Raw genomic sequence first — 45,806 nt, 5'->3', positions numbered from 1 at the left:
TACGTATCAAGTGTTTTATTATTTCACTTGTCTACCTAGAAGGGAGCATATCAGTATATTCATTTTAACTCAAAACAGTCTTCTTATTTTTTTATATTTAAGTCTATAATTTGTTTATTATCCATACGTGAATTGCGGTTCAAAAGATGAAAGACAGCGAGGAAAATACCACTTATACATAAGAAAAGATAGAAACTAATCCCCCTGCTAAGCAACATCGCCGAATTTATAACCTGTGCAGGGAACAAAGTGCGGAAAATAAATATAAATCCACTCTCGCTGGCCCCTACAGAACCTGGAAGAGGTATTGCAGATACTGTAATGTATAAAACCGCCTGCATGGCTATTACTGTGGTTAAAGAGTATTCATCGTAACCAAATGCTTTATAAATCCAAAATGGTATACTATGAAATGCCATAATCTGTAGAGTCGTTGTAATAAAAATTTTGATAATAACTACTTTATTTGCCTTTATGTCAGTGGCACCTTTTTGATACAATTCAAGCTGATTCATAGCTCTTTGTCTTAGTTGACCAATCCTTTTAAAGTGTAATTTACTCAGTATATACAAAACTGCTTTTAAACACTTTTCCAATATTCCTTTTGAGAAAAAAGCCATTATAATTAATCCTAAAATAAAAGTGTTTAAAAATACTCCTACCATAAGAATATACTTAATCTGATAGCCTATTGAATCAAAGAAATCATATTTCAATATAAAGGCCAGAACTGCAGTTGTTACTGTAACAAACTGAAAGCTTGCAAGTTCCATCATTAAAACAAGTGCAGAATGCGAAATTTGAATATCATCCTTATACATATAATAAATCTGCATCGGTTGACCTCCCGATGACATGGGTGTTATGGCACTGAAAAAGAAGCCCGTTAAAGCATATCTAATACATTTATAAAATGGAGTGTCATAGTTATATATTTTAAGAGCACGCCTAATATTTATCGCCTCACAGCAAACAAACAGACACATACACCCTATTGCAATAATAATATAAGTAGGGCTTACCTTAGTAGCTGTATGGAGAATTTCTGCTATATTCCTATTTTTGAACATTAAATAAAACGTTATTATAATTATTAAAACGAATAATCCGCCATTTTTAAATATATTCTTCAAACAATTTTTTTTATACATACATCATCCATTCTGGCAAACTTATATCCCAGGGAAATCCAAATAGGCAGCACTTCCTCTAAAGCAGCAATCGTTCTGCCAGGTGCGTCATTCTTTCCTCTTCCGTCATGAAGGCATATAATATCTCCTTGCTTGGTTCTACGCATTAGTTTCCGGGCTATCTCCTGCCAGGTAGTGTTTTCTCTCCAGTCTTCAGCCATAACATCCCATAGTATAGTTTTAAACCTATAATTTTTTACACAATTTAAGGTTTCTATGTTTAAGTGACCCCAAGGCGGTCTAAAAAACTTAATTTTAACTCCTAATTTTTTGAATATTTCCTGACTTTGCTTAAAATCATCCCTTGTGTACTTGGGAGTCTGACATAATGCATTTCTATGCTCTAAAGAGTGAAACCCTATTAAATGTCCTTCTTGCTTCATCCTCTCTATGATATCAGAATTATTTTCAGCAAACTTTGCTACTACAAAAAAAGTGGCCTTTATGTTGTACTTATTTAATAAGTCCAAAAGTTTTCCTGTAAACCTTTTATCCGGACCATCATCAAAAGTCAGATATAATTTTTTCTCCTCAGTGTTTGATATGCACAGCCTTTGTTTGGCCTTGTAACAACAAGTAGGTATGATACTATATCCTATAGCAGCACAAATACCTATTCGATACAGACTTTTTAAAAGCATAGTTCTTCCCCCCTATTGCCACAAAACAACAAAGGTACTACTGGATATAAATGAGATTTTATTTTTCTCATATTTTCCTGCATTTCATTTAAAAGATTTTTATTTTCAATTAATGATAATATATCCTCTGCTACATCTGTATTTTCTGACCACAAAACTCTTCCTATGTTCAAATTTTCAATATACTCAGCATTTCCCCATTCTTGTGACAGAAAAGGCCTTATTATATATAACGGAGTTTCGCAGTTTATTGCTTCAAATGTTGTAATGCCCCCAGATTTAGTTATAACTATATCCGCTTTTTTCATATACTCATCAACCTTGCTGGTATATCCCATAACCTCCATCTCAGGAAATTCCTTTTTTATTTTTAAAAACAGTTTTTTATTTTTTCCTGTAATAATTGTAATATGCAGCGATTTATTTTTACTTAGCCTCTTCAAAAGCATTTCTGAAGAAGGAATTAAACCAAGACCTCCACCTATTATTAAAACCTCTTTAGTCCCACCTAGGTTTTTACATATGTTCTTTTCTCTAAAGACAGGTTTTACGGGAATACCTGAAATTACGATTTTTTCACCTGGAATACCCTTTGAAATAAGAGTATTTTTTGTACTTCTACTTCCAACAAAATACATATCCGTGTTTTTCGCTATCCACTCTTCATGAGCTTTTATGTCCGTGATATACGTATGAAGAGGTATACTACAAAATTTCATACTTTTGTATGCTGAAATATACTGAGAACAAATAGGTAGTGTTGAAATAATAAGTTTCGGTTCAAATGTATTTAATAAGCTGTCTACTTTTTTTATAAAAGTTCTTTTAAAAGGAGCTCTACAATATTTTGCAGATTGCTCATAAAGAAAGTTGTATATTTTTGAGCATTTGCTCACCATAAAGTTAAATGTCCCATATAAGAGATTACTAAAACTTGGTAACATATAATCTATAATATCAACTACATCAACCTTAGCTTCAGGATCTTTTAAAAGGATTTCCTGCCTTAATGCTTCCGCCGCTGAACAATGCCCCATACCAAATCGTCCTGTTAAAATTAAAATGTTCATAAATAATCCTCCAATTGCCCTATTATCTTAATCATACCCCTGCATTATTAACTTATTCTTTAATAATTCTTAAGATTTATTAAGATTTAGGTATAACTGGAGGTTTTTATAGCTTTCACATGATTACCACCAATACGTATGTTCTAAAGGCCCTGAACCTTTTCCTAAATCTAATCCCGCCTTTAGTGCTCCTGTTAAATATTCTTTGGCCCTTTCTATACTTTCATAAAGACTTTTTCCTTCTGCTAAATTGCAGGCAATTGCAGAAGACAGCGTACATCCCGTGCCATGAGTATTTGTAGTAATTACCCGTTCAGACTTAAACCAATATGGTGAATTATTTTCATATAATAAGTCTACTGCATCATGAACCAAGTGCCCGCCCTTTACCAAAACAGCACCATGAATATTTTTTGAAATGCTTACCGCTGCTCTTACCATATCCTCTTCATTTTCTATTTTAAATCCACAAAGGACTTGAGCCTCTGGAATGTTAGGCGTTATTACTGTTCCTAATGGCAATAACTTATATATTAAAGTCTCTCTGGCTTCATAAGATAATAACTCACTTCCACTTGTAGAAACCATAACTGGATCAATAACAATATTTTCTGCCTGGTATTGTATCAGCTTTTCAACTATAGTTTCAATAGTTCTGCTATTGGACACCATACCTATTTTTATGGCATCTGGTCTGATGTCTTGAAAAATGCAATCAATCTGATTTTCTATAAATTCAGGGGATGCATCAAATATACCATAAACCCCCGTTGTATTTTGTGCAGTTAATGCTGTAATGGCACTCATAGCGTACATCTTATGTGCCGTAATCGTTTTAATATCGGCCTGAATACCTGCACCTCCACTACAATCAGAGCCTGCAATTGTTAAAACCTTCTTAATCAAAATACTCCCCCATTTCTAAAAATGAATTTATATAAACATCAGCAATTCTTTTAATTTCTGCTTGGTCATTTGCTGCGCTTTGATCAAACACTCCAACAACCGGAAAACCTGCACCCTTGGCTGTTTTTATTGCATAAAGCGCATCTTCAAATATAAAGGTTCGTTCTTTTTCTGTATCTAGTGATTTTACAGCCTTATTAAAACTTTCCGCACTGTCTTTTCCAACACCCATTTCGCTGCATGTAAATATATGTTCAAAGTACTCAAGCATCTGATTATTTTTAAGAGACTTTTTCGCAAGTATTTTATCTGTAGCCGTAACAATACACATTTTAATATTTTTCTTTTTTAAGAGCTCCAAAAACTCCTTTGCGCCTTTTTTTACAAATGCTCTTTTAAAGTAAAAATCCGATAATATTTCATTAAAATCACCCATTATCTCTTGCATATTTCCAGACACACCATATTCTGAGATAAAGTACTCTGCTGCTTGATTAAGACTCATAACGGAAATTTTTTCTTTTAAATCTGCCTTTGGTTCCTTTCCTATGGCTCTTAAATAATCTTCCCCCAAAGTGTCCCACACTGCCATAGAATCCAGCAATGTCCCATCCAGATCAAATATGGCACCTTCCATACTTTTTATTTTCATTTTTTTACCACTCTTTCAGACAACCTCAGTAATTCTTTTGACTGCAATTCAATATTATGACTAGCAAATATAGCAGACACTAACGCCACCCCATCAATACCTGTTCCTTGTAAGTCTAACACGTTATCTATGCCAATACCTCCGATTGCAACTACAGGGATTGAAACCGTCTCACAAATTGCTTTCAGCGTATCATAGCTTACAAAATCAGCATCAGGCTTTGTGGAGGTCGTAAAAACTGTTCCTACACCAAGGTAATCCGCTCCATCTTTCTCTGCTTTGACTGCCTGTTCTACAGTTTGAACAGATACCCCTAAAATCATATCTTCTCCAATTAATTTTCGTACATCCGATGCCTCCATATCACTCTGTCCAACATGTATACCATCAGCACCACATTTTATGCCAATCTCCACATTATCATTAATAATAAATGGTACATTATAATTTAAACACAACTCTTTAATTTTGTATGCTTCCTGCAAAAACTGCTCTTTTGTACACTCTTTTTCTCTAAGCTGAATACAGGTAGCCCCTCCTCTTAAAGTTTCTTCTACCTGCATGTCCAGTGTTTTGTCACCAAGCCAGCTTCTATCTGTCACTGCATATAAAAGCATATGTTTTTTATCGCACTTCATATTTTGCGCCTCTTTCCAATTTATCTCCATCCAGATTAAATATTTCATCAATTATATAATTTCTATAAGTTGAATTGCCATCATAACAGTTTAATCTGTCATAGGCTAATTCTCCACATAGTCCCATGGCACAGACAGCCGCTGCTGCTGCTTCCAGCTCACGATCTGGATTTGCCACAATGTAAGCGGTTGTCATAGCAGTCAGCATGCAGCCTGTTCCTGTTATTTTACTCATCATTGGATTACCATTACGAATTATGTACGCTTTATTGGAATCTGCTACTATATCAATTGCTCCAGTTATAGCAATGACTGCTTCCATTTTCTTTGCAAATTCTTTTGCAAATTTAACTGCCTCATCTAGGTTTTCTTCCGTTATACAGTCCGCTACATTGGCATCAACACCTTTCGTACTTCCTTCTCCTATGGCAATTGTCTTAATTTCAGAAATGTTCCCACGAATTACTGTAAACTTTACCTGTTTAAGAAGTTGGTGTGAAGTTTCTGTTCTTAGTTTGGAAGCTCCAGCACCAACAGGGTCAAGGACTACTGGATGCTTTAGTTGGTTTGCTTTCTTTCCAGCCAATAACATGGACTCAATCGTACGTTGATTTAAAGTACCTATGTTTATATTCAACCCACCACAAATACTAGTTATCTCTTCTACTTCTTCTGTATCATCCGACATAATCGGTGAAGCTCCACATGCCAGCAATATATTCGCACAGTCATTTACTGTAACATAATTTGTTATGTTATGAATAAGCGGGCTTTCCTGTCGGACATTTTCTAATTTTTCTTTAAGCATTTTGTTTTCCTCCTAAAACTTTATTTACAACAACACATAGCAGTGCTGTTATCACCATAACAGGTAATGTATTCCCTACTACTGTATCAATCTGCATAAATATTCGATATATGATAAATCCAATCATCCATACTATTAAATTCAGATAACTGCAGTTTTTCTTTGAATAATCTTTTTTTAAAATAAAGAAGGTAACGATCAGTACAGAAATCATTGGTGCAAATACAGAACCTATTAAATACAAAAAATCTTCGTATTCAGTAATTGGCGTAAATATAGCAAGTATAGTCCCTATTATGCAAATCACCACTGCACTGGACTTTTCCTTAAATCTACTAGAGATACTTTCAGCACTTACTCCCGCAGAATAAGCATCTAAGAAAGTAGTAGTCACCGTAGAAAATACAACAATAATGAGCCCTGCTGCTCCAAGTCCTGCATTCATCATAATCTTTGCAATGTCGCACTCTCCAGTAAGGATTGAAGCACCCATTCCAATGATATACATCCAGCAGCTAACTATAAAATATACAGTTGTGCTCACTAAAGTGGCTGTTTTAGGTTTTTTTGCAGTTCTAGTATAATCAGATATAAGCGGCAGCCATGAAAGAGGCATTGCTGCCGACAACTCTACAGCACCTCCAAAACTAATTGTGCCCTGAATTTCCGACATAGCATTTCCTTTAAAAATAATACTGCTCAGTACGATTGAAAGTATAAATAATGCACTCATGGCAATCAAATTCACTCTGTTTAAATTCTTAATTCCTATAACTACCCATAGAATAATTAACCCTCCAATTATAATATTCCAAACCCATTCTTCTCCTAATTGAATAATAGAATTTGCTGCTGCAGCGCCACTTACAATCATAACTGCGGTCCAGCCCACAAGTTGTAAAACATTTAGAGATGAAAAGATCAATGAGCCCTTTCCACCAAATGAGATTTTTACTGTTTCCATAGCACTTCTGCCTGTTTGTGCCCCTATTAATCCTGCAAAATAAAGCAGTACACAGCCTATTGCATGTCCTAGAATTATGGCTAAAGTACCCTTTTGAAAACCAAGCGGTGCTATTAATGTGCCTGTTAGAATCTCAGCAATAGACATACCTGCTCCAAACCAAATCAGGCCATTTGAAAATGTTGTTGTCTTAGTTTCATTCATAAAATCTTTCCTTCCTTTCTTGTATAATAGAAAATATCGATAGATTTTTTTATTATACAAAAAAACGGGATACACCTATGGTATATCCCGTAAAACTTCAAAAAAGTTATCGCTTCCTACGTTGGCATTATCCAAATCAGGTGTAAGGGTCGAAGTTAATTACTTCCTCTCAGCCTGCATACAAGCTCCCCTGTTCATATTTTAAATATTATTATATTTTAATTATACTCCGGCTCGACTAAATCAGCAAGGAGTAATTTAACACAGTTGCAATTATGTCATGTTAACTTGACATATATTTTCAAATATCTTATACTGTATGTAATGTTTACATTACACATCAATTTTAATTATATGTACAGTAAAATTAAAAAAGGAATTTTAATATGAAAAATAAAATTAAAGAATTACGGGAAAAAACAGGGTTAACCCAAGAACAGTTAGGTGAACTTGTTGGTACTTCAAGACAGGCGATTAACGCTATAGAAACTGAAAAATTTGAGCCATCCATATGGCTTGCTTACGATATTTCACAAGTATTCGGCTGTACAATTGAAGAAGTTTTTATGTTTGAAGAAAGTACAAAAAAATCAAGAGCAGAAAGGAGTAGGAGGGATAATAATGGCAACACGTCAACTTCGCTATAATGACGATAGTATTTTAAGAACAAAGTGTAAGACGATTACAGTCGTGGATGATAAAATACGTCAGATCTTAGATGATATGATGGATACTTTACATGAAACTGAAAATGGAGCTGCCTTAGCTGCCAATCAGGTTGGACTTTTAAAACGCCTTGTGGTGATTGATTATGAGTCCTACTATTTGAAGTTAGTAAACCCACAAATAATAGGCCAAAGTGGTGTTCAGGAGTGTATAGAAGGCTGTTTAAGCTTTCCTGATATATTTGGGAAAACAATCCGTCCTCAGAAAGTAACCATTCAGTCTCTAGATGAAAACGGTAAAGAAATAATATTAACAGTAGAAGATGAAATGGCTAAATGCATTTGTCATGAAATTGAACATTTAGACGGTGAAGTTTTCATTGATAAAGTAACTGAATTTGTAGATAATACTATTGCATATTGAAGAAAAATGTGCTACGCTAAATTAAATAATAAGAAACAGAGGTGAAAAGATGATTAAATTTTCTTGCTAATAAAATGAAGCATACTGAATCAACGCAAACGTTAAAACTAACGTTGATATTGTTATGCAAAAGCAAGAAAGTTAAAATTTTCACTCAATTATATATTTCGTATTTTTTCCATGTCATACTATATAACTATGTCTAGGATTGATTGTAATTATTGAGCCGTAAGAATTAATTTTCTTGCGGCCTTTATTTTTTTGACTATTTACTAAGGAGGAAATTATGTCTTTAATAAATGTTACGAATCTAACCTTTGCATATGATGGCAGTTATGATAATGTATTTGAAAATGTCAGTTTCCAAATAGATACTGATTGAAAGCTTGGCTTTACAGGAAGAAATGGCAGAGGAAAAACTACTTTTTTAAATCTTTTGTGTGGGAAATATGAATACAGTGGTACGATCTCCACCAGTATGAAATTTGAATATTTCCCATATGAAGTTAAGGATAAACAAATGGATACTATGGAGGTCATTAAAGGCATTTGCCCTGATTGCATGGAGTGGGAAATTTTCAGAGAACTCTCAATGCTAGATGTCTCAGCAGATGCATTGTATCGTCCCTTTTCTACTCTGTCTAACGGAGAGCAGACAAAAACTCTCCTTGCAGCCTTGTTTCTTACTTCCAACAGTTTTCTGCTTATTGACGAACCAACCAATCATCTAGACCAAGCAGCACGTAGGTCAGTTGGAGATTACTTAAAAAGAAAGCACGGATTTATTCTTGTGTCTCATGATCGAACATTCCTTGATCATTGTGTTGATCATATTCTCTCCATTAATAAAGCGAATATTGAGATTCAAAAAGGTAATTTCTCTTCATGGTGGGAAAATAAGCAATTACAAGATAATTTTGAGTTGGCTGAAAATGAGAAGTTGAAGAAAGATATCTCCCGTTTATCTGCAGCTGCAAAACGTAATGCCAATTGGTCTGATCAAGTTGAAAGCACAAAAAATGGCACAACCAATTCTGGTTCGAAGTTGGATAAAGGTTATGTGGGACACAAAGCAGCAAAAATGATGAAACGCTCTAAAGTCATTGAAGCAAGGCAGCAGGAAGCTATTACAAAAAAATCAAAATTGCTTAAAAATCTTGAAGAAAATAATAGTTTGCAGATTTCACCTCTGCCCTATCATTCAAACCTCCTGCTTGAACTTACTGGAGTGTCATTGTCTTATGGCGAAAAGCTGGTCTGCCAAAATATCTGTTTTTCCATAAACCAAGGTGACAGAATTGCACTTTGTGGGAAAAACGGATGTGGAAAGTCAAGTATATTAAAATTGATTTGTGGCGAGAACATTGACCATAGCGGAAATATCTACTTGGGAAGTGGATTAAAAATCTCTTATGTTCCTCAGGATACCTCCCATTTATATGGTAACTTATCCACCTATGCAGCAGAACATAATATAGATGAAAGCCTTTTTAAAGCAATACTGCGTAAATTGGATTTTCAACGGGTACAGTTTGAAAAGGATATTTCGGACTTTAGTGGAGGGCAAAAGAAAAAAGTATTAATCGCAAAAAGTCTTTGCGAAAAAGCAAATCTATATGTATGGGATGAACCCCTTAACTTTGTTGATGTGTTGTCTAGAATACAGATAGAAGATTTAATACTCCAATATAATCCAACCCTAATATTCGTAGAACATGATGATGCTTTTTGTGAGAATATTGCCACAAAACAGGTGAATCTGTAAAGAAAAATAGAAATAACAGGAAAACAAAAAGATAGAGATCAATCTCTATCTTTTTGTATATGGCGGAGAGTCAGGATTCGAACCATGGGTCAAACAGGATTCTTGTATTTTTTTGTAAATCTTAGTGGTATTTATAAATATATTAACAAAATTCCACGAATTTTGTCGTATAATTTCCTATATTTACCAATAACTGAAGTTGACTTTAATATGACCAGGTGTTAGCATCAAAACTGAGGTGATAAATAACTCATAAAAAATTCATATGAAAGGTTAGGTGTTTTATTAAAATGACTAAACAAACAAAACCTACTTATGAAAAAGCAGATGTTTTTAAATTTATTATTCCATCTGCTTTAGGTATCATTTTATTTATGATTCCGCTTAAGTTTGAAGGTAATTTTACTATCCCTATAGCTGTTATTGCAAAGTTAATGTCCCGTGCAATAGGTCCTGTTTTACCAAGTCTATGTACAGCAATTATATGTGTTTCTGCAATTGGCAGTTTACTTGCTTTATTTATAAAGCCAAAATTTATTTTAGAGAACAAAATTCTTAACGGCTTTTTCAATGTTCAGCCAATCTGGATGGTAGCCAGAACATTAGGTATGATTTTTATTCTTATGGTCGTTACAGGAGCTGGTCCTGAATATGTTATTTCTGGAGATACAGGTGGATTTATCTTGGATCTACTAACTACACTTGTTCTGATATTTGTTTTTGCCGGTCTATTACTTCCTTTATTACTTGATTTTGGTTTATTAGAATATGTAGGTACATTGTTAGTAAAATTTATGAGACCAATATTTACACTTCCAGGTCGTTCAGCAGTTGACTGTATGACTTCTTGGTTGGGTGATGGTACTCTTGGCGTTATGCTAACAGCACGTCAATATGAAGAAGGCTTTTACTCAGCACGTGAAGCTTCGGTTATTTCTACAACTTTCTCAGCAGTTTCAATTACTTTCTGCTTAGTTGTTATTGAAGAAGTTCGTATGGCTCACCTCTTTGTTCCTTATTACCTAAGCATCTGTGCTATAGGCGTTATTATTGCCCTTATTGTTCCTCGTATTCCCCCTCTTTCTTTAAAAAAGGATACATATTTAGGTGAAGCAGGTGTGCCTGATGAAACTATTCCTGAAGGTTATACATCATTTAGTTGGGCTTTTCACAAAGCTATGGAAAGATCTCATACAAGTAGTGGATGGGGGCAATTCTTGAAAAATGGTTCAAAAAATGCTATAGATATGTGGTTTGGCGTTATGCCTGTAGTTATGGCTTTTGGTACTATAGTATTAATGGTAAGTACTTATACTCCTATATTTACAATACTTGGAAAACCATTTGTTCCTATCTTAAATCTTCTTCAATTACCTGAAGCTGAAGTTGCATCCACATCTCTTCTAGTAGGATTTGGAGACATGTTTGTACCTGCAATTATCGCAGGTGCTCAAATAACTAGTGAATTAACCCGTTTTGTTATTGCTGTAATTTCAGTTACACAGCTTATTTATATGTCTGAAGTAGGTGCTGTAATTCTTGGTTCAAGAATTCCTGTTAAACTTTGGGAATTATTTGTATTATTCCTAGAAAGAACAATAGTAAGTCTCATAGTTGCAACTATAATTGGACGTTTCATTCTTCATTTAGTATAAACAAATATATAGGTCAAGCATAGACCTTAAATATAAGTATTAAAATAGCAAGCGCCGCTATCATTCAAATAGTTCTGCTTGCTATTTATTTTTAGCAAAGCAACAAATCTTACAGGCTTAAATAATATAAAAGTAGCATACGGGAAAACAAAAAGATAGAGATTACAATCTCTATCTTTTTTTATATGGCGGAGAGTCAGGGATTCGAACCCTGGGTCCGGTTAAGGACACGGCATTTCGAGTGCCGCACATTCGACCACTCTGACAACTCTCCACAATCTTGATGGTTAAAAAAATAGTTAATTTTTTGGAACAACCACTTGCTTATTATACCTATTTAATTTCAATTGGTCAAGGATTCTTTAGCAATAAAATAGGACATAGACATACTAGCTAATTGCCTAACCTTCTTATGTGTTACAATATCTAATATACAAATGGTACCTTAATAATTATCCTTCATATAATATAATTAGGGGTGAGTCTAGTGCCTTATAAATATAAGAAATGCAACAAAGAAAATATAATCAGCCAATTCGTAAAAGTTCAAGCGCAGGTTACGGTTACACCACTGGTAGCATACGGAAAACCCAAAGTTTGCTGTATTAATTCCAGCATTACACCAAATCCTTGTGAGTGTTGCGATTATAATTCCTATGAAAATGATTGTAACTGTAATTCCATGGATTGTAATTTTTATGATTGGAATACTAATTATGATGAAACTTGTGAATCAGGAAAATCAGAAACTAAATGTAATTTTACCCTGACGCAAGTAATTTGTATTGAAATTCCTATATCTATAGATGCAGATGTTAATGTTAAAGAAGGAATCGCATGCTGTGGCAAACATGATGTCAAACCTATAGATAACATAAATAAAAAGAAACCTTTTTCTTACATGCCAATGATATAAAGAAACATAAGCATGTGTACTATCAATAAATAACTGAAAGGTGTGAAATAGTATGTCAGTTTGTACTGATTGTAATAAAAATGAATTGGAAGCGGTTACACTTCAACCTAATCAGGAAGGCGAATGTCAAAGTATCGTGCATGAAACCGTATGTGTTCAAGGTACAGTAATAATTACGCCTAGCCTAGTTAGTGGAACCAGCACATCGTTTTGTGTAGGTAATCCAATAATTGGTAGCTGCCCTGGTGATTTGCAGCCCAGCTGTTCCTTTACAGTAAGCCAAAATATTTGCGTTCAAATACCATTAACTTTTTCTGCCACTGCATCTGCAGTGGAAAATGGGGTTGTGTGTGGTGTCCCTGATATAGGAGCATGCTTAGGAACAACAGTTTGTACCCATTCAATTGGGTTTTATGCAAGTAACCCGACCTTTACAAATCAATTAATAACCAATGCTGGTGGCTCAATCATCTTAGGTATTAATAATTTGGGACTTAGTTTTACAGTTACAACAGCCAATTCAAGCGCTGTACTAAATTTAAATACTCCATCACCTCCAGCACCGGCAAATCCTCCTTTTGCTAATCAATATCAAGCTCTTTATGCACAGCTATTAGCTGCTAATTTAAACGCCTTAAATATTCAGGCACATGGGGTTGATGTTTGTTCTTTTGCCCTTCTGGCAATTGAAGATGCAAATCAATTCCTTGCAGATTCTCCTATAGGAGGAACCTCTGGAGCTCCAGATTATCAAGAACCTCTGGAGCAGTTTAATACAGGTGGCGCCCCAGGATGTCCAGTGCATTGTACAGAATAAGATAATGTTGTAAAGTAATAATGAAGGGCAAAGGCTAAGTTGTTGTCTTTGCCCTTTACCAATATTCAATTCTTCTTTTAGCCGGATTATACATCACTTTTGTTGGCTATTTATTTTCTGCCTGAATAAGTTAAATAATTAAGTAAGCCCTTTGAATAATAGTTCCCAATTATAGAAGTAAGATTTAAAAGCCTGTCAAATGACTCTATGGCTATCGTATATTGTTTATTTATATATGCAGATAATTCTTCTATTATCATATCATTAAATCGATATAGTAAAGCCTGCCACTCATTTTCTATCCAGAATGGATTAATATTTGATAAGAAAATGGCAATCTGGTCTATATCATCATACAATTGTTTTGTGTATCCATTAACCGCATTTATGTCACTATTTATTTGTGAAGATACCAATAATTTAAATGTGTTGAGCCAATTGGTTATAAGATTAACATATTGCTCTCCGATTTCTCCTCCAAAAACTGTACTTAAAATATTCCCAAATTCTAAAGCAATCCCTTTTAATTTTACTTCTATTGAATCTTGATTACCAAAGCCAGCAAATACACTTACTAAATATGATTGAATCCAAGTGGCCAAATCTCTCCAGATAGTTCTTGATTCGAATACCAAATCCACTTGACTTGTTGGAATACTAGAAAAATCTAATTGCTTAATCGATATCATACTGAAACCTCCCTTTATTCTAATACAATATATTATTGCAATCTGATCCTTAATACTAAAAATTTCAAGATAAATTATGGCTATACTATGGAATTCAAGAGTTAGTCACATGCACCATTTGATTTTACCATAATTTTCTGATATATTTAGTTTATTATTATATTTAAGGAGGTTTGTCTTATGGAAAAACATGAGGTTTCTATCGTAATAGCTAATCCGTCTGGAAATATAACAATATTTGTATTAAACCTTATCCCTGAGTCCCAGTATGCCGATATAGCAAATAAACTTTTAAGTATAAGCCAGTTTAATGCAGAACAAATATGTTTCATAAAAGATATCAACTTTGGGAATGATATTCAGGGAACCATGTCCATGAGTGGACTGGAGTTCTGTGGCAATGCATCCAGAAGTTTTGCCCTTTTAATTGCAAAACGGCAAGGCCTTACAGGTGTAAATAAGATAAGCGTCTTAGTAAGTGGTGCACCTGAACCTCTTGACGTATTAGTAAATACCAACCTGAACCATGCTGAAGTTTCCATGCCCCACCCCATAAATATAGAAATACTTGACGGACAGGAAATTAGTTATCTAAATCAGGCTGTATTAGTAGAGTTTGATGGTATTACGCATATTATTTTAAATGACATCCCTGCCTGCAGAGAAACTTTTGATGAAATAAAAACAACTATTATGAACGCCCGAAATCCTGCTGCACTGGGAATCATGTTTTATAATACTAAAATCAAACATATGATTCCTGTTGTATATGTTCGGGATGTAGATACTACTTATTTTGAAGGCAGTTGTGCCTCTGGAACAACTGCTCTATGTATTTCACTTTCTCAAAAATATACGGATGGAATTTACCGTTACACAGTCTCCCAGCCTGCGGGTGAACTAATTGCATCCATTGAAAAAGATAACAATAAAATATCCAAAATAACTATTGATGGCAGCGTCTCTTTAAGTGAAGTTCAAACTATACTCGTATAATCAACTTCAACTTTTAATATTACATAAATTGGGTTATAATAGCTATTGGAAATAACCACCTCAAAAGAAAAGGAGATTAAATAAATGGACCATCGTATAAAAAAATTATCTAACGTATTGGTAGACTACTCATGTGACGTAAAACCAGGTGAAAAGGTCTTTATACATTACGAGGGAGAATGTACTAAACCTCTTGTAAAACAGCTTATTAAAGATATTTATGCCAAAGGAGGTCTTCCCTACTTCGAAATCAGAGATGCTGAAGTAAATAGAGAAATATTACTTGGCTGCAGCGAAGAGCAGATTAAGTTTATGGAAAAATACCAGATGAAACAGATGGAAGGAATGGATGCCTATATCTCTATTCGAGCTGGACTGAATACTTCTGAAATGTCAGATATACCTTCTGAAAAAATGAATATGTACAATAGGATTCTACATCCAGTATTAGAAGAAAGAGTGAACCATACTAAGTGGGTTGTTCTTCGTTATCCTAATCACAGTATGGCTCAATTAGCAACTACAAGTCTTGAAGCCTTTGAAGATTTCTACTTTGACGTTTGCACACTGGATTATAAGAAAATGGCTGATGCCATGACTCCTCTTGTAGAATTAATGAACAAGACAGATAAAGTCCACATTGTAGGTCCTGGAACTGACCTAACTTTCTCTATTAAGGGGATACCTGCAGTTAAATGCTCTGGAGAAAGAAACATTCCTGATGGAGAAGTTTATACCGCACCTGTAAAGGATTCCATGAACGGTATTATCTCTTACAATACTCCATCTGAAGAAATGGGATTCACCTATGAAAACATCGTGTTTGAAATAAAAGACGGAAAGATTATTAAAGCTACTTCGAACAGTGATAAAAAAATTAATGAAATTCTTGATACGGATAAAGGCGCAAGGTACTTCGGAGAATTTGCAATCGGCGTTAATCCTTATGTTCTTAATCCTATGAAGGATACTTTGTTTGATGAAAAGATTGCAGGCTCTTTCCACTTAACGCCAGGACAATCTTATGAAGATGCGCCTAATGGAAACGGGTCTGCTGTTCATTGGGATTTGGTAATGATTCAACGTCCAGAATACGGTGGCGGTGAAATCTATTTTGATGATGTTCTTGTAAGAAAAGATGGCCTATTTGTTCTTCCTGAACTTCAGTGCTTAAATCCAGATGCATTAAAATAATTTATAAAACTAAACATTCCTAAATAAATTTAAACTTAGCTATGGCCATTCAATGACTGTGGCTAAGTTTATTACAGATATCTATAGGAGGAAACCTTTTGAAACTATTAGTTGTTTGCCAATATTTTTATCCTGAGCAATTCCAAATAAATGATGTTTGTTTTAATTTGGCAGGGAAAGGTCATGAAGTGACGGTTTTAACCGGTCTTCCAAATTATCCTCAAGGGGAAATACATATTGGTTATAATTGGGAAGAATTAGAGAAAATTGAACAGTCCGGTATAAAACTTCGTTCTACAGGCCTTCATTATGACAGTAATTTAAATGCCTATGTAGAAAATATACATGGCGTTAAAGTTATACGGGTTAATTTACGCCCCAGATTAAAAGGGAAAAAAAATCTAGTTAAAAATTATCTAAGTTTTATTAATGAAGGTAATAATGTAGCCTCTGCTATGGCACAGATGTATAAAAATGACCTAGAAAAGGGTTGTGAAGACTCTAGTGAATATAACTTTGACAAAATCATAGTATTTCAATATTCCCCGGTTACCATGGCATTACCTGCTATAACTTTTAGAAATCAAATTGAAATAAATATACCGATTTACATATACTGTTTTGATTTGTGGCCAGCAAGTATTGTTTTATTTGGAGTTTCGAAATTTAGCCCTATATATTTAGGTATGAAGTTACTTAGTAAACATATTTATTCCCAAGCGGAAGAAATATGGATTAGTTCGCATAACTTTGAAAAGTATTTTACAGAGAAATTAAAAATAAGTAAAACCTTTCATTACCTTCCCATTTATGCTGAGCAGTTATTCTTAAGAAAAAAGAATAAAGAAAAAAATCTACAAGAGCCTAAAAGCGAAACGGAAACTGTTAGTGAAGTAGAATCCGTTGCTAACGTTGAAAATGAAGTTTCACAAAGTGTGATTCCAGAAAATCATAGGGAAACAAACTTTTTATTTGCTGGAAATGTAGAGGAAATACAAAGTGTAGAAACCATATTAAATGCCTGCAGTTTAGTATTGAAAAAAGGATATAACCCAGTATTTCATATAGTTGGTGATGGTTCTTCGTACAATAAAATAATAGATTTGGCTGCATCTTTAGAATTAACTAATAAAAACCTTATATTTTATGGTGCACACCAATTAAGAGAACTTCCTAGTTTTTATGATTTGACAGATGCTTTCCTTGTAACCTTAAAAAAGGATGAATTTACATCTTACACTCTGCATGAACAGGTGCAAAATTATTTGGCTTATGGGAAGCCAATTGTGGCGGCTATTGATGGGGAGACCTCCCGAGTAATAACTGAGGCACGTTGTGGATTTGTAGGTCCTTCTGAAAATTATGAAGCTTTGGCTCGAAATATTATACGATTTATAAACTTAAATCCAGCTGAGCGGGAAGAATATGCGGATGCCTCTCGTGAGTATTATGAGGAACATTTCTCACAAAAATCTTTCTTTGAGAATCTGGATCAATTAATTAACTCAAATTAATCATTATAAAAGAAAACGTACATAATTCAAATAAAACGAACCCCCTGATTAGCAATATTATACTTGCAAATTAGGGGGTTTTCATAACACTATACACTATTTACATCTGGAAAGCAGTTTTTCCCACTGCTTATCAACATACTGCTGTGCATCTTCAATCATCCATTCATTGTCTTTTGAGAACATATGTTTGAATCTGCCCTGTTTCTTTAGAAATTCTTCTACCGGCAGCTTTTTCTTTGGCTCATAAGTTAGCTTCCATATTCCCTCTTCAATTTCATACAAGGGCCATACGCAAGTATCCACTGCCAGTTGACAGATTTCAGCCATGTCTTCCATTTCGTATCTCCATCCCCTTGGACATGGTGATAATATATTTAAAAAACAAGGTCCTTCCGTATATATAGCCTTATGTGCCTTTTCATGAAGGTCCTTAAAATTTCCAATGAATGTAGTCTGCGCTGCGTAAGGTACATTGTGGGCAGCAATGATTTCAGTCAGGTTCTTTTTGTTTTGGATTTTTCCATAAGAACGGTTCCCTACTGGTGTTGTAGTAGCATCTGCGAATCTTGGCGTTGCAGATGAACGCTGAATGCCAGTATTCATATAGGCTTCATTATCATAACATACATAGACCATATCATGTCCACGCTCCATAGCCCCTGATAATGATTGAAGCCCTATATCATACGTACCACCATCCCCGCCAAAAGTTATAAACTTAAAGTTCTCATCTATCTTGCCTCTCTTTTTCAGTACACGATAAGCAGTTTCTACACCACCACATGTAGCTCCGGCATTTTCAAATGCACTATGTATATAACTATCCTCATAAGCTGTATATGGGTATAAGTACGTTGATACTTCAAGACAACTTGTAGCATTTGTTACAACAACTCTGTCTTCTGGTTCTAATGCTCTTAAAACCCCCCTGACAGCAATTGAGGCTCCGCACCCTGCACATAGTCTATGGCCTCCAGCAAGTCTCTCCTGCTTTTCCATTTCCTTTTTAAAATTATAAGACATTGCTCTGCCACCTCCAGTTGTTGTTCTCCAGCTGATACTTCTCATATATTATCTTCTTTTCAGTATCATCTGCTTCTCTTTGTCCTATATGTCTGTATACTTCTCCTGTTTTTCCAGAGTCCACTATCTTAAACAATTCATCATATATATGTTCAAAGTCCTCTACCGTGATATCTCTGCCCCCAAGTCCATATACATAGTTTATAGCTTTAGGTCTGTTTTCTAAGTCATACAGAGCTGAGCGGGTCTCCGCAAATAATGGGCCACCTGCTGTTGAAAAGCTTTCTGCTTTATCCATTACAGCTACCGCTCTAATATGTGCTAATGCTCTTGCTAATTCCTCCATAGGGAAAGGTCTGAATACACGAAGCTTTATAAGCCCTACCTTCTTTCCCTGCTGTCTTAGTATATCAACGGCTGCTTTACCGGTACCTGCACTTGAACCGATGATTACAATAGCTGCTTCTGCATCCTCCATCATGAACTCTTCAAAGAATCCATATTTCCTGCCTGTTAATTTTTCAAACTCTGCAGCTACTTCTAAAATAACATTTTTAGCATTCTTCATGGCTTCTGCCTGCTGTTTTTTAAATTCCATATAATAAGCGGATATTCCATAAGGGCCTACAGCCAATGGGTTCTCCTTTTTTAACAAATAATTTTCAGGTTCATATTCCCCCACAAAAGCTTTTACCTTTTCATCTTCAATCAGTTCCATATTTTCTACTGCATGGCTTGTTATGAAGCCATCCTGACAAACCATTACTGGAAGTCTTACTGATTTATTTTCACCTATGGGCATAGCTTGTATAAAGTTATCATAGGCCTCCTGATTGGTTTCTGAATAAATCTGAATCCAGCCTGCATCTCTTGCCCCCATAGAATCTGAATGATCATTATTAATATTTATAGGACCCGTTAATGCTCGGTTTACAAGTGCCATAGTCACAGGCAGCCTTGAAGAGGAAGCCACATATAAGAGTTCCCACATAAGTGCCATACCGCAAGAAGACGTTGCTGTAATAGCTCTGCCTCCTGCTGCTTCAGCCGCAATACAAGTCGACATTGCGCTATGTTCAGACTCTACTGCTACAAACTCCGTATCTACAAGACCATTTGCAACATAAGAAGAGAAATATTGAGGTATTTCTGTGGATGGTGTGATGGGAAAAGCGCCCATTACATCTGGATTAATTTGTCTCATAGCGATTGCTACTGCTTCATTGCCTGATAATCTATCTCTAATAGCCATTACTTCTCCTCCCTTACAAATTCAATGGCATCAAAAGGACATACTTTATAACATATACCACAACCTTTACAATGCATTAAATCAAATTCGCCTCTTTTGCCGTCCTTTACTGGGATTGAACTATCTGGGCAAAAGGGTACACAAAGCAAACAATGTTTGCACTTGTCATTTAAGAAAACAGGGACCATTGTTCTCCAGTCCCCTGTATTTACCAGCTTTGAAGTGGCTGGTTCATATATTTCAGCCCCAGGCGTTAGTTCCTGCCAGGGCGTATGTTCATTTATTTCTGCTGCCTTCTTCATTAACCTACCTTAACCTCCTCCATAGACATCCTAAGTGCCTCCATGTTGCCTGATACTACTTGAGGCTTTGTGGCAAATTTATGACGTAATGAATTTTCCATATCTATTATAAACTGCTCCTGCTCAACTACTTTGCTGACTTTCACTGCTGCTGCAAGCATTGGTGTATTTGGCATGTTTTTTCCAATTGTCTCCTCAGAGATTCTTCTTGCATCTATAGAACATACCTTTCCTTTAAAATCACCAAGCATGCTTCTCAGTTCCTGTGGATCCTTTTGGCTATTTACTATAATAGCTCCATCTTCCTTCAGTCCCTTTGTTACATCTACGCTTGCCAGTAATGTTTCATCTACTACAATCACATAATCTGGAGTATAAATATTCGAATGAACTGTACATCTTTTATCTGTTATGCGATTATATGCAGTAATTGGGGCCCCCATTCTTTCAGGACCATATTCAGGAAATCCCTGTACATGTTTACCTGAATTAAACGCCACATCTGCAAGCAATAAACAAGCTGTTTTTGCACCCTGGCCTCCACGACCATGCCAACGAATTTCTACAGTATTTTTTTCCATTCTTCTATACCTCCATAGATGTCTTAATCATTTCGTATGTTCTGGCTAAAATGTAAATAAAAAAGGCCTTTATCCTTGTAAAAGGACAAAAGCCTAAAGCATTTTGCTATACCACCTCATACAACATACTAACATACGCGTTCCCTGTAACGGGGGAAAACCGTCAAAACTTACTTATTTCAGTCTGCAACTCAGGAGTGATTTTCAGTCGTTCCTTTACTCGTATCAAGCTCTCACCAGCCTTGACTCGCTTCGACTTTCAATTGAACACTTACTCTCTCCGTCTTAGTCTTTCATTTTATTTAATTTATCACTTTATTGAGTATAGTAGAATTTTAGTATATATAAAGTACGTTGTCAAGATATTTTTATTATTTTTCACAAATTATTTTTAAATTATTTGTGTTTATTAACAATTATGTGGCTTAGAAAGCTTATTTAGAACTAAATAAAAATTCTAAATAAGCTTCATTCAATTTTTATAAATATTGTTTAGATTGATATTTTTCTATATTGAGTAGTCCCTAAAGAGTTATCTACAAGAAATACACCTTTGACGGTAAGTATTTCACCATCAAAAATACTTAACACTTTCTGTATATCATCCGTTTTTAAATATATGGCATATCCACAGGACGTAACAATCTCAGAAGGTGCCCTTTTTACTGTACATCTTACACCTAATTCTATTATTTTTTCCTGAGCATACTTTGCTTTATAAAATGATGAGAAAGTAAGCAAATACTCCTTTTTCATTTTGTGTGCCTCCCATCCTATGAGACTTATGGTATACTTATATAATATGCGAAGCACCTTCGTTCGGTTATCGAAAATATATTAAATGCAAAATCCCTTCAAGTACACCACCTGCAATAGCTCTTGATTTATCGGATACTGTATAGCAGTTTCCTTTTTCTGCTCTTGGGTCAACATCTCCGGCCTTCATGTTCTTATGCACCATTACACCATCTTGTAAAAGACCCCTTACCATACCGTCAATTTGAGCTACAATAGGTATTTCTCCTATATAACCAACAGTCTGGCCTGACTGAATACGATCACCTATCTTTACAGCACCTCTGAATTTGCCATCACATGCTGCCCGAATAATACGTTCTGTAGTAAAGCCGCCAATATTACCGGGAATACCTGTGTTTGGAGTCGCATGGCCTGTATAGATGCATCTTCCTAAATTGTGTCCACGCATTGACTCTATAACACAGTGACAGTCCTCTCCAGCAATAAATCCAGGCCCTATAGCAATTACAATCTCTGCATCATTTATTTTAGTAGCCACATTTTTCTTTGCGATAATTGCATCCACCACCACATCTGGTTTTAAGGCTTTCAAAAATAAACCGTCTTTATCCACTACAATAGGAATTTCTTTTCGTAAAAAAGCTTCTTCGACTTCCTCTATTGAACTACAATATACTCCTACTTTTCCTTCTACTTCTGCTTTTGCTTCATATATAGCAGGGGAAAATGCCACCGTTCTTCTAACTGTTGTAGGTACTTCCAAATCTGTCATTAAAACCTGAAATCCACTTTCGTAAAGCCTGCAGGCAATACCTGTAGCTAAATCTCCCGCTCCTCGTATATATATTTTTTTCATTGGTTAAGCCCTCTCATTTTCCTTATATGAAGTCATCAAACAGCCTTCTATTCCTTTTGATTCTAATATCATTCTAATTTTTTCAGAAGCCTGTTTATTTTTTTTATTGTCCACTTTATTTAAAATTACTTTAAAAGGTTTTTGTCCTACACCCTTTTTTAATCCTTTTTCACTTCCGATGATCTGCGCAACATCTTCCTCTGTAATAAAATGATCCTCGGTAACGATTTCTTTTGTTCCCTCATTCAGAAGCTTTACCGCCTCTTGTGGTCTGAAACATACTGTTTTTATTTTTTTGCCTATGCAGTCCATTCCAACAACACCTACAACCAAATCCACCCATTTAGGTATTACAGGTTCATTTTCTTTCGGTACTTTAATAGGCATTTTCTTTGCTCCATCTGCCTCAATTAACACATAATCAGCATAATTTACAAGTTGATTAAAAGTCTCGCTTTCTAAACAGGTTAATTTACTCTCTTCACAAGGTATTCCAGCCACGACCAATTTTCTTTCCTGTAATATTTTTTCAATGCCTGCCAAATCCGTAGCCACTTCCATATTCTTAGGTTGATAAATATGTGTAGTTGTCGTAATAATTACACGTTTCCCTTTACTAATCAACTGTTTAGCCAGATTATAAATCGTAGTAGTTTTTCCACCTGCACCTACAAAGGCTATGGATTTAAAATCTCCCTCTAATAAAGTCAACAACCTACACATCTTGATCCGTACACCTTTCAAGTAAATACACTTCATAAAAGCCTTCATATTCAATATGATTTTGTTTAAAGAAGTTCTCGATTTTTATCTTTTGAACAAAATCTGCCTTCCAAGCCAGACCACAACCTGCTGAAATCTGTCCAGGTACAGGTATTAATCGTTCTCCGATTCCGGCTTCTTGGCATTTTTTTTCACAAGCTACAGCCTGTTGTGTATCCGCGAATGTAATAATAAGTTTCAGTACTTTTTTTCGCATATTTAACCTCTTACTCCTAGGAATTTTCCGCAAGTTCTCTGACCGCATTTATAGCCGTATCTACTTCAGCAAATGTATTAAAATATCCAAAACTAAACCGAACCATACCCTGTCTTTCAGTACCAAAGAATTGGTGCATAAGTGGTGCACAATGAGCACCAGCTCTTGTAGCTATACCATATTCCTGAGCCAAGATATCTGCTGTCTCAGCAGAATCTATGTGACCTACATTTAAAGATACAATTGGTGATCTATCTTTAACTTCAAAATTCCCATATACCTTTACAGTCTTAAGGTTTCTTATTCCTTTATAAAACCTCCACATCAATTCCTGCTCTTTATCTGCTATTACCCTTATTCCTTTCGCTTCTATGAATTCCAAGGCTGCATACAATCCTGCTATGCCATGTCCATTTAAAGTTCCTGCTTCTAGTCTGGCAGGCATATTCGCTGGATGGTTCTTATCAAAAGATTGAATCCCGCTTCCCCCAACTAAAAGCGGCTCTATGTTAATACCTTTTCGAACAGCTAAAACACCTACACCCTGTGGCCCCATTAGACCCTTATGACCTGTGGTGCACAGAACATCAATCCCCATTTCTTCTGCATTTATATTTACACTACCTGCAGTCTGTGAAGCATCAACTATAAAAATCAGATTATGTTTTCTAGCAATTGCACCTATTGTGTTTATATCTATAATATTTCCTGTAACATTGGATGCATGAGTTACTATAATTGCCTTTGTATTGGACCTGATTAATTCTGGTATGGAATTATACTCTGGTATACCTTTCTCATCACATGGAATAAAAGAGACTTCCATTCCCTTACTTTCTAACAAGTAGAGAGGGCGAAGAACAGAATTATGCTCTAATATAGTGGTTATCACATGATCTTGCGGCTCTAAAATTCCTTGTAATGCTATATTTAAGCTCTCTGTAGAATTTGCAGTAAATACTATACCTGAAACATCTTCAAAGCAAAAAAAATCAGCCAGTTTTTCTCTGGCATTATAAATGTTTCTACTGCTTTCTAGGGAAATTTCATGTCCCCCTCTACCTGCATTTCCGGTAGATTGCATGGATTGTATAACTGCTTCTATGACACAATCAGGTTTTATATATGTAGTTGCTGCATTGTCAAAATATATCATGCTCCCATGCTCCTTATGCCCTACCTTTTATAAAAAAGTAATGTATTTTTCTTTTTTATCGAATACTTTGCCAATGATGCCTAATTTCACATCTGGCATTGCTTGGTGCAGATTTTTAATAATATCTTCACTATGCTCTTTTTCCACACTAACAAGCAAGCCTCCAGAAGTTTGAGGATCACAGACTAAATCCTTATACTCCTCTGAAATAAAACCAAATTCAACTTTGGAACTTACGAACTTATGATTTCTATAGGTTCCTTCAGGAACAAGTCCCATCCTGGCATAGTTTAAAGCTTCAAAAAAAACGGGGAGTCTTTTAGTATCTATTTCAAAACTGACTCCACTTGCAGAGGCCATTTCCAATGCATGTCCAGCAAGTCCAAACCCAGTCACATCCGTACATGAATGTATATTGAACTGGCCAAAAACTTCTTTTGCCTTTTTATTCAAAGCTGTCATGCTCATTATAGCCTCTTTTGATGCATCAAAAGAAGCCATTCCAGCCTTCACTGCTGTGTTTATCAGTCCACATCCAAGTGGTTTAGTTAATATTAATACGTCCCCTGGCTGTGCCCCATAATTTCGCAGTATCTTTTTAGGATTTACAATTCCTGTAACGCTTAACCCATATTTAGGTTCTTCATCATTAATGGAATGTCCTCCTGCAATAGAAGCCCCTGCCTCCCTTACTTTATCCGCACCACCTCTTAATATCTCCCCCAAGACTTCTTCACCTAAACAGCTTGGGTAAGCTACAATATTTAATGCGGTTATAGGATTTCCACCCATAGCGTAAATATCACTTAAAGCATTGGCTGCTGCAATTTGTCCGAAGATGTAAGGATCATCTACCATTGGTGGGAAAAAATCTAAGGTCTGTACTAAGGCAATTTCTTCCGAAATTTTATATACTGCCGCATCATCGGAGGTTTCAGTACCCACTATTAAATTTTCGTCTGCAATCTTTGGTAATTTATCTAATATTCTGGATAATACACCTGGCTCCAATTTGGCTGCACAACCCGCTGATTTTGAGAGCTGCGTAAGTTTTACGTTTTTTACAGATATATCTGGCTTCATATTTTTCCTTCTTTTTATGGTTTAATGATATTAATTGCCTGTGACATTTTTTCTGCTATTGTATACATATTTGTCACAGTTCCAACCGCAAGATTTTCTTCTATTTTGTAATGCTTCAAACATGTACCACAGGTTAAAATTTCCACACCGGATTTTTCGAGGTTTTTTAAATCTTCTAAGCAAGGGGAATTTTCTATTGCAAGCTTTGCCCCTCCATTATACATAATTACGGTGTTAGGTAAATTCTCAAGTTGTGTTAAAGCGTAGATAAATCCTTTTATTAAAATGACTCCCAGCTCAGAGTCTCCTTCGCCCATTTTATCAGATGCAAGTACAACAATATTCTGTAAAGTATTTCCGCATGTAATAAGACTTTCTTCTGTTTCACTTAACTCAGCATCTTGAGATACTCGTATATTAATACAGTATTCTTTTTCTTTTTCCTGATGGTATGCTGCTTCTAAATTTTTACTTCTGGCGAATTTCATTACATTTTTTACCGCAATGTCGTTATCAACATATATCTGAAGTACATCACAATTCTCCATGTTGTCTAATGCCTTCTTAGTCAGAACTACAGGTTGTGGGCAAGCCAGACCCATGGCATTTATTTGTTTTTTCATCATTCTTTATTCCTTATCTTTTTACTCTATTCAAGGACTTGAAAAGGATTCCTTGCAAAGTCTTGAAATGACATCTCCTGTACATAATTTACATCGCTGGTATTTTTGAAAAACCTACTATATCTGTTTTGTTCTTTTTGTATGGCCCCTACTATTTTATTGGGATAATAATTTATAACGGTGGCTTTAAACTTACTATTTCTGCCTCTGTTTAATTCAGCCCTTTTCAAAAGATATTTTATATGCATGTCCGCACTAGGCAGCGAATACCCAGAAAAAACGATATGCTCTGCTTCTCTAAGCAGCTTTTCTGCATTATTCCATATATTAGCTAGATATACATTACTCATATCTTTATAGTAAGTTGGCGGAACAATTATATATTGTGCATCTGCTGAACAATAGTCACACTTTACAGAACCTGGATTGTCTACTATGGACAATGTTCCTTTTTGTTCTATTTTAGCTTCTATATGCTTACAAACCGGACAATATTTCCAATTTAAGGATCCATGGATTTTTAAAAGCTTTACGCCATTTTTTATATTGTCTAAATCATCTAAATGATAGAATCCATAATCTACATCAAACTTACTGCCAAGCGCATTGTCTAAAATGATATCATAATTCGTAGAAATAAATGTAATATTACCTTTTGGTAGTTCGTCCTGTAAATTTTCAATTAGTTTCGTATGGCTTTCTCCTTGTATTCCATTTTTTGAAGCTTCAATTTTATATTGAATAGCCTGCGCCATTGAAAAAATCAGGGCTGTCCTATATTTATACAGATTTCCCAGCTCACTTCTATATTTTTCATTACGCTCAATAGCTAAATCTAAAATACCGAGTGCTTCTTCAAATGTAGGAAACACAGCATTTCTATAATCAAAGTTATCAGTAAAATCAAAGAAGTTTTTAAAGTAACGGTCAAGAAGTCCCTTTACTTTACTATGCTTTATGTCAAAGTTTTCATTTAACTTTTCACCTTCACATGCTTTAAAATATGATTTAAAAAGTTCTCTTTGTAATGGTGCACCGTCTGCCTTTGATGCCCCTGCACCCAAAAATATTACTGTTTTATCCATAACAGCTCTCCTTATTTTTGTTTTATCCTTTTTATACAATATATTATTATATTATACTACAATAAAATACTAGTTCCAAATTATATTCCTAAAGAAAATCAAAAGAAAAAGCATCTTTAATGATGCTTTTTAAATACTTTATTATCTTTATCCCTATTGGAAATAATATTCTTCTAACTGTTGACTACTATAGTCCCAAACCATGCTAGTCTATATCAAAAATCCACTTAACCCCTAATTTATCAAAAGTGGTTTTTTCTTCTGACAAATATCTGCTTGTTAACTTATTAAATCCACCATTTACTCGGTACGTCCCAATAAATTCATTTATCTGTGCAAGTAATTCCGTATTTCCTTTTTGCACTGCAACTCCCCATCGCTCCGCCTCCTGGCCTCCGATAGAAATGATGGTTGTCTTATCCGTATAATTGTGCCAGTCCTTATATATAGCCAGCTGATCACAAATAAAAGCATCTGCCTTTCCCTGTGTCACTTCCGAAACACATGCATTTTCGTCTGCAAGTGTTATAATTTCCGTATTGGTCAGATTTTTCTGTGCATAAATGTATCCGGCTGAATCAGCAGTGACAACAATCTTTTTACCTTCCTGATTCAAGCTTTCAGCAGAGGAAATACCAGAGTTCTTGTTCACTAAAACAGCTAACATAATGTCGGCATATGGTTCAGAAAAATCAACGTTCTGGCTTGCCTCATCTGTAATAGACATAGAGGATATAACCATATCCGCCTTCCCTTCCTGAAGGGAAGAAATTAGACCATCATAAGAAGTATTTTCAATTTTAACATCTCTTCCTATATATTCACCAAATGCCTTTGCGAAATCGACGCCAATTCCTGAAGGATTTTCCTTTTCATCTTTCATCTCAAACGGAGGTTTTGTCAAGTCCATAGCCACCACTAACGGTTTTGCTTTGGTTTTAACTTTCTCTTTATCAGCGTTATCACCACACCCTGCTAAGATAGTCATAGACAATAGAATTACAACCATAATACTAAAAAATCTTTTCATAATTCTGTCCTCCCTTTCAGTCATCCTCAATTTGTTAACATTGATTGTTCTTATTCTGTATAGTATATACCAAAACGGCCCTAAATACAACAATACTCAGGACCGTTTTAATCTATTATTCTTTATTTTCTTTTGAACCTGCATTTACATTTGAGGGTTCACCATCTTTTGAATTTTGTTTAGGGGCACCACCTTTTTGGCTTCCCATATCTTCAATTTTTATACCACTAGAATTGATTAGCTGAACCCCTTCTTTTTTCTGCCCATCCGTTGTAGCTGGGATATCTCCATCTAATTGTTTTCTAATACTTTCACTTCTAAGCTTACAGAATTCTTTTAACGTGCTGTATGCTTTATCAAATTCATCAACCGTATAAAAAGCAGTAGCATCTTTTTCTACATAAGGTCTAATCATTTCATATACTGAGTCGATTTTTTCTTCAAACTTTCCAGATTCAAAATAGTTTGTTATCAATTCATCAAAGTACTTATGATATAGCGCCTTATATTCCTCATTATTAATGATAGCACTCCATATAGGTCTATCCGCTTCTTTTGCTCCTGAAAGTGGTGTATCGATTGCGTAATTCACCATTGCCGTTGCATTATCTGTAGTTTGTTCATCATTATCTGCAGTCTGTTCTCCTGGTTTCTTCATACCACCATTTCCACCAAAAGCGCCAAAGGCTAAATTATAATCCCAAGGAATCATGGATAGTAATCCATTATTCTCATATAAATAGTAATTATGAAGCATATTTCCTGTGTAACTATCATAATTATCAACAAAATTGTGAGCTACAAAATATTTTATAACCGAATCAACATCCAGGCATTTGTCTAATTCTTCACCCGTGCTAAGCTGTTTTAAAGCGGATAAGACTCTTTGCATATCCTCTTTAGTCGCATCAGTTTCTGCATTATCAAATATGTCACTATAGCTTTCTAGTTCATCGTCAGTATATGCTAAACTTGCTCCATTACTTGACCCCCCAAAACCTTTGTTACCGTCATCTTTTCCTTCAGGTGGTGCCTGCATAGCAGAGCCAGTCGGCATTTCTCCTTGTGGCTTTTCTGGCCTTTCACCTATTGCTCCGCCTGAGATTCCCGGTGGCATTCCTTCTTTACCTTTTCCCATATTATTTAGTTGTTCGGTTTCAGGTTTATACAGTTCACCTTCACCTTCCCCATAGTTACGTGTAATAAAGGAATCACTAATATCCTCTACTGCAAGATATAGCCCCCACTCTTTTCCATTTATAGTAATATTTACAAAACTTGCCATTGGAGCTGCTGCACCAGCCTCCCGCATGATTTCATAGCTTAAGTAATCCTTCATATATGTAGCATCTGACATTAGATTGTTCAGATTTAGTTTATCTAAGCCATAATAGTTCTGACCCTCTATATACTTATCAAAGTTAATCTTAAAGCTATATCTGTCAGTAGAATTATCATTGGCAATCTGGCTTAAAGAAGTATTACCTTTCGTTGCAAATGAAACATCTGAATAAGTTTCTCCATCAATATCGACATCAACCTTGTACTTTGTTTTGTCCAATGGATTTTCTAATAGATCCTTCCAATCTTCATCTGATATTTTCACATTAATATTATGCACTGCCGAATCATCCATTAGTTTTCCCTCATACTCCATCTTTGTTGCCTTATCTTTTGCCGAAGTATGACTGCAGCCAGCTAAAGATGAAACAATAAGAGTAACCACCAAAACTAATATTATCGCTTTTTTCATAAAACATTCCTTTCCATTTAATGACCATATCCTAGTTTACGCTATTATCATATTCCCTGGATTTACTATAGCCCATAATCAAGGAAGTCTTATATCCGTTTTGTGAAAACTTGGTGAAGTTTAAACTATTACGGGTACTTGCTTTGAAATTCTTATACTATCTTCAGTAACTAAACATTCATAAGCCAAAACATTTACACCTTTTTCATGCACCCGTGTAAGCGTTTCCGCAAAAGCTTTGTGCATTTCTTCATTAGCCTTAAACACCTTAACATCAGACATTTGTATAACAAAAATTACATAAGCTTCAAACCCTTCTTCTATGCATTCTTCTAATTCCCGAAGGTGCTTAACCCCTCGCTCTGTTGGTGCATCAGGAAACATTACCACTCCATCTTCTTCTAGAGTAACACCTTTTACTTCAATATATATTTTACGTTTACCAACCTCTACATAAAAATCAAACCGTGAATTTTTATACTTGCTTTCAGGCTTTATCAGTGAAATGTTTTGAAACAGGCCGCCTTCCTGCAGCCATTCCTGTATTACTTTGTTAGTAACCTGGCTGTCCATATTTATAAGCTGTTCCTTCTTATATGCAGAAATTAAATCATACTTTGTTTTTCGTGTACTGCTGTCAAATTCCTGCACAAAAATCTTTGCACCTTCTATTAGAAATTCCCTGCATCTGCCCGTATTTTTCACATGACAAATTTCATGGTTCCCATCAATTTCAATATTAGCTATAAATCGATTTGGCCTGGAAATAAATTTAGCTGGTTTTATATTATTATAAATCATTTTCTATTTACCGTTTCTTTCGGAATAAATTGTTCGAAAATAAATGAATCAAAAAAATTCTTTATTTCCTCTAACTGCTCGTGACTCCTCACAGTCCACGCAAATAAGGGTGTATTTAGCAGCCACTTATTAATTTTTAGAGATAACATATTTTTATACTTTATATTAAATGCTATAAAGTCCGGCCTGGATATAAAATTAAGCAGAAAATGAGAAAGCATAAACTTATTTAAAAAATTCTGATCTACCTTTTCCTTAAAATAATTCGTAGAAAGCTGGCCTCGTAATACTTTTTTCCTATATCTTTTAAACCATTGCATTATAAATGGATTAAAAGATTCTACACAATACCTGCCGGAGTATCCATCAAGAATGTTGGCTATTATCCTGCAATTATTTTTAATATCGTCTGCTGTTTTTAATTCTACAATTAATGGCACCTTACCTTCTACTAAATTTAAAACATCCGTTAATTTAGGTATCCCTATATTTGAATTTAATAATTTTAATTTAGATATTTCATCATATGTAGTTTCAGATACTTTTTTATTTATACCACAAACTCGAATTAAATTATCATCATGAATTACTATTGCTACATTATCTTTTGTAAGTTGAACGTCTAACTCAATTCCATATCCATACAATATAGCTTTTTCAAAAGCAACTAAAGAATTTTCTGGAATACCATTATTGTTATCGTGCAGTCCCCTATGTGCATAAAAACAATTCAGATAATCTGAAATTTCCTTTCTTCTGTCCAAGCAAGGCATAACCAATAAAAGGTATATAATACTTAAAATTAAAAGTAAAAGAAAGATTCCCATACTCCCCTTATCCTTTCCATACTCACAAGAATTTACTAAATTATTTTCACATTTATATTATAAGTTAAATTTACTTAACTATAAACACATTTTCTAATGTGATTATGTCACAGAAAAAATATAAAGGTAATGTTATACTAAAAAAAAAACGGAGGCATATATATGTTTTTTAGAAAAGCACAAGAAGACATTTCATTAAAAACACTAATTGTAAATAAGAATCGATGTCCTCAAAATCACTCATGTCCATCTGTTAAAGTTTGTCCTGTAGATGCATTGTCTCAAAACGGATTTGAAGCTCCAAAAATAGATATAAACAAGTGTATTAAATGTGGGAAATGCGTCCGTTTCTGTCCAATGAAAGCACTTACATTTAAAGGGTAAACAAACAAAAGCAGCTGGAGACTCCAACTGCTTTATTATTATACTTTAAAGTAACTACAATTTTTTCTAATTATTCCACTACATTTTTTATCAATCTCTTGTATAGCTGCAATAGGCTTGCTTTTTTCGATGATTCTTCTGCCACAAGCGGATACCTTCCTATTTCCTTTTCATTCTGATAAACAACTATTTCTCCTACTTTCTCACCTTTTTTCACAGGAGCTTTCACTTTCTGATCCTGCTCTACTTGGAAAGTAACCGATTCTTTTTCACCTTTTTTCACTAAAATAGAAATATCCTCTCCTGCTACTGCATTTATAGCGTTTGGTTCTCCCTTTTCAATCTCAATTAATCCATGCGGCTCACCTTTCTCTGCCAGTTTAACTGTGTCATAAGTAGCAAAACCATAATCGAGAAGCTTTGCAGCTTCGGCAAAGCGGACCTTTGAGCTTGAGCACCCAAGTACTACTGCAATTAATGTCATGTCATCACGAGTTGCAGAGCCAGATAAACAATATCCCGCCTCTTGCGTAAATCCTGTTTTTATTCCATTTGCGCCAGTATATTGTTTTATCAATCTGTTAGTATTAGTCAGGCCAAACTCTGTCTGCTTCCCTGGCAGTCCTACCATCATGGTATCCTGCCATTTTGTAAACCAGTCATGGGTTTTTTTGTGTTTACTCAACTCACAGGACATTATGGCGATATCGTGCGCACTTGTATAATGATCTGCTACAGGAAGTCCATTTGTATTTACGAAATGAGTGTTTTCCATACCTAGTTCTTTTGCCCTTTTGTTCATGTTCTCAACAAAAATCTCAACACTTCCAGAAAGATATTCTGCCACTGAAACACATGCATCATTGGCAGATACCATGGAAATCCCCTTCATTAAATCTTCTAAAGGATGTTGCTCTCCTGGTTCCATGTACATCTGTGAGCCCCCCATAGAGGCTGCTCTTTCTGATATTGTTACCATATCAGTCAGCTTAACTTGCCCTCTATCAATTGCCTCCATGGCAAGCAGCATAGTCATAACCTTGGTTACCGAAGCAGGAGGCAGACGATCTGCACCATTTTGTGAAAAAAGAACAGTACCGCTATCTGCATCCATTAATACTGCTGCCTTTGCATCAACTACTAATCCAGAGTTGTTAATATCACCTGTTGCTTTAGTTTTTTTATCCACTTTTGACGCATTGTCTGAAGTGGCTTTACTTTTACTAACAACAGCACTACCACTGGTTACAATATTATCCACGGGCAGCATTTCAACACTTTTTCCTGTTGCCTTACTCATATCGCTAGGAATGATTGCACTGATTCCAATGGCTCCTCCACCAACAACAAGTAAGCCAACCATACATATTGACATAACCCTAATTATGGTAACTTTATGCATAGTCTTAGCTACTATTGCTCGTTTTTTCAATCTGTCAAACTTTTTCCCAGATCTTCTTTTATCATAATTTCTATTAAAAATATTCATAATTTCCCTCCCTGCCCTGCTCATGTGTTCAAGTCAGTTACACTATTATTATGATATTTTTAATTACTTATTATTATTCTTATATTCTCACTAAAATTGGATAAATTATATGAAATTACCGTTTTAGTGTCAAAACTTATTAATTTTATATTCTTTCAATCTCGAATACATTAATTACATCTGCATCTGGGCAGCAAAATTTACATTTGTTAGGATTTTCACCACCAGGTACACTTCCTCCATATCTCAGAATATCTATATACGGAAAAGCAGTATGTGCCATCATCGGACACATACTGCCTCTGTCTATATCAAAATCAAAAGTATCACCAATTTTATGGCCATAGTGACAAGGTCCGCTTCCTATTTTATCTACCATCTTTATTATAATCTTAGGTCTTTTCGCCATGCTTTACTCTCCTTGAATTTTAATATTTATTATATTATAGTATAGCAGACTAGAAGCGAATATACATCAATTAACTTTGTTCTATTTTTTCTTATGCAAAGTAGCCAGTTTATTCAATACTTCATTCTTACCAATTAGAATAAGAACATCATCTTCTTTTATGGCTTCCTCTGGATCAGGATTAATATTTAGATGATTCTTCGTTTTTATCCCGATTACATTAATTTTCAATCTTGCCCTCAAATTCAATTCATGGAAACTCTTGCCAACCCACTCAGATAAAGCTTCTAATTCCATCATGCTATAGTTAGCAGGCAATTCCACTGTATCAAACAGATTGTCCATAAGAAGACTATTGGCTATTCTGATTCCGGTTTCCTTCTCTGGGAATACAACCATATCTGCACCCACCTTCTTTAAGATACGTCCCTGTAAATCATTTTGTGCCTTGGCAAGAACATATGGCACTCCCATTTCTTTTACAAATATGGTAGCCATAACACTTGCTTCAAGATTTTCACCCATAGCTATAATTGCCGCATCAAAATTACTGATTCCCAAAGTCTTTAATACTTCTGTTTCTGTAGCATCTGCTTTTACCGCATAAGTTACCACATCTGCCATCTCATTGACAGTATTTTCATTTGCATCTATTACTAATACTTCACAACCATTTTCGGCTAATGTAGTCGCCACACTCTTTCCAAAACGACCCAGACCAAATACTACAAATTGTTTTATACTCATTTCTACCCCCTCCTGCCTTTATAGACAGCTTAAAATACACACAATTATCTATCCAATTAAAACCTGCTCTTCAGGAAGAATACAAATCTTTCCCTTATGCTTCTGTGGATTTAATACTAGCGCTAACGTGATGGGACCAATACGTCCTAAATACATAGTTATTATAATTATCATTTTGCCAATCAGAGATAAATTGGGTGTCATTCCTCGTGTAAGTCCTACTGTACCAATTGCCGATGTCGTTTCATATAGAACATCTAAAAAGTCTGCATTTTCAACAATGGATAAACCAAAGGTTGACATAAGTAGTACAAATAAACTAAAACATGAAACGGCCAACGCTTTTCTGCAATAAGCATAATTGATTTTTCTGTAAAATAATTCTGCATCTGGCTTTCCCTTGATAACTGCTAAAGTTGAAATCATCAAGGTTGCCATAGTAACGGTTTTTATACCGCCAGCTGTGCCTGATGGAGATCCACCTATAAACATCAGAAGAATACACAAAAAAGCAGATGAGTCTCGCAGTTCGTTCTGTGGAATAGTAAAAAATCCAGCTGTTCTTGTTGTTATGGATTGAAAAAATGAAGCCATGATTTTTTCCCATAATGGCATGTTCCCAATAGTATCATCATTCGAATATTCCAGACAAAAGATTAGTACTGCTCCACTTATAATTAAGCATATTGTAGTGACAATTGCAACCTTAGAATGCAATTCCAACTTTTTAAAAAATAATCTTGGCTTAAACCTTTCTTCTATCAATTTGTTAGTTACACGCAGGAGATCCCACCAAACTGGAAAACCGATACCTCCTACTACAATTAATACCATCGTAGTCAGATTTACAAGAGCACTTCCTGCATATGGTGCAAAACTATTCTGCCCAATTAAATCAATTCCTGCATTGCAAAATGCTGATATGGAATGAAATACTGATTTCCAAAGGCCCTGTAGAAATCCAAATTCTGGTATAAACTGAAATGCAAAACAAGCGGCCCCGATTCCTTCTATCAAGAAGGTCCCCTTTAATACTCGAATAGTAAGCCTTACAAGTCCACCCAAAGTATTCAGATTATACGCATCCTGAATTAAAATCCTCTCTGACAGCGTGATTTTCTTATGTAGAAGCAGCAGAATGGATGTCGTAACAGTTATGACGCCTAAACCACCAAACTGAATCAGGCATAAAATAACAAATTGTCCAAACAAACTCCAATGCTCAATGGTAGTTACAGTGGTAAGACCTGTTACGCAGATGGCACTCGTTGCCGTAAATAGTGCATCAATATATGCAGTTGTCTGCCCTTCCAGTGCTGAAATTGGCAATACCAACAAAAATGACCCTAACAAAATAGCTCCTAAGAAGCCATATGCTATTATTTGTATTGGTGTGAATAATTTTTCCATTTTATGCATCATAGTAATCTTTTATCTTCCTTTTTCTTTTTTAAACAAAAACATATGCTATTCAAGACATAGATGAAATCTTTCACCCCCTCTGAATAGCATGAATAATATTATATCCAAATTTAAAAATAATGCAACAAAAATTAGCATAATAGTTTTTTTGCTATATGCATAGCATAGCACTCATTCTGTGAGAATAGTGTGAGATAATTTATTCCCGTGTGAGAATTCTGTGAGAATTACATAAAAAAGAGGCTTCCGCCTCCTTCTATTTCAATTACTATTCGTCTATGAGCCTATATCCTACACCAACTTCTGTCATTATATACCTCGGTTTAGCTGGATTTTTCTCGATTTTTCTTCTTAACGCTGCCATTAACGCACGAAGCACCTGCGTATCACTACCATAATCAACTCCCCATACCTCCTTTAGAATGTAGCTTGTAGTAAGTACTTTGCCAATATTCTTAAAAAACAAAGTCAGCAAATTATATTCCATAGGGGTAACATGTATCTCAGAGCCTTCTAATTCTACAATTCTTTTGTCTATGTTTATTTGTAATTCGCCTACTTTAAATATGGTATTCTCTTTATCTTTATTTAACCTTCTTATGTGCCTTAATGCCACCCTAATTCGTGCCAAAAGTTCTGCAGAGGAAAAAGGTTTAGTTAAATAATCATCAGCACCTAGATCCAAAGCGGACACCTTCTCCCGATCTTGATCCCTGGCTGATACAACAAGAATCGGCATCTCTGACCATTCTCTTACTTTTTCTATTATTTGAATCCCATCAATATCAGGGAGTCCTAAATCTAAAAGCAGCAAATCGAATTTTTCTGATACCAACAGGCTTAATGCATTCTCGCCATTTTGAACTGCCTTATAGGAAAGTCCCTCACCTTTTAATGCATATGCAATAAAATTTCGTATCTGTGGATCATCTTCTACTATCAGAATATTTATATCTAAATTCGTCATTTTTCTTTTCCTCCATTGGCAGTGTAAAAATAAATTCAGCTCCATTACCCTGTTGGCAATTACGTGCTTCTATTTGCCCTCCATGTGCTTTTACAATTGCTTCGCAAATAGGAAGCCCCAGACCAGTTCCTCTATGTGCATCTGCCAGTTTACCTCTCGAGGTATAAAATGGCTTAAATACAAGAGGCACCTCATCACTACTGATTCCATTTCCCTGATCTCTCACTGTAAAAATGGCTTTGTTTTCTTTTTTGTTTTCTGTTACCGAAACCCCTATTTCTTTTCCTTTAGGTGTATGCTTAACTGCATTATCAAGCAAGTTCATCAATACCTGCTCAATAAGTTTTGCATCCATTGGCACAAGTAATAACTCTTCTGGTACTTTTACTTTTATCTCATACTCAGGGAAACGCTTGCTTATATGAGCTACTGCGCCGCCTACAATTTCTTCTACAGCCTCACTCTCTTTTTCTATCGTAAGTCTTCCATCATCTAACTTGGTCAGACTTAATATATTTTCCATCAGTCCATGCAGCCAGTCGGCCTCATTATATATCCCCTTTATCATTTCATATTTGTCATCCGTTTGGTCTATCATATCCAAAAGCATTTCAGAAGTACCGATGATACCTGATAAAGGTGTTCTCAAATCATGTGAAATAGACCTAAGCAGATTGGTTCTATATCTTTCCTGAACGATTTCTGCATCTGCTTCCATCTGTTTTTGGGAAGCTTGCCAACGATCCATAGCTAAAGCTATACTTTCAATCATAACCTTTAGCAGACTCATCTGGTCTTCCTTCATAGCTTTAGCTTTATCCGCTGGAATACGGATAACACCTAAAGAACTTTCATTTCCATAAATAGGCCAATCCCAGAATTTTTCTCCTTGATCATATAACGTCTCTAAATTTTCGATTTTCTCTCTAACTTTTTCATATTTATTTGATTTGTAAAAACATAGGCACTGTGCCTCGCAGTCAAAGCACAAACTTACAGCACTTGCAGATATCTGAGCCATATCATTTATATCACTTGCACAAGTCAGCCTGGTGTTAAGGCTATAGAGGGCAGTAGCCTCCGCCTCTTTTTCCCTTGCTTCTAAAGCATTGTTCTTCATCTTTGAAGTTAATGTGCTTGTTATAAATGCTGTAATTATCATAATTACAAAAGTAATCATATAGCTTGGATTATTTACAGAAAATGAAAAATTAGGTTCAGTGAATAAATAATTAAATGTAAATGTTGCAATAATAGAAGCAATAATACCAGTAATAAAGCCCGTTGCTGCCCAAGTTATCAAAACGATTGCTAATAGGTAAACAAGAACAATATTGGTTTCCGAAAATCCCATATATTTAAATAAAGCCCCTATTGTTGAAGCTCCTAATATCATAACAAAAATTATTAACATACGATACATAAAAATACCTTTTATATTTTTGTTTTTCATCTTTTAAAGCCTCCCAAGGTTACTCCAAATCCTCCATCAAAATATTAAACTCACACCGATTGAATTCAATTATCCCTTCTGCTCTAAGCTTACTGAGTTCATTAGACAATGCGCTTCTATCAACACATAGATAATCTGCTAATTCCTGCCTGTTAAAAGGTATTTTAAAGCTTCTTTTTCCTTGTTGCTGTGCTTGTGCCAATAAATAGGATAATGCCTTTTCTCTAATCGTTCTTTTTGAAATACATTCAATCTTATTATTTAATAAAATATTTTTCGTAGCTAATATGCCTAGCATATTTTCTAGTAGTCTATGATGAAATATACATGAATTGTTACAAGTATAAATAACCTTTTTGTAATCTATAAACATTACTGTACAATTTACGCTGGCAATTACACTTATTGGAAGTTTGTCTATCTCTGCGCAGGCAAAAGCCTCACCAAAAATTTGACCTATCACAATTTGTGCTATTATATTTCGATTGCCTAGTATGTCCTCTTTTATAATTTGCACACTACCATCTACAACAATTCCGATGTTGCTTATTTTATTTCCCGCCATATAAATAATCTCATTTTTACTAAAATTTTTAACATTAACGGAAAGGCAGCTCAACATATTTTCTAAGTCATCTTCAGCAATGCCATAAAATAAAGGATTTTTTTTTAAAATACTTAAATATTTTTTCATTTTTCACCTCTTTGTTGTAAAAACAACAGAATCTATGCTAGTAGTATAGTAGTATAAACACATAAAGTCAATGAGGATAATTAAATTTAAGATAACACAATTATTTATTAACGTATGGAGGATATAAATATGATTAGAAAAATTATAAAAATTGATACTGAAAAATGTAATGGATGCGGTTTATGTGCAGAAGCCTGTCATGAAGGTGCCATCGCTATGGTAGAAGGAAAAGCAAAATTAATCCGTGACGATTACTGTGATGGTTTAGGGGACTGCCTGCCAGTATGTCCTACAAACGCAATCTCCTTTGAATCCCGTGAAGCTGCTGCTTATGACGAAGAAGCTGTGATAGCAAAAAAATCTGCTAATCCATCCACTTTGCCTTGTGGATGTCCAGGAACACAATCTAAAGCATTTAATCGCAATCAAAGTTCTGTTAGCAATATAACCGAATCACAACCCCCTACCTCACAGCTTTCACAGTGGCCCGTACAAATTAAATTAGTACCTGTGAATGCTCCATATTTTGACGGTGCCAACTTGCTTGTAGCTGCTGACTGTACAGCTTTTGCTTATGGTAACTTTCATCAGGAATTTATTAGAAATCACGTAACCGTAGTTGGCTGCCCGAAACTTGATTCTGTAGATTATAGCGAAAAGCTTACAGAAATTATTAAAAACAATGATATAAAAAGTGTAAAAGTAGTACGTATGGAAGTTCCTTGTTGCGGCGGTATAGAGAATGCCGTAAAACAGGCGTTAATGAACAGTGGTAAAATGATTCCTTGGCAGATAGTAACTATCTCAACTGACGGGCGTATACTATAAAGAGGTGTATACTATGACTTCATGCCAAATAACAATATTTATAGCTACTGTTGCAAACATGATTGCAGAAGATAAAACTGTAAAAGAACTCAACATCTTATCTGCCTTGTTTGTATTGCTAGGCGATAACCTAGCAACCATATCTATTCTTAAAGGCGGAGAAGAAGCACTAGAAGAAGTCACGACCAACATACCATAAAAGGCCTCCAGTTTGACTACTGGCGGCCCTTTATCATTTATGTATTATTTTATAACCCAATATTCAGGGTCTGATTTTCAATTTTATGCTTATCCGCATATCCTGTAAGCATTAATGTTAATGCACCATCACCTGTAACATTACATGCTGTTCCAAAACTATCCTGAAGGGCAAATATTGTAAGCATAAGTGCTGTGCCAGTTTCATCAAATCCCAGAACCCCTGTTATAAGTCCAAGAGAAGCCATTACAGTACCTCCTGGTACTCCCGGTGCACCTATTGCAAATATACCAAGAAGAACACAGAATAAAATCATTGTGCCTGCAGGCGGTATAACGCCGTATAATATCTGACTAACAGTCATAACAAAGAAAACCTCTGTCAGCACCGAACCACATAGATGTATATTGGCAAATAGGGGAATTCCAAAATCAATCATATCATTTCTAAGAACATTTGATTTTTTTGCACAGTCAATAGCAACCGCCAAGGTTGCTGCTGAACTCATCGTACCAACAGCAGTCAAGTAAGCAGGTCCATAATGACGAATTACTTCAGCTGGATTCTTTCCACTATAAGCGCCACCTACTAAATACAATACTGTAAGCCAAATATAATGCCCTAACATTACAATGAATATAACTTTTACGAATACAGGGAACTGTTTTGTAATAGAACCCTCATATCCTAATGCACAGAAAGTTAATCCAATAAAAAATGGTAACACAGGTATTACCATCTTCTTAACCATTATAAGAATCATCTTCTGGAATTCATCAAGTAGGTTTGTTATAAACTTGGCATGAGTCCAAACCGCTGTAAGACCTACAACTATCGAAAGTACTAAAGCACTCATAACCGGCATAATTTGAGGTATAGAAAGAGCAAAAATCACCTTTGGAAGTTTTCTTAACCCCTCGGGATTAGATACTATAGAAAGATGCGGTATAATGCCAAAGCCAGCTGCCACAGCCATCAATGCTGCAAGTATTGAGCTTACATAGGCCAAAACAAGAGCAACTCTAAGCATACGTGAAGCATTGTTCCCAAGTTTTGTTATAGATGGTGCTATAAATCCAATTATAATTAATGGCACACAAAAATTTATAAATTGCCCTAAAATATACTTTAATGTCACCACTACATTCATAATGGTCTCATTTGCCGCGAGCCCCGCTAAAATACCTATTGCCACACCTATCACAAGTCTAACAGGCAGGCTCTTAAAAATATTCAGTGTCATAATAAATCCCCTTTATCTAATTAAATTCTTTTAAAATTACATCGATCATATGCTTGGCATTAATTGTAAATGCTTCTTTTGGCTGTTCATTAGCTCTTCCCTGTGACCAATGATATTTCGTATATTCATCTAGTATCTGCTCATCATTAAAACCTCTTTTATATAAATCCAAAAGAAAGTCTTTTTTATATTCTGCGCTTTTAATGTATAAGTCAAAATATTCATCAGTAAAGTAATCTGGTAAAATTCCAAAATGAGGACATATTATAAATTTAGCTCCATAGGCTTTGCATTTTAGTGCAGATTCTATGCTATCCTTATAACTTTTTAAAATAGCAGTATGAACAAACTGAGGATTTTCCAGAACCCCTGTACTTTCACTAGAAAACATAATTTTTCTTGGTTCTAAAACATAAGTTAAAGAACAGTCTGTATGCCCTTTCGTTTCAAGTACTTTAAAATATTCATCTCCAATAGAAATTTCGTCATCCTCTCCTACCACTACATCCACTTCTAAACCTTCTGTCAATATTTCATTTTTACATTCAGAATATAAGTCTCTTGCCGCTGTACCCAGTTCCTTCATTAAAGCACGTGCTCCAGAACTTGAAAACACCTTTTTTGCCTTTGCTGCCCCATAAACTACAACCTGTGGCCATCTTTTTTTCACATAAGGCAACGCTCCAATATGATCATAATGTGTATGAGACAATAGTATACCGTCAAGTGTGGTACGGTCATTCATAGCTAATGCAAATTCAATGTTTCTCACCACTCTGTCGCCACAATAGGCCATGCCACAGTCCACTAAAAAAGTTTTATCACTGCCAAACACAAGTATTGCTTCTCCGCCTTTTCCAGCAGTGACCCTTGATAATCCCTCTGGAAACTTAAATCTATCATGATTTGGGAAGTCATTAAAAATAGTATTCATTATCGCTTATCCTTCCTTTCAAAAAGTAAATTTTATAAATTTATATTAAACGGCAACTATATATGAAGTTTCTTTTTAAATTCACCATAAGCAGCCTGTCTTTTAAACAAAAATATTCCCATCAAAAATAAAGTGCTGCATCCTATACAAAGCACTGATGGGAGTTCAATTTCTAACCATCCTAATATTAAAAACAATATAGGGAAAAAACCTAGAATATTAACTAAAGTCAAATAAATCAAATATTCTTTAGGTTCCTTTTTCAGAAGTGCAGACAAAATATAAATTAAAATCATACACACAATGCAGGTACAAGGTAACACAAATTCGATAGACCATCCATGCCATCCCGTAAAATAGTCCCACAATGCAGTTAACCCACATGTGATATAAAGTTCCCACTGCAGTAGCTTAATCAAATTCGCCTTTCTCTTTATACCTATAGCCATAAGAAGCCATCCACAGGCAAACCCAGCAACTACAAATATTGACCATAAGGTTTCTTTGTAAGTAATATAGTTTACAAGAATACTAATCACACAGGCAACTATTGCAGTTAACTTCATTAAATTAAAGATTAAATAAATTTTACTAGTCTGATTTCGTATCATGGGATATTGTGGTAAATTATTTTCAGGCTCTCCTGTCAGATTACAATGACATAATGGGCACTTTTGGTGAATGCCGGTGACCTCTATTTTACAATGTTCGCAATACAACATAAAGCTTTCCCTTTCATCATTATTCCATTATGTTACTTCTAATTTCAACTTTTACACCTAGTTTTGTCAGGCTTCTGTAAAAGTTACGCTGTATATCTGTTTCTAAAAATACTGAAGAAAAAGTTATGCTTAAATAATTTTCATAAGTGCAAGTACAAAGTTGAATACCGCTTGTCCCCACATATACATTGACCAGCTTTATATAACTTTTTAGCCTATCAGGCAGTTCCACTTTTCCTACATTAGAAATCACAGTGGTCTCCTCCGAATCAGATATTCTCCGAACAACCTTAAGAATCCAATTCTTCATAAATAAAGGTATCATTCTTATAATTTTATGATTTTCAAAAGACATTAACCGGCTTAACCTTTTACTTAATTTTTGTTCTGTTAATTCCTCTTTAAATCCATTTTTTATAGATTCTATTATATCAATTAATTCCTCACCACTTTTTTCAAAATTATATGAAACACGAATATTTCCAAAGAAATTTCTTGCAGTTTCAGATGGGAAATAGTTTCTTAAATCAACGGGTACTGTTACTACAATATCTTGGTTTTCCTTGGATTTCTGTCTTTCCATGTGTATAGCCTTAACCAAAAGTGCTGTTAAAAAAACAGTTAATGAAGCTTCATGCCTCTTTGCAAGTTCCAAAACCTGTTTACAATCCATAATGCCTTCAATGCATACATAAGTCCCAGGAACAGTCTTGTTCCCTTTAACTTTGTATGCTTTATGGGGCTTTAAAGAACGTTTTCTAATTTCTTTTCTATAATATTTTTTAAATCCATCCTCAATTCTTGAAGAATATGGTGCCGTATACTGTGGCTTTAACCCAGTATCCTCCTTAAGTTGTCTATGAATTAAAGTAACATAATTATAGATTAAAGTCTTCAAGAAATGCAAAGTACCAGTTCCATCTGCCAAAGCATGATATACCTCTAAATTAATTCTGTTGCCATAATATGAAACATCAAATAGTAAGCCCTGATTATATTTGCTAAAAAGAGGGCCGCAGATTTCTCTATTCTCTATGTGCACCTTTGGTTTTAATCTACTGATTTCAAGATAATGCCAAAAAACTCCGGCTCTTAAAATACTTAAGAAGTGTGGAAATTCTTCTATTGTCATTTCAACTGCTTGTTGAAGTTTCTCTGGTTCCACATTTTCATAAAGCTCACAAGAAAACCGAAATACACTTGTATTTCTTTTTCCACTGGTAGAAGGAAAAATCTTTCCTGCATTATCAAGTTTAAGCCACTCTAATGTTTGTCCTTTGTACATGATTCATCTCTTTCATTTAAAAACGTATTTATTAAGCCATAAGTTTTCCTGACAAATACATTATATTGTCCTAAGCTTATAAATCCATGAAGTGCATCTTTCATTCGATACATTTTAACTTCATTTCCAGCCTCAGAAAGTCTTTTACCATATTCTTCTCCTTCATCCCTTAGGGGATCAAATTCTGCTGTTATCAGTAGAGTTTTAGGTTGGTTCGAAAAATCACCAGCCATCAATGGAGCAAAATATGGATTCATTAAGTCTTTGTCATTTCTTTTATACAATGTCATATAATCACATACTCTTTTAGCGGTAAGTATATATCCTGTGCCATTTTCCCTGATGGAATCGAATGGTGATATCATACTGTGATCCCAATAGGTCGCAGGATAAAGCAGAATCTGTGTATCCACTTTAAATTCTCCTCTGTCTCTTGCTCTTAATGATACTGCAGCCGCTAGATTACCACCTGCACTATCTCCCATCAGAATTATTTTCCCGGGTAATAAATTCTCTTCTTTCTGTTTGTCATGTGCCAGCTTAGCTACTGCATAGCAGTCTTCCAAGCCTTGGGGAAAGGGGTGCTCTGGTGCTAATCGGTATTCAACAGAAATAACAATACAATTTGTGTGTTTAGAAAGATGTTTGCATACATTGTTATAACTATCTATAGTTTCAGTAACCCATCCTCCACCATGAAAAAAAATAATAGTATTTTCTGGTTCTCCCGATTTAGGATTAAATACTCTTGTAAGGATTTCCCGATTACCTGTGTAGACTTTATAGTTCCATCTTTTATATATATGCATCAAAAGAGGGACTTTAAAGTTCTTTATAGACCTCTCAATCTGATACGTTTTTTTTATATCAAATTCAGTTTTGGAAATAGCTTTAATTACAGCCCTCGAAAACCGTTTTATTGTCATATATACTCCTGTTCCAGATTAACTAAATCCTAAATTATAATCTTTTTAATCAATTCTTCTTTTTTAGGTGCATTCTCTGAAATAATAAAAGCTTTTTCTGCTTCTTCTACACTTTTTGCCACTTTTTCAACATCAGTTCCATAAACCGTTGCCAAAACTTCTCCTTTAGATACTTTGTCACCAACCTTCTTATGAAGATATATTCCTGCAGATAAGTCAATGGTATCTTCTTTAGTTGCTCTACCTGCCCCAGAATGTTGAGAAGCCAGTCCAATAGCCTTCG

At 35.0% G+C, this 45,806-nt stretch carries 49 protein-coding genes, 1 tRNA gene, 1 pseudogene and 1 riboswitch (1 of these 52 running past the window's edge); of the genes and pseudogenes, 12 read left to right on the top strand and 39 right to left on the bottom strand.

The annotated features are described in order from the left end of the window. Positions 1 to 83 precede the first annotated feature (83 nt). The 8 genes from RTW14_RS07590 to cytX form a co-directional block, all read right to left on the bottom strand. Positions 84 to 1,151: a lysylphosphatidylglycerol synthase transmembrane domain-containing protein gene (locus RTW14_RS07590; protein ID WP_312649105.1), complete on the bottom strand. Its 1,068-nt coding sequence runs from the start codon at positions 1,149 to 1,151 to the stop codon at positions 84 to 86. Beyond that, a complete protein-coding gene (locus tag RTW14_RS07585) occupies positions 1,130 to 1,831 on the bottom strand; it encodes a polysaccharide deacetylase family protein (RefSeq protein ID WP_312649104.1) in 702 nt (233 codons plus the stop codon). The genes RTW14_RS07590 and RTW14_RS07585 overlap by 22 nt, the downstream gene beginning before the upstream one ends. Then, on the bottom strand, positions 1,822 to 2,901 hold the full coding sequence (locus tag RTW14_RS07580; RefSeq protein WP_312649103.1) for an MGDG synthase family glycosyltransferase: 1,080 nt from the start codon (positions 2,899 to 2,901) through the stop codon (positions 1,822 to 1,824). The genes RTW14_RS07585 and RTW14_RS07580 overlap by 10 nt, the downstream gene beginning before the upstream one ends. 123 nt (positions 2,902 to 3,024) lie before the next feature. Then, entirely contained in the window at positions 3,025 to 3,807 is a 783-nt protein-coding gene (gene thiD, locus RTW14_RS07575) for a bifunctional hydroxymethylpyrimidine kinase/phosphomethylpyrimidine kinase (protein WP_331654414.1), read from the bottom strand. Next, positions 3,800 to 4,459, bottom strand: a complete 660-nt coding sequence (locus tag RTW14_RS07570) for an HAD family hydrolase (RefSeq protein WP_312649102.1) — start codon at positions 4,457 to 4,459, stop codon at positions 3,800 to 3,802. The genes thiD and RTW14_RS07570 overlap by 8 nt, the downstream gene beginning before the upstream one ends. Continuing rightward, complete coding sequence (thiE, locus tag RTW14_RS07565; RefSeq protein WP_312649101.1) at positions 4,456 to 5,097, bottom strand: thiamine phosphate synthase; 642 nt, start codon at positions 5,095 to 5,097, stop codon at positions 4,456 to 4,458. Before thiE ends, RTW14_RS07570 begins: the two co-directional genes overlap by 4 nt. Then, on the bottom strand, positions 5,084 to 5,905 hold the full coding sequence (gene thiM, locus RTW14_RS07560; protein WP_312649100.1) for a hydroxyethylthiazole kinase: 822 nt from the start codon (positions 5,903 to 5,905) through the stop codon (positions 5,084 to 5,086). The genes thiE and thiM overlap by 14 nt, the downstream gene beginning before the upstream one ends. Beyond that, a complete protein-coding gene (cytX, locus tag RTW14_RS07555; RefSeq protein ID WP_312649099.1) occupies positions 5,898 to 7,073 on the bottom strand; it encodes a putative hydroxymethylpyrimidine transporter CytX in 1,176 nt (391 codons plus the stop codon). The genes thiM and cytX overlap by 8 nt, the downstream gene beginning before the upstream one ends. A gap of 94 nt (positions 7,074 to 7,167) precedes the next feature. After that, a riboswitch (TPP riboswitch) is annotated at positions 7,168 to 7,275 on the bottom strand. Between the two features lie 184 nt (positions 7,276 to 7,459). On the opposite strand from cytX, the gene RTW14_RS07550 reads away from it, so the two are divergent. From RTW14_RS07550 to RTW14_RS07535, 4 genes and pseudogenes are all read left to right on the top strand, one after another. After that, positions 7,460 to 7,720: a helix-turn-helix transcriptional regulator gene (locus RTW14_RS07550; protein WP_312649098.1), complete on the top strand. Its 261-nt coding sequence runs from the start codon at positions 7,460 to 7,462 to the stop codon at positions 7,718 to 7,720. Next, entirely contained in the window at positions 7,695 to 8,162 is a 468-nt protein-coding gene (def, locus tag RTW14_RS07545; protein WP_312649097.1) for a peptide deformylase, read from the top strand. Before RTW14_RS07550 ends, def begins: the two co-directional genes overlap by 26 nt. 286 nt (positions 8,163 to 8,448) lie before the next feature. Then, positions 8,449 to 9,927 (top strand): annotated as a pseudogene (locus tag RTW14_RS07540) (Lsa family ABC-F type ribosomal protection protein). 290 nt (positions 9,928 to 10,217) lie between these two features. Beyond that, a complete protein-coding gene (locus RTW14_RS07535) occupies positions 10,218 to 11,582 on the top strand; it encodes a YjiH family protein (protein ID WP_312649096.1) in 1,365 nt (454 codons plus the stop codon). Between the two features lie 186 nt (positions 11,583 to 11,768). On the opposite strand, the gene RTW14_RS07530 is transcribed toward RTW14_RS07535, so the two are convergent. Further along, a tRNA-Ser gene (locus tag RTW14_RS07530) sits at positions 11,769 to 11,856 on the bottom strand. Between the two features lie 213 nt (positions 11,857 to 12,069). Between RTW14_RS07530 and RTW14_RS07525 the strand changes: the two genes are divergently transcribed. Beyond that, positions 12,070 to 12,498, top strand: a complete 429-nt coding sequence (locus RTW14_RS07525; protein WP_312649095.1) for a hypothetical protein — start codon at positions 12,070 to 12,072, stop codon at positions 12,496 to 12,498. 52 nt (positions 12,499 to 12,550) lie between these two features. Next, positions 12,551 to 13,315 (top strand): hypothetical protein, encoded by a 765-nt coding sequence (locus tag RTW14_RS07520; RefSeq protein ID WP_312649094.1) that lies wholly within the window; start codon positions 12,551 to 12,553, stop codon positions 13,313 to 13,315. A 110-nt stretch (positions 13,316 to 13,425) separates the two neighbouring features. Here the strand turns inward: RTW14_RS07520 and RTW14_RS07515 are convergent, their stop codons facing one another. Continuing rightward, positions 13,426 to 14,004 (bottom strand): hypothetical protein, encoded by a 579-nt coding sequence (locus RTW14_RS07515; protein ID WP_312649093.1) that lies wholly within the window; start codon positions 14,002 to 14,004, stop codon positions 13,426 to 13,428. Positions 14,005 to 14,184: 180 nt separating this feature from the next. Here RTW14_RS07515 and RTW14_RS07510 point away from each other — a divergent pair, with 180 nt between their 5' ends. From RTW14_RS07510 to RTW14_RS07500, 3 genes are all read left to right on the top strand, one after another. Further along, a complete protein-coding gene (locus RTW14_RS07510; protein WP_312649092.1) occupies positions 14,185 to 15,000 on the top strand; it encodes a hypothetical protein in 816 nt (271 codons plus the stop codon). A gap of 84 nt (positions 15,001 to 15,084) precedes the next feature. Further along, positions 15,085 to 16,194 carry an aminopeptidase gene (locus RTW14_RS07505; protein ID WP_312649091.1) on the top strand — a complete coding sequence of 370 codons (1,110 nt, stop codon included), beginning with the start codon at positions 15,085 to 15,087 and terminating at the stop codon, positions 16,192 to 16,194. Positions 16,195 to 16,292: 98 nt separating this feature from the next. Beyond that, positions 16,293 to 17,708, top strand: coding sequence for a glycosyltransferase family 4 protein (locus RTW14_RS07500; RefSeq protein ID WP_312649090.1), 1,416 nt, complete (start codon positions 16,293 to 16,295; stop codon positions 17,706 to 17,708). A 96-nt stretch (positions 17,709 to 17,804) separates the two neighbouring features. On the opposite strand, the gene RTW14_RS07495 is transcribed toward RTW14_RS07500, so the two are convergent. The 16 genes from RTW14_RS07495 to RTW14_RS07420 all read right to left on the bottom strand — a co-directional run bounded on the left by RTW14_RS07495 (position 17,805) and on the right by RTW14_RS07420 (position 31,821). Next, on the bottom strand, positions 17,805 to 18,734 hold the full coding sequence (locus RTW14_RS07495) for a thiamine pyrophosphate-dependent enzyme (RefSeq protein ID WP_312649089.1): 930 nt from the start codon (positions 18,732 to 18,734) through the stop codon (positions 17,805 to 17,807). Further along, positions 18,724 to 19,986 carry a pyruvate ferredoxin oxidoreductase gene (locus RTW14_RS07490; RefSeq protein ID WP_312649088.1) on the bottom strand — a complete coding sequence of 421 codons (1,263 nt, stop codon included), beginning with the start codon at positions 19,984 to 19,986 and terminating at the stop codon, positions 18,724 to 18,726. Before RTW14_RS07490 ends, RTW14_RS07495 begins: the two co-directional genes overlap by 11 nt. Beyond that, a complete protein-coding gene (locus RTW14_RS07485) occupies positions 19,986 to 20,288 on the bottom strand; it encodes a 4Fe-4S binding protein (RefSeq protein ID WP_312649087.1) in 303 nt (100 codons plus the stop codon). Before RTW14_RS07485 ends, RTW14_RS07490 begins: the two co-directional genes overlap by 1 nt. Continuing rightward, entirely contained in the window at positions 20,288 to 20,869 is a 582-nt protein-coding gene (locus RTW14_RS07480) for a 2-oxoacid:acceptor oxidoreductase family protein (RefSeq protein ID WP_312649086.1), read from the bottom strand. Before RTW14_RS07480 ends, RTW14_RS07485 begins: the two co-directional genes overlap by 1 nt. Positions 20,870 to 21,361: 492 nt before the next feature. Next, entirely contained in the window at positions 21,362 to 21,625 is a 264-nt protein-coding gene (locus RTW14_RS07475) for a DUF3343 domain-containing protein (protein WP_312649085.1), read from the bottom strand. 67 nt (positions 21,626 to 21,692) lie between these two features. Beyond that, positions 21,693 to 22,484 (bottom strand): selenium-dependent molybdenum cofactor biosynthesis protein YqeB, encoded by a 792-nt coding sequence (gene yqeB, locus RTW14_RS07470; protein ID WP_312649084.1) that lies wholly within the window; start codon positions 22,482 to 22,484, stop codon positions 21,693 to 21,695. A 3-nt stretch (positions 22,485 to 22,487) separates the two neighbouring features. Further along, positions 22,488 to 23,243 (bottom strand): selenium cofactor biosynthesis protein YqeC, encoded by a 756-nt coding sequence (gene yqeC / locus RTW14_RS07465; RefSeq protein ID WP_312649083.1) that lies wholly within the window; start codon positions 23,241 to 23,243, stop codon positions 22,488 to 22,490. Then, positions 23,200 to 23,463 (bottom strand): DUF3343 domain-containing protein, encoded by a 264-nt coding sequence (locus tag RTW14_RS07460; RefSeq protein ID WP_312649082.1) that lies wholly within the window; start codon positions 23,461 to 23,463, stop codon positions 23,200 to 23,202. The genes yqeC and RTW14_RS07460 overlap by 44 nt, the downstream gene beginning before the upstream one ends. 16 nt (positions 23,464 to 23,479) lie before the next feature. After that, positions 23,480 to 24,619, bottom strand: coding sequence for an aminotransferase class V-fold PLP-dependent enzyme (locus tag RTW14_RS07455; protein WP_312649081.1), 1,140 nt, complete (start codon positions 24,617 to 24,619; stop codon positions 23,480 to 23,482). 27 nt (positions 24,620 to 24,646) lie between these two features. Then, on the bottom strand, positions 24,647 to 25,702 hold the full coding sequence (gene selD / locus RTW14_RS07450; RefSeq protein ID WP_312649080.1) for a selenide, water dikinase SelD: 1,056 nt from the start codon (positions 25,700 to 25,702) through the stop codon (positions 24,647 to 24,649). Between the two features lie 14 nt (positions 25,703 to 25,716). Further along, the gene (gene yedF, locus RTW14_RS07445; protein ID WP_312649079.1) at positions 25,717 to 26,328 is read right to left on the bottom strand and encodes a sulfurtransferase-like selenium metabolism protein YedF; all 612 of its coding nucleotides are present in this window, start codon (positions 26,326 to 26,328) and stop codon (positions 25,717 to 25,719) included. Positions 26,329 to 26,351: 23 nt separating this feature from the next. Continuing rightward, positions 26,352 to 27,410 (bottom strand): SIR2 family protein, encoded by a 1,059-nt coding sequence (locus tag RTW14_RS07440; protein ID WP_312649078.1) that lies wholly within the window; start codon positions 27,408 to 27,410, stop codon positions 26,352 to 26,354. 205 nt (positions 27,411 to 27,615) lie between these two features. Next, entirely contained in the window at positions 27,616 to 28,440 is an 825-nt protein-coding gene (locus RTW14_RS07435) for a transporter substrate-binding domain-containing protein (RefSeq protein WP_312649077.1), read from the bottom strand. A 115-nt stretch (positions 28,441 to 28,555) separates the two neighbouring features. After that, positions 28,556 to 30,193 (bottom strand): CotH kinase family protein, encoded by a 1,638-nt coding sequence (locus RTW14_RS07430; RefSeq protein ID WP_312649076.1) that lies wholly within the window; start codon positions 30,191 to 30,193, stop codon positions 28,556 to 28,558. Positions 30,194 to 30,313: 120 nt separating this feature from the next. Further along, positions 30,314 to 30,994, bottom strand: a complete 681-nt coding sequence (sfsA, locus tag RTW14_RS07425) for a DNA/RNA nuclease SfsA (protein ID WP_312649075.1) — start codon at positions 30,992 to 30,994, stop codon at positions 30,314 to 30,316. Then, positions 30,991 to 31,821: a glycerophosphodiester phosphodiesterase family protein gene (locus RTW14_RS07420; RefSeq protein ID WP_312649074.1), complete on the bottom strand. Its 831-nt coding sequence runs from the start codon at positions 31,819 to 31,821 to the stop codon at positions 30,991 to 30,993. The genes sfsA and RTW14_RS07420 overlap by 4 nt, the downstream gene beginning before the upstream one ends. Before the next feature lie 162 nt (positions 31,822 to 31,983). On the opposite strand from RTW14_RS07420, the gene RTW14_RS07415 reads away from it, so the two are divergent. Then, complete coding sequence (locus RTW14_RS07415) at positions 31,984 to 32,205, top strand: 4Fe-4S binding protein (protein WP_312649073.1); 222 nt, start codon at positions 31,984 to 31,986, stop codon at positions 32,203 to 32,205. A 70-nt stretch (positions 32,206 to 32,275) separates the two neighbouring features. Here the strand turns inward: RTW14_RS07415 and RTW14_RS07410 are convergent, their stop codons facing one another. The 7 genes from RTW14_RS07410 to RTW14_RS07380 all read right to left on the bottom strand — a co-directional run bounded on the left by RTW14_RS07410 (position 32,276) and on the right by RTW14_RS07380 (position 39,386). Next, entirely contained in the window at positions 32,276 to 33,694 is a 1,419-nt protein-coding gene (locus RTW14_RS07410; RefSeq protein ID WP_312649072.1) for a D-alanyl-D-alanine carboxypeptidase family protein, read from the bottom strand. Between the two features lie 145 nt (positions 33,695 to 33,839). Next, the gene (locus tag RTW14_RS07405) at positions 33,840 to 34,103 is read right to left on the bottom strand and encodes a TIGR04076 family protein (RefSeq protein WP_312649071.1); all 264 of its coding nucleotides are present in this window, start codon (positions 34,101 to 34,103) and stop codon (positions 33,840 to 33,842) included. Positions 34,104 to 34,184: 81 nt separating this feature from the next. Further along, complete coding sequence (locus tag RTW14_RS07400) at positions 34,185 to 34,850, bottom strand: potassium channel family protein (protein ID WP_312649070.1); 666 nt, start codon at positions 34,848 to 34,850, stop codon at positions 34,185 to 34,187. Between the two features lie 48 nt (positions 34,851 to 34,898). After that, positions 34,899 to 36,272, bottom strand: coding sequence for a TrkH family potassium uptake protein (locus RTW14_RS07395; protein WP_312649069.1), 1,374 nt, complete (start codon positions 36,270 to 36,272; stop codon positions 34,899 to 34,901). A 268-nt stretch (positions 36,273 to 36,540) separates the two neighbouring features. Next, positions 36,541 to 37,239 (bottom strand): response regulator transcription factor, encoded by a 699-nt coding sequence (locus RTW14_RS07390; RefSeq protein WP_312649068.1) that lies wholly within the window; start codon positions 37,237 to 37,239, stop codon positions 36,541 to 36,543. Next, positions 37,199 to 38,692 carry a sensor histidine kinase gene (locus tag RTW14_RS07385; protein ID WP_312649067.1) on the bottom strand — a complete coding sequence of 498 codons (1,494 nt, stop codon included), beginning with the start codon at positions 38,690 to 38,692 and terminating at the stop codon, positions 37,199 to 37,201. Before RTW14_RS07385 ends, RTW14_RS07390 begins: the two co-directional genes overlap by 41 nt. 19 nt (positions 38,693 to 38,711) lie before the next feature. Further along, positions 38,712 to 39,386: a Crp/Fnr family transcriptional regulator gene (locus RTW14_RS07380; RefSeq protein WP_312649066.1), complete on the bottom strand. Its 675-nt coding sequence runs from the start codon at positions 39,384 to 39,386 to the stop codon at positions 38,712 to 38,714. A 129-nt stretch (positions 39,387 to 39,515) separates the two neighbouring features. Between RTW14_RS07380 and RTW14_RS07375 the strand changes: the two genes are divergently transcribed. Both RTW14_RS07375 and RTW14_RS07370 read left to right on the top strand, forming a co-directional pair. Continuing rightward, complete coding sequence (locus tag RTW14_RS07375) at positions 39,516 to 40,214, top strand: ATP-binding protein (protein ID WP_312649065.1); 699 nt, start codon at positions 39,516 to 39,518, stop codon at positions 40,212 to 40,214. A gap of 13 nt (positions 40,215 to 40,227) precedes the next feature. Then, on the top strand, positions 40,228 to 40,413 hold the full coding sequence (locus tag RTW14_RS07370) for a DUF6774 domain-containing protein (RefSeq protein ID WP_312649064.1): 186 nt from the start codon (positions 40,228 to 40,230) through the stop codon (positions 40,411 to 40,413). A gap of 49 nt (positions 40,414 to 40,462) precedes the next feature. Here the strand turns inward: RTW14_RS07370 and RTW14_RS07365 are convergent, their stop codons facing one another. The 6 genes in view from RTW14_RS07365 to RTW14_RS07340 are tightly spaced (at most 56 nt apart) and all read right to left on the bottom strand, a layout consistent with a single transcriptional unit that may run on beyond the window. After that, a complete protein-coding gene (locus RTW14_RS07365; protein ID WP_312649063.1) occupies positions 40,463 to 41,656 on the bottom strand; it encodes a dicarboxylate/amino acid:cation symporter in 1,194 nt (397 codons plus the stop codon). Positions 41,657 to 41,672: 16 nt separating this feature from the next. After that, on the bottom strand, positions 41,673 to 42,590 hold the full coding sequence (locus RTW14_RS07360) for an MBL fold metallo-hydrolase (RefSeq protein ID WP_312649062.1): 918 nt from the start codon (positions 42,588 to 42,590) through the stop codon (positions 41,673 to 41,675). 56 nt (positions 42,591 to 42,646) lie between these two features. Then, positions 42,647 to 43,312 carry a DUF6320 domain-containing protein gene (locus RTW14_RS07355; RefSeq protein WP_312649061.1) on the bottom strand — a complete coding sequence of 222 codons (666 nt, stop codon included), beginning with the start codon at positions 43,310 to 43,312 and terminating at the stop codon, positions 42,647 to 42,649. Positions 43,313 to 43,331: 19 nt separating this feature from the next. Continuing rightward, the gene (locus RTW14_RS07350; RefSeq protein WP_312649060.1) at positions 43,332 to 44,597 is read right to left on the bottom strand and encodes an acyltransferase; all 1,266 of its coding nucleotides are present in this window, start codon (positions 44,595 to 44,597) and stop codon (positions 43,332 to 43,334) included. After that, entirely contained in the window at positions 44,576 to 45,523 is a 948-nt protein-coding gene (locus RTW14_RS07345; RefSeq protein WP_312649059.1) for an alpha/beta hydrolase, read from the bottom strand. Before RTW14_RS07345 ends, RTW14_RS07350 begins: the two co-directional genes overlap by 22 nt. A 29-nt stretch (positions 45,524 to 45,552) precedes the next feature. Then, on the bottom strand, positions 45,553 to 45,806 hold the final stretch of the coding sequence (locus RTW14_RS07340) for a pyrimidine-nucleoside phosphorylase (protein WP_312649058.1). Its footprint extends 1,051 nt past the window's final position; only the last 254 of its 1,305 coding nucleotides appear in the window; its start codon lies off the right edge, out of view — the gene reads right to left on this strand; the stop codon is at positions 45,553 to 45,555.

It is taken from the genome of Aminipila sp., assembly GCF_032051575.1.
Lineage (GTDB): Bacteria > Bacillota > Clostridia > Peptostreptococcales > Anaerovoracaceae > Aminipila.
The sequence above is the reverse complement of the archived record's forward strand: the minus strand, read 5'-3'. Positions and strand labels throughout refer to the sequence as shown.

Coding starts and splice junctions, on each gene's coding strand:
- RTW14_RS07590 (WP_312649105.1), bottom strand. CDS start 1,151: ATGTATAAAAAAAATTGTTTGAAGAATATATTTAAAAATGGCGGATTA.
- RTW14_RS07585 (WP_312649104.1), bottom strand. CDS start 1,831: ATGCTTTTAAAAAGTCTGTATCGAATAGGTATTTGTGCTGCTATAGGA.
- RTW14_RS07580 (WP_312649103.1), bottom strand. CDS start 2,901: ATGAACATTTTAATTTTAACAGGACGATTTGGTATGGGGCATTGTTCA.
- RTW14_RS07570 (WP_312649102.1), bottom strand. CDS start 4,459: ATGAAAATAAAAAGTATGGAAGGTGCCATATTTGATCTGGATGGGACA.
- thiE (WP_312649101.1), bottom strand. CDS start 5,097: ATGAAGTGCGATAAAAAACATATGCTTTTATATGCAGTGACAGATAGA.
- thiM (WP_312649100.1), bottom strand. CDS start 5,905: ATGCTTAAAGAAAAATTAGAAAATGTCCGACAGGAAAGCCCGCTTATT.
- cytX (WP_312649099.1), bottom strand. CDS start 7,073: ATGAATGAAACTAAGACAACAACATTTTCAAATGGCCTGATTTGGTTT.
- RTW14_RS07550 (WP_312649098.1), top strand. CDS start 7,460: ATGAAAAATAAAATTAAAGAATTACGGGAAAAAACAGGGTTAACCCAA.
- def (WP_312649097.1), top strand. CDS start 7,695: ATGGCAACACGTCAACTTCGCTATAATGACGATAGTATTTTAAGAACA.
- RTW14_RS07535 (WP_312649096.1), top strand. CDS start 10,218: ATGACTAAACAAACAAAACCTACTTATGAAAAAGCAGATGTTTTTAAA.
- RTW14_RS07520 (WP_312649094.1), top strand. CDS start 12,551: ATGTCAGTTTGTACTGATTGTAATAAAAATGAATTGGAAGCGGTTACA.
- RTW14_RS07515 (WP_312649093.1), bottom strand. CDS start 14,004: ATGATATCGATTAAGCAATTAGATTTTTCTAGTATTCCAACAAGTCAA.
- RTW14_RS07510 (WP_312649092.1), top strand. CDS start 14,185: ATGGAAAAACATGAGGTTTCTATCGTAATAGCTAATCCGTCTGGAAAT.
- RTW14_RS07505 (WP_312649091.1), top strand. CDS start 15,085: ATGGACCATCGTATAAAAAAATTATCTAACGTATTGGTAGACTACTCA.
- RTW14_RS07495 (WP_312649089.1), bottom strand. CDS start 18,734: ATGTCTTATAATTTTAAAAAGGAAATGGAAAAGCAGGAGAGACTTGCT.
- RTW14_RS07490 (WP_312649088.1), bottom strand. CDS start 19,986: ATGGCTATTAGAGATAGATTATCAGGCAATGAAGCAGTAGCAATCGCT.
- RTW14_RS07485 (WP_312649087.1), bottom strand. CDS start 20,288: ATGAAGAAGGCAGCAGAAATAAATGAACATACGCCCTGGCAGGAACTA.
- RTW14_RS07480 (WP_312649086.1), bottom strand. CDS start 20,869: ATGGAAAAAAATACTGTAGAAATTCGTTGGCATGGTCGTGGAGGCCAG.
- RTW14_RS07475 (WP_312649085.1), bottom strand. CDS start 21,625: ATGAAAAAGGAGTATTTGCTTACTTTCTCATCATTTTATAAAGCAAAG.
- yqeB (WP_312649084.1), bottom strand. CDS start 22,484: ATGAAAAAAATATATATACGAGGAGCGGGAGATTTAGCTACAGGTATT.
- yqeC (WP_312649083.1), bottom strand. CDS start 23,243: ATGAAGTGTATTTACTTGAAAGGTGTACGGATCAAGATGTGTAGGTTG.
- RTW14_RS07460 (WP_312649082.1), bottom strand. CDS start 23,463: ATGCGAAAAAAAGTACTGAAACTTATTATTACATTCGCGGATACACAA.
- RTW14_RS07455 (WP_312649081.1), bottom strand. CDS start 24,619: ATGATATATTTTGACAATGCAGCAACTACATATATAAAACCTGATTGT.
- selD (WP_312649080.1), bottom strand. CDS start 25,702: ATGAAGCCAGATATATCTGTAAAAAACGTAAAACTTACGCAGCTCTCA.
- yedF (WP_312649079.1), bottom strand. CDS start 26,328: ATGATGAAAAAACAAATAAATGCCATGGGTCTGGCTTGCCCACAACCT.
- RTW14_RS07440 (WP_312649078.1), bottom strand. CDS start 27,410: ATGGATAAAACAGTAATATTTTTGGGTGCAGGGGCATCAAAGGCAGAC.
- RTW14_RS07435 (WP_312649077.1), bottom strand. CDS start 28,440: ATGAAAAGATTTTTTAGTATTATGGTTGTAATTCTATTGTCTATGACT.
- RTW14_RS07430 (WP_312649076.1), bottom strand. CDS start 30,193: ATGAAAAAAGCGATAATATTAGTTTTGGTGGTTACTCTTATTGTTTCA.
- sfsA (WP_312649075.1), bottom strand. CDS start 30,994: ATGATTTATAATAATATAAAACCAGCTAAATTTATTTCCAGGCCAAAT.
- RTW14_RS07420 (WP_312649074.1), bottom strand. CDS start 31,821: ATGGGAATCTTTCTTTTACTTTTAATTTTAAGTATTATATACCTTTTA.
- RTW14_RS07415 (WP_312649073.1), top strand. CDS start 31,984: ATGTTTTTTAGAAAAGCACAAGAAGACATTTCATTAAAAACACTAATT.
- RTW14_RS07410 (WP_312649072.1), bottom strand. CDS start 33,694: ATGAATATTTTTAATAGAAATTATGATAAAAGAAGATCTGGGAAAAAG.
- RTW14_RS07405 (WP_312649071.1), bottom strand. CDS start 34,103: ATGGCGAAAAGACCTAAGATTATAATAAAGATGGTAGATAAAATAGGA.
- RTW14_RS07400 (WP_312649070.1), bottom strand. CDS start 34,850: ATGAGTATAAAACAATTTGTAGTATTTGGTCTGGGTCGTTTTGGAAAG.
- RTW14_RS07395 (WP_312649069.1), bottom strand. CDS start 36,272: ATGATGCATAAAATGGAAAAATTATTCACACCAATACAAATAATAGCA.
- RTW14_RS07390 (WP_312649068.1), bottom strand. CDS start 37,239: ATGACGAATTTAGATATAAATATTCTGATAGTAGAAGATGATCCACAG.
- RTW14_RS07385 (WP_312649067.1), bottom strand. CDS start 38,692: ATGAAAAACAAAAATATAAAAGGTATTTTTATGTATCGTATGTTAATA.
- RTW14_RS07380 (WP_312649066.1), bottom strand. CDS start 39,386: ATGAAAAAATATTTAAGTATTTTAAAAAAAAATCCTTTATTTTATGGC.
- RTW14_RS07375 (WP_312649065.1), top strand. CDS start 39,516: ATGATTAGAAAAATTATAAAAATTGATACTGAAAAATGTAATGGATGC.
- RTW14_RS07370 (WP_312649064.1), top strand. CDS start 40,228: ATGACTTCATGCCAAATAACAATATTTATAGCTACTGTTGCAAACATG.
- RTW14_RS07365 (WP_312649063.1), bottom strand. CDS start 41,656: ATGACACTGAATATTTTTAAGAGCCTGCCTGTTAGACTTGTGATAGGT.
- RTW14_RS07360 (WP_312649062.1), bottom strand. CDS start 42,590: ATGAATACTATTTTTAATGACTTCCCAAATCATGATAGATTTAAGTTT.
- RTW14_RS07355 (WP_312649061.1), bottom strand. CDS start 43,312: ATGTTGTATTGCGAACATTGTAAAATAGAGGTCACCGGCATTCACCAA.
- RTW14_RS07350 (WP_312649060.1), bottom strand. CDS start 44,597: ATGTACAAAGGACAAACATTAGAGTGGCTTAAACTTGATAATGCAGGA.
- RTW14_RS07345 (WP_312649059.1), bottom strand. CDS start 45,523: ATGACAATAAAACGGTTTTCGAGGGCTGTAATTAAAGCTATTTCCAAA.